General features: G+C 50.5%; 51 protein-coding genes (1 of these 51 running past the window's edge). 21 read left to right on the top strand and 30 right to left on the bottom strand.

All coding sequences use genetic code 11. The annotated features are described in order from the left end of the window. Window positions 1-144 precede the first annotated feature (144 nt). The gene (locus ACNQKP_RS17815) at window positions 145-822 is read left to right on the top strand and encodes a hypothetical protein (RefSeq protein ID WP_417866577.1); all 678 of its coding nucleotides are present in this window, start codon (window positions 145-147) and stop codon (window positions 820-822) included. Here ACNQKP_RS17815 and ACNQKP_RS17810 read toward each other — a convergent pair. The 3 genes from ACNQKP_RS17810 to ACNQKP_RS17800 form a co-directional block, all read right to left on the bottom strand. Further along, window positions 819-1,424, bottom strand: coding sequence for a hypothetical protein (locus ACNQKP_RS17810; RefSeq protein WP_417866575.1), 606 nt, complete (start codon window positions 1,422-1,424; stop codon window positions 819-821). The genes ACNQKP_RS17815 and ACNQKP_RS17810 overlap by 4 nt on opposite strands. After that, a complete protein-coding gene (locus ACNQKP_RS17805) occupies window positions 1,421-2,182 on the bottom strand; it encodes a TIGR02147 family protein (RefSeq protein WP_417866573.1) in 762 nt (253 codons plus the stop codon). Before ACNQKP_RS17805 ends, ACNQKP_RS17810 begins: the two co-directional genes overlap by 4 nt. Before the next feature lie 172 nt (window positions 2,183-2,354). Further along, on the bottom strand, window positions 2,355-3,152 hold the full coding sequence (locus tag ACNQKP_RS17800) for a hypothetical protein (RefSeq protein ID WP_417866571.1): 798 nt from the start codon (window positions 3,150-3,152) through the stop codon (window positions 2,355-2,357). Window positions 3,153-3,493: 341 nt separating this feature from the next. Here ACNQKP_RS17800 and ACNQKP_RS17795 point away from each other — a divergent pair, with 341 nt between their 5' ends. Beyond that, complete coding sequence (locus ACNQKP_RS17795; protein ID WP_417866570.1) at window positions 3,494-5,203, top strand: ABC transporter ATP-binding protein; 1,710 nt, start codon at window positions 3,494-3,496, stop codon at window positions 5,201-5,203. Between the two features lie 69 nt (window positions 5,204-5,272). Here ACNQKP_RS17795 and ACNQKP_RS17790 read toward each other — a convergent pair whose 3' ends face one another. From ACNQKP_RS17790 to ACNQKP_RS17765, 6 genes are read right to left on the bottom strand one after another with little or no spacing between them, the layout of a single operon-like run. Continuing rightward, window positions 5,273-6,235 carry an ROK family protein gene (locus ACNQKP_RS17790; protein WP_038451182.1) on the bottom strand — a complete coding sequence of 321 codons (963 nt, stop codon included), beginning with the start codon at window positions 6,233-6,235 and terminating at the stop codon, window positions 5,273-5,275. Between the two features lies 1 nt (window position 6,236). Further along, a complete protein-coding gene (locus ACNQKP_RS17785; RefSeq protein WP_417866568.1) occupies window positions 6,237-7,679 on the bottom strand; it encodes an alpha-amylase in 1,443 nt (480 codons plus the stop codon). 9 nt (window positions 7,680-7,688) lie between these two features. After that, the gene (locus ACNQKP_RS17780; RefSeq protein ID WP_417866566.1) at window positions 7,689-8,732 is read right to left on the bottom strand and encodes an ABC transporter ATP-binding protein; all 1,044 of its coding nucleotides are present in this window, start codon (window positions 8,730-8,732) and stop codon (window positions 7,689-7,691) included. A gap of 1 nt (window position 8,733) precedes the next feature. Continuing rightward, the gene (locus tag ACNQKP_RS17775) at window positions 8,734-9,552 is read right to left on the bottom strand and encodes a sugar ABC transporter permease (protein WP_417866565.1); all 819 of its coding nucleotides are present in this window, start codon (window positions 9,550-9,552) and stop codon (window positions 8,734-8,736) included. After that, window positions 9,552-11,753 (bottom strand): extracellular solute-binding protein, encoded by a 2,202-nt coding sequence (locus ACNQKP_RS17770; RefSeq protein ID WP_417866563.1) that lies wholly within the window; start codon window positions 11,751-11,753, stop codon window positions 9,552-9,554. Before ACNQKP_RS17770 ends, ACNQKP_RS17775 begins: the two co-directional genes overlap by 1 nt. Then, a complete protein-coding gene (locus ACNQKP_RS17765; protein WP_417866561.1) occupies window positions 11,753-14,416 on the bottom strand; it encodes an alpha-1,6-glucosidase domain-containing protein in 2,664 nt (887 codons plus the stop codon). Before ACNQKP_RS17765 ends, ACNQKP_RS17770 begins: the two co-directional genes overlap by 1 nt. Before the next feature lie 91 nt (window positions 14,417-14,507). Here ACNQKP_RS17765 and ACNQKP_RS17760 point away from each other — a divergent pair, with 91 nt between their 5' ends. Beyond that, window positions 14,508-15,788, top strand: a complete 1,281-nt coding sequence (locus ACNQKP_RS17760) for a carbohydrate porin (protein ID WP_417866559.1) — start codon at window positions 14,508-14,510, stop codon at window positions 15,786-15,788. Between the two features lie 3 nt (window positions 15,789-15,791). Here the strand turns inward: ACNQKP_RS17760 and ACNQKP_RS17755 are convergent, their stop codons facing one another. Both ACNQKP_RS17755 and ACNQKP_RS17750 read right to left on the bottom strand, forming a co-directional pair. Beyond that, window positions 15,792-16,223, bottom strand: coding sequence for a hypothetical protein (locus tag ACNQKP_RS17755; protein ID WP_417866557.1), 432 nt, complete (start codon window positions 16,221-16,223; stop codon window positions 15,792-15,794). A gap of 9 nt (window positions 16,224-16,232) precedes the next feature. Beyond that, window positions 16,233-17,129, bottom strand: a complete 897-nt coding sequence (locus ACNQKP_RS17750; RefSeq protein ID WP_417866555.1) for a pirin family protein — start codon at window positions 17,127-17,129, stop codon at window positions 16,233-16,235. Window positions 17,130-17,208: 79 nt separating this feature from the next. On the opposite strand from ACNQKP_RS17750, the gene ACNQKP_RS17745 reads away from it, so the two are divergent. The 10 genes from ACNQKP_RS17745 (at window position 17,209) to ACNQKP_RS17700 (ending at window position 25,995) form a co-directional block, all read left to right on the top strand. Next, window positions 17,209-17,982: an AMP nucleosidase gene (locus ACNQKP_RS17745; RefSeq protein WP_417866553.1), complete on the top strand. Its 774-nt coding sequence runs from the start codon at window positions 17,209-17,211 to the stop codon at window positions 17,980-17,982. A gap of 75 nt (window positions 17,983-18,057) precedes the next feature. Beyond that, complete coding sequence (locus ACNQKP_RS17740) at window positions 18,058-18,525, top strand: hypothetical protein (RefSeq protein ID WP_417866551.1); 468 nt, start codon at window positions 18,058-18,060, stop codon at window positions 18,523-18,525. A gap of 189 nt (window positions 18,526-18,714) precedes the next feature. Further along, window positions 18,715-19,254 carry a hypothetical protein gene (locus ACNQKP_RS17735; protein ID WP_148278735.1) on the top strand — a complete coding sequence of 180 codons (540 nt, stop codon included), beginning with the start codon at window positions 18,715-18,717 and terminating at the stop codon, window positions 19,252-19,254. 255 nt (window positions 19,255-19,509) lie between these two features. Beyond that, window positions 19,510-20,013: a Dps family protein gene (locus ACNQKP_RS17730; RefSeq protein WP_011163741.1), complete on the top strand. Its 504-nt coding sequence runs from the start codon at window positions 19,510-19,512 to the stop codon at window positions 20,011-20,013. Between the two features lie 348 nt (window positions 20,014-20,361). Further along, window positions 20,362-20,796 (top strand): helix-turn-helix domain-containing protein, encoded by a 435-nt coding sequence (locus tag ACNQKP_RS17725; RefSeq protein ID WP_011163743.1) that lies wholly within the window; start codon window positions 20,362-20,364, stop codon window positions 20,794-20,796. 70 nt (window positions 20,797-20,866) lie between these two features. Then, window positions 20,867-22,072, top strand: coding sequence for a S41 family peptidase (locus ACNQKP_RS17720; RefSeq protein ID WP_417866548.1), 1,206 nt, complete (start codon window positions 20,867-20,869; stop codon window positions 22,070-22,072). Window positions 22,073-22,241: 169 nt separating this feature from the next. Continuing rightward, entirely contained in the window at window positions 22,242-22,859 is a 618-nt protein-coding gene (locus tag ACNQKP_RS17715) for a hypothetical protein (protein ID WP_417866546.1), read from the top strand. A 39-nt stretch (window positions 22,860-22,898) separates the two neighbouring features. Further along, window positions 22,899-24,125 carry an RDD family protein gene (locus tag ACNQKP_RS17710; RefSeq protein WP_417866545.1) on the top strand — a complete coding sequence of 409 codons (1,227 nt, stop codon included), beginning with the start codon at window positions 22,899-22,901 and terminating at the stop codon, window positions 24,123-24,125. Further along, window positions 24,122-25,105, top strand: a complete 984-nt coding sequence (locus ACNQKP_RS17705; RefSeq protein WP_417866543.1) for a rhomboid family intramembrane serine protease — start codon at window positions 24,122-24,124, stop codon at window positions 25,103-25,105. The genes ACNQKP_RS17710 and ACNQKP_RS17705 overlap by 4 nt, the downstream gene beginning before the upstream one ends. A 14-nt stretch (window positions 25,106-25,119) precedes the next feature. After that, complete coding sequence (locus tag ACNQKP_RS17700; protein WP_417866541.1) at window positions 25,120-25,995, top strand: endonuclease I family protein; 876 nt, start codon at window positions 25,120-25,122, stop codon at window positions 25,993-25,995. A 455-nt stretch (window positions 25,996-26,450) separates the two neighbouring features. Here the strand turns inward: ACNQKP_RS17700 and ACNQKP_RS17695 are convergent, their stop codons facing one another. The 5 genes from ACNQKP_RS17695 to ACNQKP_RS17675 all read right to left on the bottom strand — a co-directional run bounded on the left by ACNQKP_RS17695 (window position 26,451) and on the right by ACNQKP_RS17675 (window position 36,254). Beyond that, a complete protein-coding gene (locus ACNQKP_RS17695; protein WP_417866539.1) occupies window positions 26,451-31,268 on the bottom strand; it encodes an RCC1 domain-containing protein in 4,818 nt (1,605 codons plus the stop codon). A gap of 169 nt (window positions 31,269-31,437) precedes the next feature. Beyond that, window positions 31,438-31,893 carry a hypothetical protein gene (locus ACNQKP_RS17690; RefSeq protein ID WP_417866537.1) on the bottom strand — a complete coding sequence of 152 codons (456 nt, stop codon included), beginning with the start codon at window positions 31,891-31,893 and terminating at the stop codon, window positions 31,438-31,440. A gap of 227 nt (window positions 31,894-32,120) precedes the next feature. Further along, window positions 32,121-35,069 (bottom strand): L-glutamate gamma-semialdehyde dehydrogenase, encoded by a 2,949-nt coding sequence (pruA, locus tag ACNQKP_RS17685; protein WP_417866535.1) that lies wholly within the window; start codon window positions 35,067-35,069, stop codon window positions 32,121-32,123. Between the two features lie 106 nt (window positions 35,070-35,175). Beyond that, the gene (locus tag ACNQKP_RS17680; RefSeq protein ID WP_417866533.1) at window positions 35,176-35,763 is read right to left on the bottom strand and encodes a fumarylacetoacetate hydrolase family protein; all 588 of its coding nucleotides are present in this window, start codon (window positions 35,761-35,763) and stop codon (window positions 35,176-35,178) included. Further along, window positions 35,760-36,254, bottom strand: a complete 495-nt coding sequence (locus ACNQKP_RS17675) for a phosphoglycerate mutase family protein (RefSeq protein ID WP_417866531.1) — start codon at window positions 36,252-36,254, stop codon at window positions 35,760-35,762. The genes ACNQKP_RS17680 and ACNQKP_RS17675 overlap by 4 nt, the downstream gene beginning before the upstream one ends. Before the next feature lie 78 nt (window positions 36,255-36,332). On the opposite strand from ACNQKP_RS17675, the gene ACNQKP_RS17670 reads away from it, so the two are divergent. Next, on the top strand, window positions 36,333-37,232 hold the full coding sequence (locus tag ACNQKP_RS17670) for an Hsp33 family molecular chaperone HslO (protein WP_417866529.1): 900 nt from the start codon (window positions 36,333-36,335) through the stop codon (window positions 37,230-37,232). A gap of 511 nt (window positions 37,233-37,743) precedes the next feature. On the opposite strand, the gene ACNQKP_RS17665 is transcribed toward ACNQKP_RS17670, so the two are convergent. Beyond that, window positions 37,744-39,939, bottom strand: a complete 2,196-nt coding sequence (locus tag ACNQKP_RS17665) for a phospholipase D-like domain-containing protein (RefSeq protein WP_417866527.1) — start codon at window positions 39,937-39,939, stop codon at window positions 37,744-37,746. Window positions 39,940-40,141: 202 nt separating this feature from the next. Between ACNQKP_RS17665 and ACNQKP_RS17660 the strand changes: the two genes are divergently transcribed. Then, complete coding sequence (locus ACNQKP_RS17660) at window positions 40,142-41,299, top strand: sensor histidine kinase (protein ID WP_417866525.1); 1,158 nt, start codon at window positions 40,142-40,144, stop codon at window positions 41,297-41,299. Between the two features lie 3 nt (window positions 41,300-41,302). Beyond that, window positions 41,303-41,968 (top strand): hypothetical protein, encoded by a 666-nt coding sequence (locus ACNQKP_RS17655; protein WP_417866523.1) that lies wholly within the window; start codon window positions 41,303-41,305, stop codon window positions 41,966-41,968. Here the strand turns inward: ACNQKP_RS17655 and ACNQKP_RS17650 are convergent. Genes ACNQKP_RS17650 through ACNQKP_RS17635 form a run of 4 tightly spaced genes read right to left on the bottom strand, consistent with a single transcriptional unit; the run spans window position 41,965 to window position 45,099 of the window. Beyond that, a complete protein-coding gene (locus tag ACNQKP_RS17650; RefSeq protein WP_417866521.1) occupies window positions 41,965-42,870 on the bottom strand; it encodes a hypothetical protein in 906 nt (301 codons plus the stop codon). The two genes, ACNQKP_RS17655 and ACNQKP_RS17650, sit on opposite strands and share 4 nt — an antisense overlap. After that, window positions 42,870-43,334, bottom strand: a complete 465-nt coding sequence (locus ACNQKP_RS17645; protein ID WP_088566881.1) for a hypothetical protein — start codon at window positions 43,332-43,334, stop codon at window positions 42,870-42,872. Before ACNQKP_RS17645 ends, ACNQKP_RS17650 begins: the two co-directional genes overlap by 1 nt. Window positions 43,335-43,373: 39 nt before the next feature. Beyond that, window positions 43,374-44,096 (bottom strand): coenzyme F420-0:L-glutamate ligase, encoded by a 723-nt coding sequence (locus tag ACNQKP_RS17640; RefSeq protein ID WP_417866519.1) that lies wholly within the window; start codon window positions 44,094-44,096, stop codon window positions 43,374-43,376. 1 nt (window position 44,097) lies between these two features. After that, complete coding sequence (locus tag ACNQKP_RS17635) at window positions 44,098-45,099, bottom strand: isocitrate/isopropylmalate dehydrogenase family protein (RefSeq protein WP_041577255.1); 1,002 nt, start codon at window positions 45,097-45,099, stop codon at window positions 44,098-44,100. Window positions 45,100-45,593: 494 nt separating this feature from the next. Between ACNQKP_RS17635 and ACNQKP_RS17630 the strand changes: the two genes are divergently transcribed. From ACNQKP_RS17630 to ACNQKP_RS17620, 3 genes are all read left to right on the top strand, one after another. Further along, window positions 45,594-46,235 (top strand): matrixin family metalloprotease, encoded by a 642-nt coding sequence (locus tag ACNQKP_RS17630; RefSeq protein ID WP_417866517.1) that lies wholly within the window; start codon window positions 45,594-45,596, stop codon window positions 46,233-46,235. A gap of 108 nt (window positions 46,236-46,343) precedes the next feature. Next, complete coding sequence (locus ACNQKP_RS17625; RefSeq protein WP_041577259.1) at window positions 46,344-46,574, top strand: hypothetical protein; 231 nt, start codon at window positions 46,344-46,346, stop codon at window positions 46,572-46,574. A gap of 140 nt (window positions 46,575-46,714) precedes the next feature. After that, window positions 46,715-47,008, top strand: a complete 294-nt coding sequence (locus tag ACNQKP_RS17620; protein WP_417866515.1) for a helix-turn-helix transcriptional regulator — start codon at window positions 46,715-46,717, stop codon at window positions 47,006-47,008. Here ACNQKP_RS17620 and ACNQKP_RS17615 read toward each other — a convergent pair. From ACNQKP_RS17615 to ACNQKP_RS17605, 3 genes are all read right to left on the bottom strand, one after another. After that, entirely contained in the window at window positions 46,971-48,254 is a 1,284-nt protein-coding gene (locus tag ACNQKP_RS17615; RefSeq protein ID WP_417866513.1) for a hypothetical protein, read from the bottom strand. The two genes, ACNQKP_RS17620 and ACNQKP_RS17615, sit on opposite strands and share 38 nt — an antisense overlap. Window positions 48,255-48,285: 31 nt before the next feature. Beyond that, the gene (locus ACNQKP_RS17610; RefSeq protein WP_417866511.1) at window positions 48,286-48,603 is read right to left on the bottom strand and encodes a hypothetical protein; all 318 of its coding nucleotides are present in this window, start codon (window positions 48,601-48,603) and stop codon (window positions 48,286-48,288) included. Between the two features lie 222 nt (window positions 48,604-48,825). Continuing rightward, on the bottom strand, window positions 48,826-49,143 hold the full coding sequence (locus ACNQKP_RS17605; RefSeq protein WP_417866509.1) for a hypothetical protein: 318 nt from the start codon (window positions 49,141-49,143) through the stop codon (window positions 48,826-48,828). Between the two features lie 161 nt (window positions 49,144-49,304). Between ACNQKP_RS17605 and ACNQKP_RS17600 the strand changes: the two genes are divergently transcribed. After that, window positions 49,305-50,168 (top strand): PBECR2 nuclease fold domain-containing protein, encoded by an 864-nt coding sequence (locus ACNQKP_RS17600; RefSeq protein ID WP_417866507.1) that lies wholly within the window; start codon window positions 49,305-49,307, stop codon window positions 50,166-50,168. 202 nt (window positions 50,169-50,370) lie between these two features. On the opposite strand, the gene ACNQKP_RS17595 is transcribed toward ACNQKP_RS17600, so the two are convergent. The 3 genes from ACNQKP_RS17595 to ACNQKP_RS17585 form a co-directional block, all read right to left on the bottom strand. Further along, entirely contained in the window at window positions 50,371-51,120 is a 750-nt protein-coding gene (locus ACNQKP_RS17595) for a hypothetical protein (protein ID WP_374035276.1), read from the bottom strand. Window positions 51,121-51,311: 191 nt separating this feature from the next. Then, window positions 51,312-51,752 carry a hypothetical protein gene (locus ACNQKP_RS17590; protein ID WP_417866504.1) on the bottom strand — a complete coding sequence of 147 codons (441 nt, stop codon included), beginning with the start codon at window positions 51,750-51,752 and terminating at the stop codon, window positions 51,312-51,314. 145 nt (window positions 51,753-51,897) lie between these two features. Beyond that, window positions 51,898-53,355: a lipase maturation factor family protein gene (locus ACNQKP_RS17585; RefSeq protein WP_417866502.1), complete on the bottom strand. Its 1,458-nt coding sequence runs from the start codon at window positions 53,353-53,355 to the stop codon at window positions 51,898-51,900. 112 nt (window positions 53,356-53,467) lie between these two features. Here ACNQKP_RS17585 and ACNQKP_RS17580 point away from each other — a divergent pair, with 112 nt between their 5' ends. Further along, complete coding sequence (locus ACNQKP_RS17580; RefSeq protein WP_417866500.1) at window positions 53,468-53,743, top strand: hypothetical protein; 276 nt, start codon at window positions 53,468-53,470, stop codon at window positions 53,741-53,743. 66 nt (window positions 53,744-53,809) lie between these two features. Here ACNQKP_RS17580 and ACNQKP_RS17575 read toward each other — a convergent pair whose 3' ends face one another. The 3 genes in view from ACNQKP_RS17575 to lnt are tightly spaced (at most 8 nt apart) and all read right to left on the bottom strand, a layout consistent with a single transcriptional unit that may run on beyond the window. Next, window positions 53,810-54,103, bottom strand: coding sequence for a GlsB/YeaQ/YmgE family stress response membrane protein (locus ACNQKP_RS17575; RefSeq protein ID WP_038451223.1), 294 nt, complete (start codon window positions 54,101-54,103; stop codon window positions 53,810-53,812). Window positions 54,104-54,111: 8 nt separating this feature from the next. Beyond that, window positions 54,112-56,442 carry an endonuclease MutS2 gene (locus ACNQKP_RS17570; RefSeq protein ID WP_417866498.1) on the bottom strand — a complete coding sequence of 777 codons (2,331 nt, stop codon included), beginning with the start codon at window positions 56,440-56,442 and terminating at the stop codon, window positions 54,112-54,114. Then, window positions 56,420-56,974, bottom strand: partial view of an apolipoprotein N-acyltransferase gene (gene lnt, locus ACNQKP_RS17565; protein WP_226987953.1) — the end only. Its footprint extends 1,056 nt past the window's final position; 555 of the gene's 1,611 nt are visible here — the last part of the coding sequence; its start codon lies off the right edge, out of view — the gene reads right to left on this strand; the stop codon is at window positions 56,420-56,422. Before lnt ends, ACNQKP_RS17570 begins: the two co-directional genes overlap by 23 nt.

Genomic DNA, 56,974 nt, shown 5'->3' with positions numbered 1-56,974 from the left:
CTGCCAGCTGATTTTCAGTCAAACTTTTGGCGGGGAAGCAGAAATTTATCTGTTCACACCTTTTTGATGAAACAGGATCTGGTCGTGGGCTCGTTGACCGCTTCAGGGGGATTTGTAATCTGAAAGTCATCCCAAGGAGGATTCATGAAGAGCGTTCTGTTCATCACCGCATTTTTTTTCGTCTTGCTGGCCAAGGCAGCTCCAGCTCCGGACCGCTGCAAGAATCTTACAGAAACCCACAAGGGCGTGCAGCTTCAGCGCATCTGGCTTGAACAGGCGGGGATCTGCATGTTGTCCGTTTCACCCACAGACGGTTACAAGGACATGATTTATCGCGATTATGTGCTGACCGAAGACGGGATGCTTATGATCTTTAACGCCTATGGCACCGACGGACAGTTTGGCGCCCGGGACTTCTTCCTGTTTCCCAGAAAGCTGGCTGTGATCACCCATCAGTGGGTGCCCGAAGCAGACGAGCTGGTCATCGAGCACGTCACTGGTGATAAGTTTGTCTTTGATGTGAATAAAGCCGTGCTGAAGTCGATCTCAGGGGCCGCGAAAGTGGTGGTTGATAAAGTCGCCACAAATAACAAAGGCGGCGTGTCCATCGTCGGCTATCAAGGGCAGATTCTGGATGTGGGCTTTGCGATGAATCAGGATCCGGCGATGATCAAAGGCGGGAAGTCCGTGCTGACCGGCGCACAAAGAAACTGCTCTTTGCGCAACCAGGATATTTTCAATTACATGAGTGACGGCGATGTGATTTTCAAATTCAGAAAGGACACCGACTTTCAGCGTCTGGTGTCCTCGTCCTGCCGTTAGAAGGAATGCATCAGCTCTGTGAACTTGCGACGGTCACGGAGCTGGGAATCAAGGTCGTGAAGGGCTTTGTTGATAAAGCGAACTTCAAGGGAATTGGATTCCGGATTTTCCTCAAGGATGTCGCGATAGATGAATTCGTGCATCACCAAAGCGGCTTTTTGGTTTTCATCCAAAGAGCCCCAAACCAAAGAATCAATTTCGTACAACTGTTCACCGAAACGGGTTTCGTTGGTCTGAACGATGGCAATCTTCAGGCGGCATCCGCGGCCCAGTTCCATATCGCCCTGGTCGTTCGGTCCTTCCAAAGCAAAGGAAGACTTCCAACGGATCTGTTGTGGCCACTGTTTCAGCCATTGCGTGTATTTCAAAGCTTTCTGGGAGTTCACCGGGCGGATGCGCGCGATCAAGTCAGAAACTTTGGCCTGATGGGATCTGGCCGGGGAGTACTGAACAGAAAGCCCTTCTTCCTTGGCTTCAGCCAGTTCCAGAGCGACGGTCGGTTGGTTCAGGCAGCTCACCACGTAGCCGCCGTTGCGAACCACGTACTGGGCAAAGGCGCTGGGCGCCGCCAATAAAACGATAACAGCAATCAGATGTTTCATTGTTCTGTCTCCTTTGGCACAGCTGGCAGCAATTGCATGCCCAGCGTGTAGATTTCAGTGCATTCGCCTTGTGTCAGCTTTCCGTAAACCTTTTTCCAGGCCTTTTCGAGTTCTTTTTTTGCCCGGTCCAAATTTTTCGGATTTACAGCCATTGTCAGGTAAACCATTTCCCTTTTTTCAGTTGGAACCTTCGGGAAAATGTCAGTGGAGCGCTTTAGCGCCTCTTTGTGCAATTTTTGCACGTCAAAATTCGGGATGTCGTTCTCAGAAGCAAGGCTGCGCACGGTTTTCATGTAGGTGGTGGCGCTGTTCATTTCAACCAGGCCCAGTTGCAGAAGCTTGTTCATGACAACTTGAGTGCGCTCGGACGGAACGCCGGTTTCAGCAGAAATCAGTTCCACATCCCATTCTTCGGTGTGCAGGTCCATCGCGGCCAGCACCAGAAAGAAATCCACGCTGGAAACTTCAGAGAACTCTGATTTGCTCAAAACACGCTCGATGGAATGAGTGGCCTTTTTGCGCTTTCTTTCAGAGTCAAACAGGGACTGGGCCTTTTGCATGTCTTCGTCGGACAGGCGCAGACCATTCACCAGTTTGCTGAAGTTGGCAGAGGAAACGGGACGTTTGTTGTTGAAAATTTCAGACAGGTGTCCCGGAGAAATTTCCACCCGCTGAGCCAGGGCACGCAATGAAAAACGCGGATTTGCCGCACGTCTTTCTTCAAACTTTACATGGAAAAACTTGTTCAACGTCTTCATTTGGCCAAGACACTTACCAACTCAAGGTGAACATGTATATGTCAATTGCGAGGTTTGCCCGAGTTTAAGCCTTTTTGGCGGATGAACTGTTCGAAATTTCATGGCGAACACCAAAACGACAAAACCGGCTGTGGTGGCCGGTTTTGTAGGATTTACCTGAACTTGAGGAATGCTATCCGTCCCAGGCTCCGTCGTCCGGTGTGTCGCTGATTTGCAGTGCTTTCCAGACTTCCTCGTTGTCGAAGAATTCCGCCTGTTTCACGTTCAGACGTTTTTCATCGTGGCAGGGGACGTAAGCGCTGACGGATCTTGAGATCTTTTTGGCTTTTCCACTGGCGGCCTGCGGGCGCAGAACATCCCAATAGGACTTGCGGCTGAACAGAGCATTGTCCCGGCGTAACTGACCATTCAGCATGTCCAGGGTGCAGGCAAAGGTGTTCACCGGCGTTTTGCTGTCGCCTTTTTCGCAGGACTTCGCATAGACCTGTTCGCGGCCGACGTGCAATTGCATCAGTCCGTACAGACTGCCGTTCGGCCCCTTCGCGGTGGCTTTCGGGTTGCAGGTGCTTTCGTAGTGGGTCATGGCATTAAAGATCAAAACCCAGAAGTTCGCCTTGTCGGTGGGCTTCATGATCTTATAGTTCGGACACAATTGATGGATGTCCGGAGTACCTTCCGCCAGGTGGGTGAAATTTCCAGCCATGTATTCTTTGCGGATGGCATGGCCCCATTCTCCGATTTTGGTGCCCGTGGCATAGTTGATACAGGATGGGCCCCAATTGTATTTGTCGTTGATATCGTCAAGGACCGAGGCCACGAAGGTGAGGTTGTCTTTCATTCTGAGGCCGTTGGGTGTTTCGACGAAGCAGTCGGTGCAATGACCGGCTTCGGTGCCACTGGCCAGAGCCGGGGAGCCGTACAGGATGGCAGCCACAAGCAAGGTGCTGATGCAGGTTGAAAGGACCGTCATTTCGTCTCCCCCTATAAATACCGATTAGACTTGAAGCGTCATTATGGGGCGTTCCCCAATTCATGACCTTCTCTAGAGTCATCGGCTCTTGGCTGGACCTTCTATACTGAAAAAATGACTAAATGTTCCCGTTGGGCCTAGAAACAGGACTTTTTGGGGAACATCCCAGTTCGAGACAGGGCAAAATCCTTTGAAAATCCAATAGGATTGAACACAATTTATTGACCATTTTGCCGGGATAAGCGATTCAGTGTTTCTGGAATTTGACCGTGGTCATTTCAGGGGTTTATTTGCCCAAAAAGGTGCTAGAATCCTGAGGCCATCTGGAGAGACAAAAAAGAATGAGCAACACAAATATTATCGAAGTCCGCAATCTTGCTGTTGAGTTTAAAACCGAAGACGGGATTGTACAGGCCGTAAAGGGCATCTCTTTCAACCTTCCGAAAGGTAAAACTGTCGGCTTGGTAGGTGAGTCCGGTTCCGGTAAAAGTATCACTTCACTGGCGATCATGCGTTTGATCGGAAATCCAGGCCGTGTTTCCAGTGGTGAAATTCTTTTTGAAGGCCAGGACCTGCTAAAAGTTTCTGAAAAGAAAATGCGTGAAATCCGTGGTGCACGCATCTCCATGATCTTCCAGGAGCCGATGACTTCTTTGAATCCGGTTCTGACGGTTGCTGATCAAATCACTGAAACCCTGATGCTTCACCAAAACCTGAACAAACAGCAGGCTTTGGACAAAGCTTTGGATCTTTTGAAGCAAGTGGGCATCCCGCATGCCGAAGAACGTCTGTACTTCTATCCTCACAAATTCTCGGGCGGTCAGCGCCAGCGTATCATGATCGCGATGGCGATTGCTTGTAATCCGGACGTTTTGATCTGTGACGAGCCAACCACTGCGTTGGATGTGACGATTCAAAAACAAATCCTGGATCTTCTGGCGGACATCCAAAAAAGAACTCACATGAGTCTTCTGTTCATCACCCACGATCTGGGCGTTGTTGCTGACATCGCTGATGAAGTGATCGTTATGAACAAAGGTGAAATCGTAGAGCGTGGTGTTTCCAAGGAAATCTTCGACAATCCAAAACACCCATACACCAAGGGTCTTTTGGCGTGCCGTCCTTCTTTGGATGAAAACCCGGTTCGTCTTCCGGTTCTTTCTGACTTCATGAGCGCGACCGGCGAAGAAATCACGCCAGGCGCACGTGTGTACACTCCAGCCAAAGAAATCATCCGTGAAGACAAAGTCATTCTTGAAGTGAATGACCTGAAAACCCACTTCCCTCACACAGGCGGTCTGCTGGGGCGTGTTCAGAGCTATACAAAGGCTGTGGACGGTGTCAGCTTCAAAGTTAAAAAAGGTCAGACCCTGGGTCTGGTGGGCGAATCCGGTTGCGGTAAAACCACTCTGGGTCGCACGCTGATGCGTTTGATTGAGCCGACGGACGGTCAGATCATCTTCGATGGTCAGGACATCACCAAGCTTGATTACGGTCACATGCATCCGATCCGCAAAAAAATGCAGATCATCTTCCAGGATCCGTATGCTTCCCTGAATCCGCGTATGACTATCGGGACCATCCTGATGGAGCCAATGCAGATTCACAACATCGGTGATAACAACAATCAGCGCCGCGAAATCGCGGAAGAGATGCTGAAAAAAGTGGGCATGAGCCCGGCAATGATGAATCGTTATCCGCATGAGTTCTCTGGCGGTCAAAGACAGCGTATTTCCATCGCGCGTGCGTTGATGGTTCGTCCTGAATTCATCGTGTGTGACGAGTCCGTGTCTGCGCTGGATGTTTCCATCCAGGCTCAGATTCTGAATTTGTTGTTGGACCTTCAGGATGAAATGAACCTGACGTACATCTTTATCTCTCACGATCTGTCTGTGGTGAAATTCATCTCTGACGAAGTGGCAGTGATGTTCGGTGGTAAGATCGTTGAGCACAACACGGCTCAGGCGATCTACGATGCCCCTCAACACGACTATACCAAGAAGCTTCTAAGCGCGATTCCAAAAGGGATCCCGAAAGAGCTGACAGTTTAGTTTTTTAAAACATGAAAAAGAAAAAGGCCGGTGATGAACCGGCCTTTTTTATTTGTTTTGTCTGTAGTCTTATTTTTTTCCGTAAAGGTGGGGCAGGAAGCCCGCGCCGATAACGCCTGCATGGTTCTGAGTTTTGGCCACTTCAATCGGGCATTCAAAGACCGTCTTGCTTTGGCGGATCATCTTTTTGTAGTGATCCTTCAGGTCTTTTAAGTACATGTTACGAATCTTGATCAGACCGCCGCTGAGGAAGATCTTCTCAAGGTTGTAGCCGATAGAAAGGTTATAGCAAAGAATCGCCAATGCCCAGGCCATTTCCTTGAACAGCACCTGGTACTTGGCATCGTTGGCGGCAATAAGTTCTTCCACGGAGTTGCCAGTGAAACCCATCTCGCGTGCGCGACGAAGAAGGCCCGTGCCGGAAGCGATGCCTTCCACTGTGCAGTGGTCGATCTTTTCCGGATTTTTCATAAGCCGCTGGTAATCAACAACGATATGGCCGTATTCAGAGCCCATGCCGTCAGACTGGCCAGGCAGACCGTTAAAGATCACGCCAGTGCCCACACCCGTGCCGATGGTGACAATCGCAAAGGACTTCATTTTCTGTGCGCCACCAACCCAGCCTTCAGCCAAAGCCGCCGCCGTGGCATCGTGCTGGAAGAACACCGGGGTCTTCCAGGTTTTGTGAATTTCTTTGGTCAGCAGATCCAAGATCGGAACGATCTTCCAGCCTGGATAGTTGGCAGGATTCATCAGAGTGCCGGTTTCAGCATTCAAAGGACCTGCGCTGGCCAGACCAATGCCCTTAAAGACAGAGGCTTTGGTTTCGTTCGGGAAACGTTTTTTGAAATCCAGAGCAATGTCCGTCATCAGTTGAATCAGGCGCTTTTGGGCCTTGGGTGCGGACTTCTCGCGGTTCATGTCGACCGGAACCTTGATGAAATCCAGCATTTCGCCGGTATCAGAAAGCAGCGCTGCTGCCAGTTTGGTTCCGCCCAGATCAAGACCGATGGTGTAGGTTTTCTTTTTCATATTATTTTTTAACTTGTGCCTTCACTAAAAGAACCAAGGATGAATAAGGCGCCAGTGTTGCGCGCACTTTTCCGCTGTTGTTGACGCTAAAGCCTTCAGCGCAACTGCGGGATTTCAGGCGATAACCCGAATCCACGATGTTGCAGTATTCGCCGGCGGGAAGATTGGTCTGGAATTCTTTGGTCACCGACTGACCACCAAAGTTCATGGCCACAAAACCAAAGCGCGGACGGGCAAACGAGATCACGTCGCGGCCGTGGGTTGACCAGTTTGATACACTGAAGGCCTTGTCGGTCTGATTGCGGAAGTCCACCATGGCAGCCACTTCCGGCAGACGGTGCTCGCAAGTCCAAGGGGCGCGGCAGTGGTTCTGTTCATCCAGAATCGGCAAGGTGCGAAGGTTGTCATTCAAAGGCGGTCCCTGATCGAAAGAATTAAAATCAAATCCGGAATACACTTGTGGGTAACCAAACGGCCACGCCAGCATAAAGATCTGCGCCAGACGGTACAGGTGCTGTTCAGGGCTTGAATATTTCAAGACGGAATAATCATTCGTGCGTTCGATGTCGTGGTTGGTGACAAAGACGATGGAATCAATACTGCTTGGGAATCCACTGGCAATAAACTGCAAAGCCTCGGTGTTCTTGTCTTTGAAAGCATACCCCAGACGGTGAGGATAATCGTAGGCCGTCACATCACTGAACGGCGTGTATTCGGCGTATTGAACGGGGCCTGCCGGGTCATAGATGATTTCAGAATAGATGTATGCCGATCTTTTCAGACGCTTCAGGATTTGATCCAGATCACGGGCCGGGATGTGTTTGGCGGCATCAATGCGGAAGCCAGCCACACCCAGATCCAGCAGACGGTTTAAGTACTCGGCCTGTTTTTCCTGCACGTAAGTGGATTCGGTTTTCAGGTCCGCTAAATCCACCAGCTCGCAGTTTTGCAGCTCGTACAGATCACGGAAGTCACGGATGTCGTTATTGCCGTTTCTGCCGCAGTGATGGAAATCCTGAGGGGAATAAAGACCTGGGTATTCGTAGTGAGTAAACTGCGTGCCGGCAGAACCCACCCCGCCCGGAATGCCGGTCATGTGGTTCAAGATCGCATCGGCATAGACATCCACACCGGCCTGACGGCAGCGGCGGACCATGTCGGCAAATTCAGCCTCAGTCCCTGAACGGGATTCCAGTTTATAGCTGACAACCTGATAGCGTTCCCACCAAGGGTTGCCCTGCCAGTGAATGTGTTCGTGAGGCGGGGAGACCTGAACGGCAGAAAATCCCGCCGGGCCCAGATAGGTTTCGCATTCACGGGCAACATCATTCCAAGGCCATTCAAACAATTGAACGAAGACGGTGCGCGGAGCCGCAGCTGCTGACAGGCAAGATGCCAAAGTCAGCAAGAACGCTGTAAAACCGAGAGACAAACTGCGGATCATCCGATCTCCTTAAAGCCTTTGATTCAGGCCCGTTTTTTTATCAAACAGGTGGGCCTTTGTCAGGTCGATCTTCAGGGACAGGGTCTGCTTCATGGAAAAATTATCCATGGAATCCACCAGAATGCGTACGTTGTTACCGGCAAGTGTTCCGTGAAGCATCTGCTGGCCGCCCAGGTTTTCGGAAATATCAATTTGGAAGTCCCCCAAAGCAACTTCTTGGGTTCCCAAGGGCCCCTGATTCAAGGCAAAAGCATCCGGACGGATACCCAGAATCTGATCTGCCTTGCGGGCTTCAGGCCAAGGGATCTTTTCCAGAACCGCACCTTCCAGGAAGTTCATTTCCGGTGAACCGATGAAGGTCGCAATAAAGGTGTTCTTCGGACGGTGATAAATCTCAGACGGAGTTCCGATCTGCTCAATCACGCCGTCTTTCAGAACCGCGATACGGTCCCCCAAAGTTGTGGCTTCCATCTGATCGTGGGTCACATAGATCATCGTGCTTTTCGAGTTGTGGTGCAGGCGTTTGATTTCCAGACGCATCTGGGAACGAAGATGCGCATCCAGATTCGACAGCGGTTCATCAAACAAAATCACAGGCGTCTGACGGCTGAGCGCACGGCCCAAAGCCACACGCTGGCGCTGACCGCCGGAAAGCTCTTTCGGTTTGCGATCCAGAAGGTGTTTGATCTGCAAAAGCTCGGAAATTTCATTCACGCGTTTGGTGATTTCAGCCGCCGCCAGATTTTTTAGCTTCAAGCCAAATCCCATATTTTCCGCCACCGTCATGTGCGGGTACAGGGCATAGGACTGGAAGACCATGGCAATGTCGCGGTTTTGCGGTTCGATGTCGTTGATCGTTTTGCCGTCGATGCTGATGGTTCCGGAATCCGCAGACTCAAGCCCCGCCAGGGTTCTTAACAAAGTCGATTTGCCGCAACCGGAAGGTCCGACCAGAACCAGAAATTCCCCCGGAGCGATGTCCAGATCGATGCCTTTCAGGACATCGGCAGAACCAAAACTTTTTTTGATGTTGGAAAACTGAATTTTTGCCATATCAACCCTTCACGCTTCCCATGGTCAGGCCAGAAACCAGATATCGGGAAATACTGATGAACAAAATCAAAACCGGAACGCTGACAATCAATGCGCCAGCGGCATAAAGACCCCATTGGGTCGCAAGACTTGCCTGGAACGAACGAAGTCCCAACGGCAAAGTGTAAAGCTGCGGGTCCTGCAAAACCACGGCAGCAATCACGTATTCACTCCAGCTGCTCATGAAGCTGAACAAAGCCGTGATCACCAGCGCCGGAGAAGACACCGGCAGAATGATCTTATAGAAGATCATCCACTTCGAGCAGCCATCCAGCAACGCCGCTTCTTCCAGCTCGCGCGGAATAGTGTCGTAGTAAGCCTTCATCTGCCAGATACAGAACGGGAGTGCTGTTGATGAGTAAATCAAAAACAAGCCCCAGAAGCTGTCAATCAGGCGAAGCTTTGACAGGATGATATAAAACGGCAGCATCAGCATGGTGGCCGGGAACATCTGGGTCATCAACAGCGAAAACAGCATCATATTGCGCCCACGGAAGCGGTATCTTGCCAATGCATACGCACTGGTCGATGCCAAAGCCACACCCAAAAGTGTTGTCGCCGCACTGACCACCAAAGAATTGCGCATCCAGATCAGGAAGTCGGTGGCGGCAAACAGATCCACAAAGTTCTTAAAGGAAGCATTGGGTCCGATGATTTCCAAGGACTGTGTCTGGAAGGCGTTGTCGGGACGTAAAGACACCGACAGCACATACAAAATCGGATAAATTGAAAACAGTGAGAAAAGCAAAATGCTGATCCAGGAGAAGGTCTTTTTAAGCATCACTTCGTCTCCTTCTTGAATTGGCTTTTCAGTGATCCCAGACCCCAGACAACCAGAATCAGGAAGATGATCACGGACACGGAAGCCGCATAGCCATAGCGATACAGGTTGAAGGCCGCTTTATAAACGTAGCTGACCAGAATGTGCGTTTGATCACCCGGTTCCCCCGAGTTGCTGACCAGCCAGATCACATTCAGATTGTTGAATGTCCAGATGGAACCCAGCAAAGCCGCCGGAGCCATCACCGGCAACAGCAACGGCCAGGTGATATGACGGAAGCGCTGCCAAGCATTGGCGCCATCCAGTCTTGCGGCTTCGTACAGAGAACTTGGAATGGACTGCAAACCTCCCAAAGCCACGATCATCATGAACGGGAAGCCCAGCCACACGTTGGTCAAAATACACGCGGCAAAAGCCGTCGTCGGCTGACTGAGCCACTGAACCGGAGACATGTGCAGGAACTGTTGCAGGAAGATGTTGATCGGCCCATATTCCTGATTGAACATCGCGCGCCAGGTAAGGGCGGTGATGTATTGAGGCACCGCCCACGGGATGATCAACAAGGCCCGCCAGAATCCTTTGCCGGCAATCACTTGATTGATGATCACCGCCAGGAACACACCAATAGAAACGTGGAAGACAATGTTCACCACGGTCCAGATGACGGTTTTCAGGAACAGGGAATAGAAGCGCGGATCCGAAAGAGCCGCGATATAATGATGGAAGCCCACCAGGGACCAGTCCTGGAACGTGCGCAGACTGAAGTTCGAAAACGAAATCGCGATATTATAGAAGAACGGATAGATGATCACCGCAAAGATGCCGATAAACGCCGGCAGCATCATGTAATAGGCAAAACGCTGGGGCCCGCGGAATCCTTTAAAGAACGCCACTAGTGAGTTTCTTGTCAGCCAGATCAACAGCACGATGCCAATACCGAAGATAACTTTCAGCACTGTGGCACCCACACCCGGAGTCAGAACCTCGTTCATGTCGCGGATTTGTTGTTCAGCGGTGATTTGTGCCTGCTCCGCGGCGGCTTGCGGTTGCAGACTGCCGGCTAGAACTTTTTGATACTGAATGCGCAGACTGTCCCAGACCGCACGCACTTCCGGGGTTACCGGCATAGGCGTGCCGACTTCCATGATGTCGGCAGAAATTTTTAAGAGTGGATTGTTTTTGACGATGTCAGATTCACGCGCCTGCAGATTTGACGGCAAGACACCGACTTTCTCAGCGAACAGCAACTGCACTGGCGTCGAAGTCAGATACTTCAAAAGTTTGACGGACGCTTCGTAATGAGCCTCGCTTTTCATGTTGGCGTTCAGGGAATAACCCTTGGTGCCCACCAGCGGACTTGGCCATTTGCCGGTTTCAGAAATCATTGGAATGCGAGCGATGCCGAAATCCACTTTGGCTTGCTGATAGTCACCCCACGACCAGTCACCGTTGATTAACATCGCGGCTTTGTTTTCTTTGAACAAAGCATTGGCGGTTTCATAGTCGCATTCTTTCGGGATGATCTTGTCCTGATCCCGCAGCTTCAGAATGAACTGGAAAGTGTCTTTCAAAGCCGGGGTGTTCAGGTTCGGAGTGACACCGTCGGCTTTTAAGAAGGCTTCGCCAAAAGCGGGAATGAACGGCGCAAAGAAGAACGGCTCGGTATAATTGAACACCAGACCCCAGCGGTCGATTTTGCCATCGCCATTGGTGTCCACCGTCATTTTTTTGCCAATCTCGATCAGTTCCTGTGAATTTTTTGGCGGGGTGGTGATGAACTTCTTGTTATACAGAAGCATCAGATGGTTTCCGACGGCATCACCGATCATATAGTGTTTGCCGTCGTAAACCGGGGCGGCCAGTGGATCAAAATTCTGGAAGTAATCAGAGCCCAAAACTTCGTCCAACGGGCGCACGATGCCCATCGTGGCAAAGGGCCCGACCTGATCGCTGGGGCCGTAAACCAGCTCAGGACCGCTGCCGCCCATGGCGGCAGACTGGAAGCTTGAACGCAGTTCTTCGGTTTCACGGTAAGTGGCCTGAACGGTGATGCCGGGATTTTCTTTTTCAAATTTTTCCAGGGCTTCAGCCAGGACCTGTCGGTGGCCATAGATCATCTGATGCCAGATCTGGATGCGCACGTCCTCGGCACGGGCGGTGAGTGAAGCGAAAATCAGAAAAGGAAGAATCCAGAATTTCATCAGTGACCGGCTTTCTGAATTAGAATCACGGTGCTGCGACCCGGGATTTGAATGCGTTTGTCAGAAGGGGCAAGCAGAACCTGTGACAGAGTGGCGTCGACTTTTTCATCCAGCAGCGGATGCAGTTCCCAGTTCTGGCCTAAGACTCGGTGTTCGAAGCTGCGGGCTTCGCGGGCGGCGTTGAAGAAAATCAATAGACGCTCTGAAGATGACTGCAATTGCATCGCAATCAAACCCGGTTCGGCTTGTTTGTCGTTATCGATAAAGGTCAAAGATTTCTGAATCTCGGACAAAGCGTTCAGCTTGAACAAGTCAGAACTTTGACGGACACGCAGCAGGGCTTTGAAATACTTTTCAGTGCGGGTGATCAGCTCAGGCGTGACTTTCATGCCGGGTTCCTGCAGGCGTGGTTGCCAGAAAGACCAGTCCTCGACGTTTTTCCACGCGGGTGGCAGACCGGCGCCCCAGAAGTTCTGCTGACGGCTCCAGTCGATACGATTAAAGAAATCCCCCGAATTGTAACTGTCCTGATCGCCATTTTTACTGCGCAAAAGCTCAGACCCAGATTCAATAAACGGAATACCCTGACTTAGCATTGGCAATGCCAGGGCCAACTGATGCATGCGCTGGCGATCTTCCGATTTACTCAAAGAAGGGAAGCGGCCGCTGGTATAGAACGGTGCTTTGGCCTGAACGGCATCCCACAAAGTATACCCGTCGTGGGCAGAGACATAGCTGACGGTTTCGATCGCTTCGGCACTGGTGCCGGTCGGTGCCCCACGATAGTGCAGCTGTCCTGCTGTGACAAAAGATCCCCAGTGTTCCTTGAAACGGAAATCACGCAGATTCCCCGCAAGACCCGCTTTAATCACGTCACCCAGATGCAAAAGCTTTTCGCGCTGGCCGTTGATATCGGTCGGAGTGTTGCGATTGGCAGGTTCTTTGTTGAAATCAAAATAAAGCCCCGTCGCAAACCCCTGGTCGGATTTTTCAGCGGAATTGGTCGTGCCTCCACGAACAGCGTCGCGCAGACGGTCGTTGAAAAATCCATAGCCGCTGCCATAGGAATTCAGCATGTGCAGGGACTCAGCGGGATAGCGGTCATAGAAGGAACCAAACGCCCAGCCTTCGCCGTACAGATAGATTTTAGATCCGTCGATGCCGTCTTCTCTTTCCGTCAGGCTGCGCAATTCGGATTTGATTTTCTCCATGGTGTTGCGGGAATGGAAGGACATCAGGTCAAAGCGGAAGGCATCGATTTTATAGGTGCGTGCCCAGTGCAGCACACTGTCGATCATAAGCTTTTCCATCATGCGATGTTCGCTGGCGGTGTCGTTGCAGCAGGAGCTTTTTTGAATGTCACCCTCGTCGTTCACTCGGTAGTAATAAAGCGGCACGATCTTATCAAAGACAGAGTAGGGTTCCAGACCTGCTTCATAGGTGTGATTAAATACAACGTCCTGAACAACTCGCAGGTTCATCTTATTGAGTGCCTGCACCATGTTGCGGGTTTCATAAACGCGGCGTGATCCGTTAGGATCCGTGGCATAACTGCCCTCAGGGGTCATAAAGTGGACCGGATCATATCCCCAGTTGAACGGGTCTTTGGCTTTGATGCGACCAAGATAGGCTTGCGCTTCTTGCAGGTCGGAACTTTCGGAGTCGTAGTTTTCCCAGGCGTCTTTGTTTTCCGGAACCGAACCAAAGTCATTGAACGGCAGCAAATGCACGTGGGTCATCCCGGCGTCTGCCAAAGATTGAAGGTACTTCGAGCTTTCGGTGTTGGTTTGTGCGAAAGCTTCATAACCACCACGATATGGGAACGGCACGGTGAAATCAGCCACGCTGAAATCACGGATGTGCAGTTCATAAATCACGATGTCGTTGAAAGAACGAAGAGCAGGCTTTTGCAAACGATCCCAGCCTTGCGGCTTCAGAGACGAATCATTCAAATTCACGATTTGGGACTTGGCTCCGTCGGCCGTCAGGCTGAAGCTGTAAGGATCTGTGACCGTGTGGGTTTCAACCTGATCGGTCAGTGGCTGATACACTTCCACTTGGTAAAGATAGAAATAGTTGACGTATTTTCCGGGAAGATCCGCGAACCATACGCCTTGCTGGCGGCTCATCGGCAGGACGGCTGCTGGATTCGTGTCTTGAGCATCTTTATAAAGCAATAATTCAACGTTGCGTGCTGTGGGTGCCCATAGTTTTACGCCGACACTCGTGGAACGCACGTGTGCGCCCAGATCATTGCCGTCATAGAAATACATTTGATCCAGAATCCCGGAATATTGCAAAGCCGTGGAATCCAGAACTTGGCCATTTTTATTGGACACAAAAAGACGCAATGGACGTCGGATCAGCTGATCAATTTGTGCGGATGAAAGGTGTTGTGTGCTTAGTTCAACGTGGGAAGAGTCGGTGCGAATCACGGGCAGAAGAATGGAGTCCTGCTGGTGCAGTGAGATGCGTTCTCCGAGTGAAAATACAAGATTTTGGTGAACGCGAAAGCCTTGTGGCAGACGCAAAACAATGCGCGAGTTATCCACCCACTGGGCGCGGGCAGGGGCTTTGGCTTCAGCAATTTGTCCAAGCAAAAGTGTGCAAGAAAGTACGAAGCTGCAGATCAATAATAGTGAACAAAAGCGGAAGCTCTTCAAAGATTTCCCCCAAAAAGTTTGAGTCTTCGTGCGTAAGGTCTTTTCAGGCGCAGACTTTATGGGTATCCCTCAGCTTTTTCAAGGGAACTCGATGAAAACTATTACGATTGCGTTATTGTTTTTGATTCTAAGCAGCACAACTCACGCTGTGGAAACGACTTTCACAGGATATCTGCGTGGCGGAAGCGGACTGAACATGCAGGGTGGTCACATGAATTGCTTTGGAAATGCGGGAATGCCCGGTAATTTCCTTCGTTTAGGCAATGAGTGCGACTTCTATACCGAATTGGCCATGGTGTTCCACCATGTTAAACCCACCGAAACAGATTCCGTATTTTTCAAAACTCAGTTCCGCATGGTCTATAGCTCTTTAGGAACGCGTCAATGGGAAGCCTCTGCAAACAGCGACACAAGCCAGATTGAAGCGTTTGTGAAGGCCGGTGGTTTTACCGAAATCCCCGGGGAATTCTGGGTCGGTAAACGTTTCTATCGTGATGTCGATCTTCATATCTTTGACTGGTACTACTACGCCGACATGAGCGGTGTGGGTGCGGGGATCGAAGGTCTGCCGTTGGGTGAAGGGCGTTTTGCTTTCGCTCACTTGATTCAGGCAGATGATAATTTGAATGACACCAATGTAGGTCGTCCGGTTTTGAATGCGTTGGATTTGCGCTGGACAGCGGTGCCGTCATTCGCTGATCAGAAACTGAATTTCTGGGGCGTGTATGCATGGGCCGCGGGAAGCTCCACGGACACCGAAGAATATGTTCCGACGAATGGTTATTCTTTGGCGACACGTCTTCAGGGCCCGGTGTGGGGTGGTAACAATAACTTTGCCATTTTGTACGGAAAGGGCACGATGCGTGGATTCAACATCTATGCTGACAGCACAGTGCCTGCGACGGATGAAAGCCAGAACCGCGCATGGACCTGGAGATTTGTTGAAGATTATACCTATGATGTAACAGATCGCTGGGCGCTGATGTTCGGTCTGGCGGCAGAGATTGCTGACAGCGGCACCGATACAGACAGCAAAAGTCAGATGCAGGCCATCGGTGTTCGTCCGATTTACTTTGTGTCCGATCGTTTCCAATGGGCCTTCGAAGCAGGGTATTCCCGCATCAACAATGAATCTGAAAAAACCGGTGGTGGTGACTATGTCGGGGATCGTGACCTGGGTCGCGTGACTGCGGCAGCTCAGTTGTCCGTCGGAAAAAGCATGTGGGGTCGCCCCGTGATGCGTGCGTTTGTGTCCCACTCGTTTTGGAATGACGCCAACCAGGGCGCAAGCTTCATCGGAAACCGCGCCCCCGCCTTCAGCGACAAGCTAAGCGGCACAAACTTGGGCTACCAGTTTGAGGCTTGGTTTTAATCTTTAATTTCTATTTTGGTACCAGTTCCATAGGTCTTGGCTGAACTGAGCTGCGCTGGTGCTGCCGTCGTGAAGTGACTTCACTCGGCGCAAAGCCGTGGATTGGTCTTTCTGTTGGATTTTCAGAATACGGAAAAGTTCGGTGACGTTTTTGCCTTTTCCGGCTTTCAGGTCTTTGCCTAAGTTGTCATAGTTGATTGTTGCGAACTGCTGGGCTTCAAGCGCCATTTCATCCATGGCGCTGGTGGGTGCGTTTGTGGCCGCCGTTGCGGATGCCGGAGCAGGGCCGCTTTTCATGATTTCAGCATCCCGGGCGTGGGTTTCCCAGTTCGGAACAAGGGCTTCGTCGCCTTCCGGAGTGGACGGGGTTGGCGTGGTGGCGCAGCCTGCGGCAAACAAGGCCATGACGACAAGTCCTTTTGATTTCTTCAGCACAAAAACTCCTTACCCTTTGTTCGCAGGTTCCGGTGGCAACGGGATGATATCAGTTTCGCCGGGGACTTGCGGGAAGGTCAACTCTCTCCATTGTTTTTTGGCCTCTTCAATTTTTTCCTGTGAAGAGGAAACATAGTTCCAGTAGATATAGCGTGGCTCTGGGAACGGTTCGCCTCCAAGGACGATAACTTGCGTGTCTTCAGTGGCGGTGACTTTCAAGGATGAGCCCTGTTCCAGGACCACAAAGTCATCCGGTGGAATGATTTTGCCGTCAATATCCAGGCTGCCTTTGATGATATAGAAAGCCAGTTCCTGCGTGCCGGGATCGTAGCTGAAGGTTTTACCCTTATTAAGCTTCACATCCATAAAGAACAGCGGCGAGTACGCATCCACCGGCGACTTTTTGCCCAGAGCTTCACCAGCAATCAGCATCACGTCCGCATCATCGACTTTAAAGCGCGGGATGCTGCTTTCAGGGTGATGTTTGAAGCTCGGTTCGCGGTCTTCTTCACTCAGCGGCAGAGCCACCCAGAACTGCAGCAGGTGCAGACGGTGCGCTTTGCCGATGACGTCTTCGGGCAGTTTTTCAGAATGTGAGATTCCCTTGCCCGCGGTCATCCAGTTCACATCACCGGGGGACAGGACTTGTTTGTGTCCCAGGCTGTCGTGGTGAAGAACTTTTCCCTCCAGCAGGTAGCTGAGGGTGGACAAACCAATGTGAGGATGAGGGCGCACGTTCAGTCCGTCACCTGCGGCAAAGTCGGTGGCCGGAAAATAGTCGAAAAAGATGAACGGGCCTACCATTCGCTTTTTGGCGTAGGGAATAAGACGGTGAACTTGAGGTCCTCCGACCGAGACCAGTCTTGGTGCAATTTCCATCAGGATATGATTTTGCGTGGAACTCATGATCGGACCCCTTTTCTTCTGCGAAATATCATGTTAGCTTAAACCAATTTACCAATTGAAGAAAATTATTAGGAGTAGCATGAAAACAAAAAAAGAAATCGTCGATAACTGGTTGCCTCGCTACACAGGCGTGCCGCTGAATGAATTTGGCCATTATATCCTGCTTACAAACTTCGGTAACTACGTGAAAATGTTTGCCGAACAGTTCAACGTGCCGGTGCGCGGTTTGGATAAACCAATGCAAAGTGCCACGGCTGAAAACATCACCATCCTGAACTTCGGAATGGGCAGTGCGTTGGCCGCAACCTGCATGGACCTGCTGTCTGCAATCAATCCCAAGGCCGTTTTGTTCCTGGGTAAATGCGGCGGTATCAAAAAGAAAAACCAACTGGGTGACTTTGTTCTGCCGATCGCGGCGATCCGCGGTGAGGGTACCAGTAACGAATACCTGCCGGCAGAAATCCCGGCTCTTCCATCTTTCCGTCTGCAAAAAGCCGTTTCCACAATGATCGCGAAACACAGCTGCGATTACTGGACCGGCACGGTATACACCACGAACCGCCGTGTATGGGAACATGACGAACAGTTCAAAGATTACCTGACTAAAACCCGCGCGATGGCCGTGGATATGGAAACTGCGACCATCTTTGTAACCGGTTTTGTGAATGAAATCCCACGTGGAGCTTTGTTGCTTGTTTCTGACAACCCGATGATTCCAGACGGTGTTAAGACGGAAGAAAGCGACAAGAAGGTCACAGCCAACTTTGTAGACAAGCATTTGGCTATCGGAATTGATTCTCTGCGTGAGCTGCGTGACTCTGGTGAGTCCGTGAAGCATATGCGTTGGGATTGATTTCAGACATATTGTCCGTTCCGTGATTTTCAAAATCCCCTCGGGTCGACTAGGGTCAATGCCTAGGAGGCCTGCATGGGGAAGTGGTTTATTCTTATTCTGACGATCTTCGCTTTATCAACCGGGGTTGCCGACGACGGACTGCCCTCACCATTGCCTGATGATCCCTATCCTGGGGAGCCTTATCCTGTACCACCTCCGGCTCCACCCAAAGATGTCCCTTATTCGTTAGGGGGCGGGGAAACCGGCCGCTTCGGCACCAGAACTTTTGATTTCTTTCCACGTTATGACCTGAATCGCATCAAACGCATTCGTTTGGTGGGGCTGCGCAACAACCTTGAGATTGTCGAAGTGCATATTCAGTACGCGGATTCTTCCGCTGAGCGCCGCGAGTATCGATTGGAAGGAGAGTTGAAATCCAGTGGAGTGCGTGAGGCCGCTTTGGACGGGCGCCCGATCTATCGCATATCCGTGAAAGCCTCGCCTTCATACTTCTGGAAAAAGCCCGGCGGGTTCCGAGTTGATGTCATCGCCGTGAAGTGAGATGTGCCTATTTTTCGAGCATGAAATTTAGATATGAAAATGCAAAAAGGTCTCGGTTTGAGGGGCCCCTTCCTGTGATTTTCACCTTTTTTCATGCAATTAACATATTGTGTCATTCCGGAAGTTGCGATATAACTGGGCCACTTTAAATCACCTAGACGTTTTAATGCACTATTGGGGAGGCTCGTTTTGATCAATCCAGGCACTAACATGCACGCCGAAGAAATCGACACAGATTTGGATTCTGACCTAGATAACGAAAAAGAGGTGAAGAAATCGGCCTTCGACGTAGATGTCGATGAAGAACAGGAAACCGCTCTATTGGCGAGCCTGTCTGACAACCTTCTGATGGAAGGTGAAGAAGATGACCTGAATCTGGATGACGTTGAAAACATCCTTGAGCTTCAAGACACGAACTTCCCGAAGTTCACTTTGGCTAAAAACAAGGCACGTTTCCTGAGAATGGTGAGCTGGTACCGTGGTAAAGAAGAGTGGATCGAAGTAGCTCCTCTTTCTGGCGTGACCAAACTGTTCAAGACGCAAACGAAAGAGCTGGAAGGCATCCGCTCTTCGAAATTGGATTATGAAATGGAACTTGAGACTGGAACTTTGACTCCATCTCAAAGATCTTACCGCCGTGATGAACTGAAAATGTGTAAAGTTCAGGAAAAAATGGCAGTTCACTTGATCTCTAAACTGCAAGTGAAAATCAAATCCGGCCGCCGCTAGTTCAGCGCCAGTTGGCTTAGCTGAAGCAAATAAAAACACCATCAAAACCCAGCCCTCAAAGCTGGGTTTTGTTTTTTCCAAAAGGTACCTGCTTACTTTTGCGGAAGCACTGCAGCTTACGCGCAGCTTATGCAAAAGTAAGCAGGTACCTTTTTGCCTTTTGTCTGGTTTCTCAGGCGGTGTGCAGCGCTCCTTTTTCATCTATGAGTTTTGGTTTAGAGTTTAGGTCGTAGCTTTTACAGAAAGGTTCCTACTATGAAAAAGAACAACAAGTCCGAAAAGCACGCGAAACCATCCATCAACATTGGCATTCAGGAAAAAGACCGTCAGAAAATTGCTGATGGCCTGTCCCGTTTGTTGGCAGACTCTTACACTCTTTATTTGAAAACCCACAACTTCCACTGGAATGTCACGGGCCCTCAGTTCCAGACTCTGCATGTGATGTTCGAAGGTCAATACACGGAGCTGGCAACAGCCGTGGATCTGATTGCTGAACGCATCCGTTCTTTGGGTGTGGCTGCTCCGGGCACATACAAGGAATTTGCGAAGCTGACCAGTATCGAAGAACCTGTTGGTGTTCCTTCCGCAACAGACATGATCAAACAATTGGTGGAAGGGCAGGAGGCTGTTGTTCGCACGGCTCGTTCCATCTTCCCGTTGGTTGAAAAAGCTGGCGACGAAGTCAGCGCGGATTTGCTGACTCAAAGAATGCAGCTTCACGAAAAAACAGCGTGGATGCTTCGAAGCATGCTGGAATAGTTTTTGGCATTCACAATACAAATAAAAAAGGCCTCCATCGCGGAGGCCTTTTTTATTTGGACAACTGCTGATCCAGCAGTCTTGCGGTACACGCGTTGAGTCCTTTTTAAAGCCGTTTGACCATCGGATAGGTCGCTGAATTTGCGGGCAAAACCGACAAGAATTTGGGCAAAAAAGCAGGAAGCTCGGTCAAGCGGGATTTTCGGACCTACAAAAGTCCAGTGTTTTGGCCTGCTTAAAGTGTCTCAAAAAATATTTGCAACTGGCCCTAAATTCTCAGCGTGATACGCCGATAGGTACAAAGTGAGTCAAATAGGCTTTGTTAATGTTTCAAAAGGGGAGGACTAAATGTCACGTACAGTTATGATCGTGGTGAGCGATAGCCAGGAAACAATCGAAAACACAAAGAAGTACTGGGAGAACCACGATGTGACAGTTCAAGCATATTCATCTGCACAGTTCAGAGAAGGGCTTGATAACGCATTTTTCAGACAACAACTGGTAGCGGGTGTTCCGGCTTTGGCTTCAGGCACAAGCCCGATCAACTCTGACGTGGGTGGTGGTAACGTAATCCAGTTCCCAACGCCAACAGCTACTTCATCCAGCGTTCAGAAAATGGAAGAGCTTGAAGCTCACGCCATCGAAAACGCCATCGTACAATACAAAGGCAACCTGACTGAAGCGGCAAAAGCTTTGGGTATCGGTCGCGCGACTTTGTATCGTAAAGTGAAGCAATACCACATCGATCCTTCTGCGGCTCGCAAGAAGAAAGTGGCTGCTTAATTCTTCCTTTTGAATTGAAAAGCAAAGACCGGATGAACAAACATCCGGTCTTTGTTATTACAGGACCGAGATGACGCGGATCTTTGCAATTCTTCTGGCAGTCTCCTGCGCCTACGGGGCGTATCATTTCACTCTGCAGCGCGGATTCGTGAATCCGTATCCGGCAGTGTGTGATCTTGTCGCGGAAAGAATCTTTCTGGACGACAGCAAAATAAAAAACTGGAAAAAGACCTGCAGTCGGCGCAGCCGTCTGGTCACTCCGTATTCTCCGAAAAAACTGATCATCAAGGACATGAACAATGCGTTGGCGCTGTTGAAGGTGTCGCACCTGGAAGTTTACGATTCTTCTGAAGTGGCCAGCATCTGGCGCGGAGAAAGTCTTGAAACTGGCATTGAAAGCCGTTTTGTCGACGGGGAACTGGTCATTTATAAAATTCATCCTGATTCTCCTGCACAGGATGCGGGTTTGAAACCCGGAGATGTCATTCAAAGCATCAATGCCGAACAGCCCAATCCCTGGGAAGCGCAGACCGAGCAGGGTTCGTACCTGATGCTTCGTCAGGACAAGGAATTTTCTGTGAAAATCAAGCCTCGCTCCATCCAGCGGTCCGAGGATCTTCATCTGGAATTTAAATCCGCGCAAAATGCGGTGCTGGAAATTCCGTCTTTCCGTGCGGCATTCTTTGAAGAAGAAAAGCTGAAAATACTGCAGCAGCAGATCGCGCCGTTGCGCAAGCTGGTGGTGGATTTGCGCGGAAACCCCGGCGGAAATTTTGTGGCGGGTCTGCGCTTTCTGTCGCTGTTCATGTGCAAGTCCGAAGAAGTGGGGCGTTTGGTAAAACCCCGTGCACCGGTGAAGAGGCCTGCAGAGCTTCCCAATGATTTGAGAGATCAGGAGCAACTGGCCGTGCTTGATAACAGCAGCGAGATTTTATTGAAGACTTACGACAACCCCCAATGCTTTAAAGGCGAGGTGCGGGTGCTGGTCGACGGGAAAAGCTCCTCTGTGGCAGAAATGGTCGCGCAGGCTTTGAAAGAGTTTAAGAAAGCGCCGCTGCTGGGAAGCCCCAGTCGAGGTCAGTTGCTGGTCGGTGTCTGGTATCCACTGGAAGAGGTGGGGCCCGGGGTGCAGATATCCATCCCTGAGGCGATCTACTTAAGTCACAAGCAGCATCAGATCGAGGGGCAGGGTGTGAATTTGGACCGGGTCTTGTATTACAGCCTCCCTGAAATGCAGGCGGGGATTGATTCTTGGGTGAAAAAGGCCCTCGACTAGAGTCCCGGATGTATGGCGTTTGTCGTCTCACAGTGAGATGATCAAAACAATACGTCAAACATCTTTTGTACGTCTGTTCAGGCTCTGTGCAGCTAGAATGAAATGAAGTGGTTTATAAACGGCACGCCCTTCGCAGTGACAAAGTTGAGCACTTGCTAAGGGGTAATAAATGAGGAACGCAAACGTGATCGAATTTCCTAAAGCACAATCAGTAAGAAAAAGACTGCAGGACAAAGCGCAGGAACAAAAAGCTGTTCTTGTTCTTTCCATCGCTTCCGTGCTTTTGATGACTGTGTTCCTGAATCAGTGGCTGGTGCGCGGCCCGGATCAAAATCTTGCGAATGGCGGCAACCGTGGTGTTGCGAGCTTTGAACCTTCCAGCTTTGCCAAAGATGTGAAGTGGGAACATGACCTCGCAAAAAGAATGTCGACAGAAAAGTCCTCAATGGCGGCAAGCCTTGCGGAAGCTCCCACATTGCGTGATGAATTGGTGTTTGGCTACCTTGAAGGAAAGTACGGTATGAAGCTGGCGCAAGGCCGTATTGAAAGCCTGGAGTTTATTGATGCCCAAGCGGGTGAACACCCGATGGCTATCGAAGACAAAGCCGGCTTCCTTAAAAAGTATTCTGAAGCTTTCGGTATGAACTATGCCGAAGTGTCTGTGGCGTCCAATGCTGCCGGGGAGCAGGTCTATAGTCTGATTGATTCCTCCAAGCAGATCATCGGCAAAGCCCAGTTTGTTACCGACGATCAAGGTCGCGTGCAGGCGATCAATTTCGGCCACTAATCTCTTTAGTGTTTCCTGTTTCAGGCCGATACGATCTGTATGGTATTTCCAGATCTGTCGGCTCCAGAAGTTAAGCCTCATCATCCAAAATCCAGTACAGTGCCGGTGGCCTTTGTGGCCGACCGTTTTATCGCACTGATACTGGATTTTTTGATTTTATCTCCCATCGTCAGTCTGATGGTTTCAGGCCTGGTTCGTCAGACCAAGACATTCTTTTTGCTGAATGCAAGTTCTGCGGAAGGCGTGGTGGCGGCGGCCCTTGTGGTGCTGGCCGTGGTCTTTATCGTGACCTTCCTGCAGTCAGTGTTTTTGTACTTCTGGCAGGCCACCCCCGGACAGATCTTTCTGCAACTGCGCGTGATTGCGTATCCTGTATATCAACCGCGTCTGTCTTATGCTCAGTGTGTGATTCGTTCGCTCAGTTGGAGCTTCAGCTTTGTGCTGCTGGCTTTGCCGTTTATGGAAATCCTCAGCCATCCGCTGCGCCGGGCATTCCCGGATCGTGCGGCTGATACTTTGGTGATTACACTTAAAAAAGTTCATGACGACGGACCTCATCCGATTGAATCGCGTTTTATCAATTCGTGGATGCGCATGAGTTTGCTTTTCCTGTTGCTGTTCGGAGTGCTGGGTTACTTTAAGACCTATCACAGCCTGATGGCGGGTGAGTATCGCGAAAAAGGCGGCACCCAGGTTGCAGCCTGCAAAGAAATGCGCGGCAGTGCGGATCTTGAAGGTGTGGCGCGCCTGGATGCAGCGTTGTCTTTGTATTTGCTGAATGAAATCTCCGGCGAGTGTCTGGATAAAGAAGCGGAAGTCGCGTTGTGGGGTGACCCGGTCAACGCTCAGCCGCTGGCTTATCTTGCCAAATACCTTTTGGCCGACGGTGAGGCGCAGGAACAATACCTGAGCAAAATATGTGAAGACTCGTCTTCGTCCACGTGCGCTTTGGCGCGCTATATGGCGGAAGAAGGAAACTTCGATGATCTGGAGCAGGCGGATGGTCATCTGTGGACGACCAAATTCCTGAAGTCCGAGGAGCTGTTTGCCTCTAATGACTTTGCCGGCAGTTTGAAAGCGATCTCTGAATTGCAAAAGAATCCGATTCTGCAGTCCGGTCTGGAAAAACGCTTCGTTCGTTCTGTGTGGGCTTTGCGTGATGCCGAGCTGATCCCGCAGGGTGGCAATGGCGGCCGTATGCCGGCAAGTGCTGCTGAACAAGAAAGCTGGATTGACGACTTCAAAGAACGTTACGAGGTTCCATGATCATCCCTTGCCCTGAAGACTTTAAAGACTATTCCAAGTACCCGCTGACGATCACGCTGGCGGTGCTGAATGTCTTTATCTTTATTTTGATCTTCAGCGGAGTGAACTCGGGTCTGACATCGTCTCCCGTTTTGCAAAAAGACGGGCTGGTTCTGACGGGCAGGTTGTATTACCAGTATCTGCAAAACATCCCGGCTGAAATTCTATATGAAAAGCCTGAATGGGTCCATCAGATGAGTTCGGTCAACGCCGAACAGATGGGGATTCTGGGCGCCTATGCGCTGAGAGACCGCAGGTTCTTGAGTGCGGCGGAAGCCGGCGCCTATCGCGGCGACGAAGTGCAGATCGCAACCTGGAAAAAGAACATCACTGAATTCCGCAAAAAGTATCAGGAACAACTGCTGTATCGCTTCGGGCTGAGCTCTGGAGCGAAGGGGCCTCTTTCCTGGCTGACTTATCAGTTTTCTCATTCGAACTGGATGCATTTGCTGTCTAACTTGGGTTTCCTGGTGTTGCTGGGGGCGGCAGTCGAAGTGATGGCCGGAAGCTGGGTGCTTTTGTTTGTCTATATGGTGGGGGGCATGGCCGGGGGCCTGGGGTTCCTGCTGTCAGATACCCATGGAGCCGTGCCGATGGTGGGGGCGAGTGCCTCGATCAGTGCGCTTTTGGCATTTTATTGTGTGGCTGAAACTCGAATGCGAGTGAAGTTTCTATATTTTGCTTCACCGATGCCAGGGCATTATGGCGCGATTTATTTGCCGACCCTGCTGATCATACCTTTGTTCCTGGTCGTCGATCTGGCGAACCTGTGGGCGATTCCTGAAGGCCTTGGTGGGGGCGTTGCCTACGCGGCCCACTTGGGTGGCAGCCTGTTCGGCGCTATGCTGGGGCTTGCTTGTAAATTCTATACACCCGTTGACAGAAACGTTACCGGTGGGACACATTATCGACCAGAGGCTGGAGATCACCCCCTACGTTGAAATGGCGGACCCGAATGAAGCTAAGCAAGCTCATTAAGTCAGTGATTGTTCTTACATTGTTGTCTTTTGTTGGTGTCGCAAATGCGGCAAACCAATCCCAAGCGGTCCCATACTATGGGGAAGAGTTCTATCGCGATCTTCGCGCCGGAGTTTCCGGTGATGCTCTTCAAAACCGAATCAAATCTGTCCTGCAGAATTATCATATCGCTGTAAAAGGCTCTTATGATCTTGTGGTGAAAAACTGCATACAAGGTCAAGGTCATTGCTACCGTCACACGGCGATCGGCTACAAAGCAGCCAGAGTGTTCCTGATGGGGAAGTACTACCTGGTGAAAGACGGCAATCAGTACGCGGTTCGCGATGTCTATTGCAACTCGGATCGTGGTCCGGAGGACTTCCGCAGTTCTCCGCCTTCTCCGGGGGCCATTCCGAACAACACCGTGATCAACGTTGAGCACACCTGGCCACAAAGCCACTTCACTCGTCGTTTCCCGGATGATGTTCAAAAGTCTGATTTGCACCACCTGTTCCCGACGGATTCTCAATTGAATGCCATTCGCGGCAACCATCCCTTCGGTGAAGTCACTAAAGACGTGATGGAGCTGAAATGCCCGGATTCCCGTTTCGGTATCGGCAGCGCCGGTTCTGACGAGGTGTTTGAGCCACCACAAAACCATAAAGGCAATGTGGCTCGTGCGTTGTTCTATTTCTCTATGCGCTATGACCTTCCGATTGATCCCCAGGAAGAAAACGTTCTTCGCAAGTGGAACCACGAAGATCCGGTAGATCAAGACGAAATGAAACGTAATGTTGAGATCTTCAAAGCTCAGGGGAATAGAAATCCGTTTGTTGATCACCCAGAGTTGGCTGATCGCTTGTCAGACTTCTAAGAGGCGGGTGAAAAAGGCCCATCTGACTGCGTTGTCGGGCCTTCTCCTTCTCTTCGACGTGCTTGGAGCACGCCTCCGTTTCGGAGAAAACCCTCCGCCTTGCATCTGAACCTTTTTGACCCACCTTGATTGGTGGGTTTTGTTTTTTTGGGAGCAGTATCGCTGCGCTCGCTTTGGGAATCTCTTTGGTTCAGGGTTGCTGTCGTAAACATAATAAAGTTTTAGGAATTTTGAGTTTTGCTTAAGGACTTGGCATAAAATGGGGGAAATCGTAGGCCCCGGGCATAATTCTTAAAAAATCTGTAATAAGTCGCTTGCAATCGAGTTTTTGTTATGCTGCAATCATTTTTACGGGAGGGGTGATACCAAGGAAGGTACTCGGGGAGCATGATGTTCTCACCTCTATTTTAATTAAATTAAGAAAGGCCACTGGAAACAGTGGCCTTTTTCTTTTTCTAGAACCTTGCCTGACGAACCTGGTGCAGGTGGTGATGAGTGTCTATTGGACCGTTGATATCGCGGCAGTATAGTTTATCCGCTGTGCTCAAGGCGCAATAGGTGTAGTGGTTGGGGGCGGCTTTGACGGACTTGAAAGTCACTCCGGCCGGGGTGATTACGCGAGGCGCGTTTTTAAACAAACTGTCTTCCCAGATATGCACTTCTCCACTGGTAGTGATGGCAATAACGTCGTTCACGCTTACGGCAAAGTCTTTGTATGCCGCTCCGCCATTCATAGTGAATGGAACAAGGCTGTTGTGGGCGGTCAATCCCCCCCAACAATCCAATGTGGTGCCTCTCAGTGCGCAGGTGATATTGTCGTTCATTCCAAGTTTTGAATAGCTGTGACCACCTTGAACGGCGCTGCCTGTGGAGTTCGTCGTGCTGTTGTTACCCAGTTTTCCGTTTGTATTGTCACCCCAGCAGCGAATTTGACTGGAAGTTTCCAGGATGCCGCACAGGCGATTACCGGCAATTTTGAAGTCCGTGTAGCGATTGCTGGGATCCACGGACGTGGGAGTTGATGAATTGCCGGTACCTCTTTTGATAAGACCCAAGCCCCAGCAGTAAATTTCATTGCTTTGACTAAGGGCACACATTGAGTCTGTGCCGTGGCTTCCCAAAACAGGCTTAAATAGAACCGAAGGCAGAATTTTCGATGGTTGTGCTGTGAGGGTGTTCGGACAGGGCATGGCTCCTCCGGAGCCAGAACCCCAGCTTTTTAAATGTCCATCGGTGCCCACCGCGGCGGCGCAATAGGTGTTTGCGGTATACCCCTGGATGGCGATCCCACCAGTTGGTGTGTAGTCCAGTTTCGTACTGGTTGTGGTACCGTCAGCCAGATGTCCGAAAAAGTTGTAGCGTGCGCAGTACGAGGCGGCCGGCGTTAAAACGCAGGACATGGAGTCTGAAGTTTCCAACACCTTGCCACCTGTGAAATTCACGGAAGGCTGGATAACACGAGGAGAGAGTCTTGATATGGCACTGCCATTGTAGCCGCTGCAAACCGCAGCCCCATCATTGCGTATAGCACAGATGGAAGCTCCGCCATTGACAGCGTAGTCTATGTATTGACCGCCGTAATCTATCAGAGTCAGCTCACCGCGGACTCCCTTGATGGCCGTGCGGTAATTGGTGTCATCTCCGAAGCAATAAGCCAGGTCGTCATCAGCAATCCCGCAAATGGTTCCTTCGTTGGCTTGGACCGTTTTCCAGACCAGGTTGGAATTCAGCAGGGTAGGAGTCGAATAAATCTTTTTTTCCTGTGTAGCAGTGTAGCCACCGATGATTTCGCCACCCCAGCACTTCAACTTGAAGTTTTCCGTAATCGCACAGGCTTTGGTGTTGCTGCCGCTGATTTTCAAATATTTCGTCGAGCCGTCAATAATAGCCGGAGTAGTGGTGGCGGTGTTCGTACCATTGCCGACTTGATAGTAGTCGTTGCGTCCCCAGCAGCGCAGCTGTTGGTTGGTCAGGGTGATACCGCAAACATAAGTGTAGGATGTGACATCACTGTATTTCGTACCGCTATCTACAAGTGTCAGTACTCCATAGTTGGCAGTCGCGTTGTTGGCGATCGTTTTATAAGTGTTTTCTCCATAGCAATAAAGATCATCCGTAAGGGAAATCGCACAAATAGTACCGTGGGACGGAGACACCTTTTTGAACTTCACGACGCCGTCGTCAATGTACAAGGTCAATCTTGAGCCGTCAGTGGCCCAACAACGAACTCTGTCATCTGAGGTGATACCACAGCCTATATACTGTTTTAGCGCGATGGACTTGTACTTGATGCCCGGATCATAGTTTGTAGCGGTGAAGTTGCCGTAGGCGGCACAGTACAGGTCGTCCTGATCGCTCAGGGCACAGAAATGAATGCGACTTCCGACAACCTGTTTGAAGCGCATGGCTGGTAAAGGCTCTGCGATTCCTGTCGGGGCTGAAGAACCCAGTCCCCAGCAGCGCAGGCGACCATCTTCCGTCAGCGCGCAAGCAGGTGGCGGATTGTTGTCACTGCCATGGGCAAAGCCGATAAGTTTTTGCGAGCTTCGCACGGGATCACGAAGCATATAGTGTTTGGAGTGATTTTCCCCGACAAAGAACTCAGGTTGATTGGTGTGGGTCAGATACACACCCAGCGTGCTGTCTTTGGTTTCTAGGTTGTTGTTCAGGCTGTCAAACGTGACCTGGGCACTGAGTTGTCCGGCCGGTACTTCAATATAACCCGGATAAAGATTGTGGTCGACCATATACAGGGCGTCGCCATATGTCTGGAAGTAAACGCGGACGGGGGCACTTGAAAGTGCGCTCAGGGTCACACCCAAAGTCACGCCGCTTTCGCCTTCTGCCACCACTTGGCTTGGTCCGGTGAGCGAAGCATAATTCAGGCCTGATTTCTGCCAGCTATGTACTGTCGCTTGTGAATAGTCCTGCCACAGGCCGTTCAAACCACTTTTTCCGACGACACAAAGTGTGATGGTGTCGTTGACGCTGAAGGTGGACTGATTCACGAAAAGACCTGCTTCGATACTTTGTTCTGCAGAGTATCCCGCGAGGGAAGAGCAGGAAATACCCACTCCAAATTTGAATTTGTAGCTGGAAACGCCGATTCCGCCGACGATCATGGACAGATTTGGTATTGAGCTTTTGCCGTTCGGAACCCCGGACACGACGGCGACTGGTGGCTGAGTGCTAAGTTTGGTCTGCAGAGAGAAAGTGTCCTGGATGACATTCTGGAAAGTCAGGTTGCCGTTAATAGTGATGGTGTCGCCATCATTTCCGGTGACGGTTTGAAGAACACTCCATTCTCCATTAGCGCAAGTAACTGTGGTCGCCGAAGGGGCGGTGACATTAATTGTGGCTCCATTCGGAGAGCATGTACCAGATAATGTGAAAGACAGGCCCACGTAACCGTTGTCGATCGGATAGGTCGGTGTGACGTGGCGCTGAACCGTGTAAGATCTTGAAGCCGAAGCCACAGTAGCACCTGCAATCACTAACTCTGCATCGACGTTGATGGTTGCATTGTTGGGAATATTTCCAATTGGGAATGATTTGCTCCACATGCTTTGAGCTGTACAGGTTGTTTCACCCGAATAGGTTCCGGAAATTTTAACAGTGGCTCCGCCGTCACTGCATATGCCTGTAAATTCGACGGTCGTGCCGAGGTATGTTGAATTGGCCGGGCCGACAATGGAGATGCTCGATGGCACATAGGGAATTGCGGACGAGACACATTCAGATTCGTTGCCAAAAGTGTCGCGGAATCGAGCATACAATGTCAGATTTGCATTGTTCGTCTGCGCAGTGAACTGGTTTACTGGGGCCATGGTTTTCCAGGTTCCACCTGCAGTGCATGAAGAATCTTCGGTCAGATAGTATTCTTTCAAGTAGGTTGGAACATTAAATGACACGCGCAGATTTTTAGAGCTGGTTTGGGATGCACCGTCATTAATTGTGATTTCCTGGCGGATGGCATCTTTCGGCATCCAGTAAACAAGGAAACCGGCGTCGGTGTTTTGACCATCCGACTGAAAATTAATTGTGAACGGACCGGGCTGTGTGCTGGTCAGGGGCATTAATCCGCTTGGCACAAATGAACCGGAGAACGCATAGAGGGTCTGACCTTGTTGTTTGACGGACAGAATATCTTTGTCCGTCTCGGTTTGGATAGTGGTGGCCGGAACGATATCCATTGCATCGGTCGTATTGACGGTAAAGGCGCAGTTTTCATTGTTATTATAGCCCGGGGATTGTGGGTAAAGGCTGGCTCGAACCATACCGAAGGCCGCGCTGGATGATCCCCCTGAGCAGATATCATAGTTGGTGCTTACGTCGACAATAGGAATTTTGTCAGTAAAACACTGGCTGACGATTCCTGTTGCTGTTCTGAACTTTGCGGAAACTGCATAAAGTGCCGGTGTGGCTGACGGCAGGCTCCAGAGGTGGGCTCCGGCGACACGGGCCTGCCAGTTTTCAGAACCCGTGCAATCAGCATTATTAAACAGAGTGTAGCTGGCGAAAACCTGAGGAATATAAAATCGCAGAGTCACAGACTGATCCATCGCCAGTTTCATTTGCATGGGATTAAGTAAAATTCCCATAGCGCCGGAATAGACTTCAATTTTTTTAATGGCCGAAAGATTTCCGGCAGCGTCTTTGGCCTGCAGGAACAGATATGACTTTCCGTCGGGGAAGGTCACGTTGCTTTTCAGATTTGTGTAAGGCTCAGCTGCAAAGGTAAACAGGTCCGTTGTCGAGACGAATGAGCGGAACGTGCATTTGTCGTTCAGGTTCTGGCAATCCCAGCTGATATAACCTTTGTCATTCAGAATGATATCGGGCATCGCCAGCAACTGTGGCGGCGTGGTGTCCTTGTTCAAAGTGACCGTGGCAGATTTGATGTTCTTCGTGGCATCGGCCAATTCGACTTGTTCGACAGTCAGGTTGACTTCACCATCGCCCAGGGAAGCCACATCCAGTTGATATTGCCACAAGCCTGTTTCCGGGCAGGTGAGTTTTTCTTTTTCGACGGAGTCGAGTTTCAGGGTGACTGTGCCCTCAGCAACGTCGCAGTGACCTTCAAGATTCAGTGTTGAAGAGTTCACGTCCACATAGTTGGTGTCAGGGTAAGTGAGCAGCTTGAAGTCTTCTTTGGTCAGAGCTTGAATGACGGAGTCCAAAGTACACCCCGTCAGAAGACTGGTCAGCAGGACAAGGAAAAACCTTGTGATCGCTTTTAGTGGACTTGGTGGCAACGTTCCGTGAAAGATCATGATTTCTTATCGGAAACCATGGGTCTTTTTGTGAGTTTTCTTTAAGTAGAAGTGTTCGGTTTTCTTCGGCGAATTCTCACGTTCAACTAATTGAAGCTGGCTGCACCCGAGGTGGGGGAGATCGTCTCAGGCTGAGACAAAAAAACCGGCGGGAGTCGCCGGTTTTTGTTTACTGTTCGAATTGTTTGAAGAAATCCGGATTGTAGCTTTCCACCAGTGGGGTGTCCGCGTGTGGCATGTCTCCGTTGTTCATCCACTTCAAAATGTCCTGAATCAGCATCACATCCATGACATAGGCTTTCGTGTTCAACAGTGTGCCGGTCACGCCTTTGCGGCCCAATGGTGGGAAGAACACAGGGTAACATTTAAGATCATTCGACACGGTTTCAGTAAACTGGGCAACAGTGATATCCGGAATGGACGCCGTTGCTGCGATCAATAGAATCTGTTCATCAGAAAGAGCTTCGCAGTAAAGGCGTTTGTTCTTTGCAGCGCGCTCTTTGTTGGTGACGTTCAAAGTTCTTTGCGCCTGATCCAGAAAGTCAAAAATAAATCGGTCCGAGGTCACAGCCTGAGCCTGGGCAGTCAGTATGGTGGCAATGGCGAAAAGCAGAAGTTGCTTCATATACATCCTTAGTGGTGAGGGATTAAAAAATCAATACCACAAGCAATGCAGGGGCCGGGCCAGCTCTATTGAATTTAGAAAGGGCTTGAGGCAGGGGAGCGTGAAGTCTTTGCCATGGGATGTTTAAAGAATGGGCGTTCCCTGACAAAGCAAAAGGGAAGGGTAAAAAGCAAAAAGCCCCTGGGTGTCCAGAGGCTTTTTGGTGGTTTTCTTGAATTGAAGGAAAACTATTCTTCCGCCGGAGCAAAGCCGCGACGAAGAGTGTTCTCGGTCACGCACGCTGGCTCCATGTACTGTTTCAAGTAATCCGGGCCACCGGTTTTAGAACCGATACCAGACATCTTGAAGCCACCGAACGGATGACGGTCAACCATCGCGCCCGTGATACCACGATTCACGTAAAGGTTTCCGACTTCCAGTTCTTCCTTCACGCGAGCGATGTTTGCCGGACTTCTAGAGAACATACCGCCCGTCAGCGCGTACTCTGTGCTGTTGGCGATTTCCAACGCCTGATCCAGATTTTTCGCGCGGATTACAGCCACCACCGGGCCGAAGATTTCAGCCTGAGCCAGCTTCGCATCACCTGGAACGTCACCAAAGATTGTTGGCGGCGCAAAGAATCCGCCGCCAGGAACCGAGCCCTTGAACAGCAGTTTGTGATTTTTTTCTGCTTCCGCAATCGTTCCCAGGATGCGGTCGTAAGCTTCTTTGTCGACAACCGGACCCATGTAAGCTTTTGGATTTTCAGCCGGGTGGATTTCGATGGATTTCGCTGTTTCCACCAGACGGTCCACGAAACGGTCGTAAACTTCATCCAGCACGATCACGCGGCTGGCAGCAGAACATTTCTGACCGCTGAAACCAAACGCAGAATAGATCACGCCATCAACTGCTTCATCCAGATCCGCATCGTTGTCGATGATCACGGCGTTTTTACCGCCCATCTCGATGATGCAACGTTTGACGTGCTGCTGGCCTGGCTGAACCACCGCTGCGCGGTTCATGATGTGCAGGCCCACGGCTTTGGAACCTGTGAAGGCGATCGTGGTCGTGTACTTGTGGTTCACGATGTATTCGCCAACTTCTTCGCCGTAACCCGGCAGGAAGTTGATCACACCTTGTGGGAATCCAGCTTCCTGGATCATTTTCATCAGACCCCAGGCAACCACTGTGGATTGCTCTGCAGGTTTCATCACCACGGTGTTACCTGCAACAGCCGCCGCAGTCACCATGCCGGCCAGAATCGCCAGAGGGAAGTTCCAAGGAGCAATCACCGCCGTCACACCACGGGATTTGTAGATGTAGTGAGACAGCTCACCCGGCAAGCCACCGACACGCAGCGGTTTTTGCAGCTCACGCATATGGCGGGCATAGTAACGGCAGAAGTCGATTGCTTCACCGATATCACCATCAGCTTCAGCCCATGGCTTACCCACTTCAAGCACTTGCGTCGCAATCAGTTTGAAGCGGTCACGGGTCATGATATCAGCAAGTTTGTCCACCAGGGCGGCGCGCTGTTCGCAAGGAACGTTCTTCCAGGTTTTGTAGGCAGTTTGCGCCGCTTGCATTGCCTGTTCAGCTTGCTCGGTTGTTGCCATCTGGATCTTGCCCACGATCTGATCGGACTGGGACGGATTCACACGGTCAAAGATCTTGCCGGATTGAAGTTCTTTGTTGTTGATCACGATGTTCACGTTCACCGGCAAAGAGGCTTTCGCATCAGCCAGAGCTTTTTGCATTTTTTCGCGATCAGCTTTTACTGCGAAATCCAAAAGCGGTTCGTTATAGAACTTGCCTGGTTTTTTCGGAATAACCGGAGACGTCGGAGTCAAACCTTGAGCCGGATCTTTCAAAAGCTCCGCCATGGATTTGTTGTCGGCGAACTTGCCACGCAGCCAGGATTCGTTGGACGTGTTTTCAAGAAGACGGCGTACCAGGTAAGCCATGCCCGGGATCAGTTCGCCCACCGGAGCGTATTCACGCATGCGGTAGCCCATGTCCACGATTGTTTTTTTGATGGGTTCTGCCATTCCGTAAAGCATCTGGAATTCCAAAGCCTCTTTCGGGATGTTCAGCTTTTCTGCGTAAAGCATGCACGCCGCCAAAGTTCTGACGTTGTGGGATGCAAAAGCAGGGCGGATGAATTTGATGTTTTCCAGAAGGTACTTCGCGCACAACTCGTAGTTGGCGTCGGATTCGGCCTTGTTGGTGTAAACCGGCACCGGCCATCCACGCTGTTCCGCTTCGATGGTTTCGTAATCCCAGTAGGCACCTTTCACCAAACGAACCCAGAACGGAGTGCCGCGTTTTTGCGCGAACTCTGTCAGGGATTTGACGTCTTCGAAGGAATCGCGCAGGTAAGCCTGAATCACGATACCAAAAAACTTGTAATTTTTGAACTCAGGTTCGTTGATCAGCTCTGTGAATACTTCCAGTGTCAGGTGTTTGACAGAGTACTGTTCCATATCCAGATTCACGAACACGCCTTTTTCCATGCCCAGACGGAACACCGGGCGCAGACGGTCTTTCAGGATTTTTTTGGATTCATCCCAGGCTGCATCTTTGATCTGGGAATAAAGCGCCGTCATTTTCACGGACACGTTTACTTTCGGCAAAGCACCTTCATGGTCGCGGTCGATCTGCGGAACTTCGTCCCATTTTTCAGCATCTTTCGCCAGCCAGGTCACAAGCTCCATGTACTTGTTGCTGTAGTCTTGCGCTTCTTTTTCAGAAAGTGTCGCTTCACCCAAAATGTCGACAGTGAAAGTCATTTTGTTTTTGCGGGCTTTTTTCAAAACCGGCAATGCTTCATCCGGGCTTTCGCCAGTGATGAACATCTTTGCCATACCCATAACGTTCTTTTTGATCGCACCCGCCATCAGGCCCGGAGCCAAAGAACCCAAACCAAGTCCCACGTTGAACACCGGAGGCAGGGTGCCGCCGTCTTCAGAGAAGTATTCTTTCAAGTGGCGCGCGACTTCATCGCCCGAGTTGATGGAGGGAAGCACGTCCACGAAACGGAACATGTTGGTTTTGAATTTTTCGTTTTTCATGCTCCATTCCATGATGGAGCCATACCAGAAGTCTTTGGAGAAAATGGAAGCCTTGGACTGGCTTTCCATGCGTTTCAGAATCTCTTCACCACGGGAGACAATTTGCGACTGAATGTCGTTCATATGCTTTTACCTCTACAGAAGGGCCGCATATTCTCACGGGGATATAAAAATTCAAGCGATTAGTGTTCCGGGAATAGGGGTGGAAACAGTGGATTGACGCGAATGGCTAGCGAGCCAGCCATTGGTGTTTCATTTTGCCCACGATTTCGGCTTCCAGAGCGTCGCCGCGGCGAATAGGGCCGACTCCGGCCGGAGTGCCCGTCAAAAGCAGGTCACCGGGTTCAACCGGGAAGTGCTGGCGCACGAATTCGATCAGGTTTTCCAGAGAAAAAATCATCTGGTTGGTGTTCCCCATCTGGCGGGTTTCACCGTTGATTTTTAGAATAATTTCAAGGTTCTTCAGCTCTTCCAGATCGTTCACCGCGAAGAACGCCGAAAGGGGAGTCGCGCCCTTAAAGCTTTTAGCCAGCGTCCAGGGATGGCCTTTGGATTTCAGCTGGTTTTGTTTGTCCCGGTCAGTTAGATCCAGGGCGATGCAGGCTTCGTCAATCTGCAGGTTTTCATCAAACTGCAGCGCCAGTTCCACTTCGTGGTGAACCTCTTTCATCCAAGCGGGCACAACCAGTTCTTTGGCGGCCAAAGTGGCGGTGCTTCCGGCTTTCAAAAAGATCATCGGTTCGGTGGGAACTTCGTTACCCAATTCTTTTGCGTGTTCAGCGTAATTGCGGCCGACAGCCCAGATATTGCGAATCATAGTTGAATCCTTTTTAGCTCGATGAATTCAAAAATACCGTCGGAATTCACATGAAAACCAACGTGCTGGCACGGACTCCAGTGAGAAAAATCCGCATCCGAAGAAAGATCCTTGTCAGCGGGCGCAACCCCCATGGCTTCAACCACCCAGTCATAGTGGGAGCACATGAAAATGGTTGCATCCGTTTTGGTGGCGGCATTTTCCAGAAGCTTGCTGATGCGTTTACGAAAATCACTCAGGGTTTCGTCGCCTTTTTGTTCTAGCAGCGCGTCCTGGGTGATCAGCGGCAGACCCAGATGCTGGGACAGGGGGCGGAAGGTGCTGTGCGTGCGCTTTTTAGGGGACACCCAAAGCTCTGTAGGTCGCGGCAATTCCTCTTTAAGCACCTTGTCGAGCAGTTTGGAGGCTTGCGCATGTCCCTCGGCCGTGAGATCGGGGTCTCCGGAAAAATCCATGGCTTTCTGGGCGTGTCTAAAGACGTAGATCTTCATTGCGGGGGGCTCTCTTCTGCTTGAAATTAGGGTCTTGCTTTGTTAGGTTCATTTTTCCATAAAGTCCGGGAGTTTGTCATGAGTAAAGAACGAGTTCATCGCTTCGTATCCAAAGATCTGACTGTGCGTATTGCCGCAGTGAATGCGACTGAAGTCGTTCGACATATGCAGGGTCTGCAAAACACTTATCCCTTGGCCACGGTGGCTGTGGGCCGCAGCATGGTGGGCGCTCTTTTGATGGCGGCTCAACTGAAGGACGATCAAATGGTCGGCCTGCTTTTCCGTGGTAACGGCCCGTTGGGAAGTGTCTACGCAGAAGCGTCTTATAACGGACACGTGCGTGGTTACACCGCAAACCCACAATACCAACCTGCCAATTATGACAATGGCTTGTCTTTGAAAGATGCCATCGGCATTGGACTTTTGAGTGTGGCTCGACATCAGCCATTCCAGAAACAACCGTTCCAAGGAACTGTTGAATTGGTCAGTGGTGAAATCGGGCAGGACATCGCCCACTATCTGCATCAGTCCCACCAGATCCGTTCCTTGGTTTCGTTGGGCGTTTACCTGGACACGTACGGCAAAGTTCGTTCTGCTGGCGGCGTACTGATTGAAGTCATGCCCGGCGTGGACGAAGCGGTTGTGGAAAGAATCCAGAAAAATTACGAAGACAAAAAACCAAACATTTCTCAAATGCTTTTGGATGGAGCGACCGCAGAACAACTGGTGGCTCCGTTCATGGATGGAATCCCGTTTGAAGAAATCGAACACAAACCCGAAGTGGAATACTTCTGCCCATGCACAAAAGACCGCGTGATGCGCGCTTTGGAGCTTTTGACGGTGGAAGATTTCGAAGACATGATCAAAAAAGCCGAACCAGTTCACGTGACTTGTCAGGTTTGTGGTCGTCCTTACGAAGTTTCCATTCCTGAGGTTCAGGAGCTTAAAGACAAGCTTCACAAAGAGTCCCTTCACTAGTTAGTTCTTCGTAGCGCGGGGTTTGCAGGCCAGCAAGGCCTTGCCCGGCGCTGCGGGAGACACGGCATCCTGCCTCGTCGCTTCCGCCTGCGGCGGAGGGCCATCCAGGCCCCGCGAAGGTCTCCCTTCGGCCAGCCAAGTCCTTCCTGTCCTGCAATCATCTTCGAATTTCTAGAGTAGGGATCTTTGGGATGGTCTCTAAACTCAGCCACAGAAAAAAACAGCGCAGGGAATACCAAACCTGACAATCAACGTCCGCGTGAGATAAACGACATCGCGCGCTTGCGCAGTCGTCTCCTCTAATTTCTTTTTAAGTTATTTCGTTCGAAGGCGGATTGGGGAGGGCAGCGGGATTTACCGACCGCAGTCGGCCTTCGCGGGGCCTGGATGGCCCTCCCACCGCAGGTGGGAAGCGACGAGGCACGACGCCGTGCCGACGGAGTGTCGGGAAAGCCCGGTGACTTCCCCAATCCCCCCGTGTTCAAACCAAATCCCGATTTCAAAAAAGGAATTAGAAGAGCGAATCTCCCCAGTCTATGAGGGTCGAGTTGATCCAGCCTACTTTTTCCTGGGCTGTGATGCGGCGGCCTTTGCTGATGTAATCCAGGGCTTCTTTGCGCATTTCTAGTGCTGTTGGGCCGTGCAAGATCAGTACGCCGCTTTCGGTGTCGTGGATGAAGCTTCGGCGGTTCATGTTGACGCTGCTGATGAAACTCAACTTTTTGTCGATCACCAGAATTTTCGAGTGCATGATCGAATTGGGTTGGGTCCATTCGAAGATTTCGACGTTTTTCAAATGGCGGTTGATGCCTTGTTTGTTCACGTCTTCGGCGATTTTTGGGGTGCCGTCACCAGCCAGGTGAATACGGGTGATGATCTTCACTTTGACTTTGCGCTGAACCGCGCGGTCCAAGGCCGCACTGATTGCCACGGACGGGCGGAAGTACGGTGTGGTCAACAGCAGTTCTGATTGGGCTGAATCAATCATGTCGATATAGAACTTTTCCAGCTGATAACCGTCAAAGTAGGGCATCGAGGTGATGTGACGGACCAATGGTGCGGCATAGGGAAGTGAGCGCAGGCGCATGACCTGATCTACCGAGGCTTCTTTAGGCACGTTGATGTTTGTGGACCTGTGGCGCTGGGTTTCTGGATCGCGCATCCAGAAGGACAGCATCTGGGCCATGACGGATTTTACGAAGGCATAACCACGGATTTCGATTTCGAAATCGTCATAATAAACATAAGCCTCTTCGCCATCGCCGTAGTTCTTCAGGTATTTGTAGGCCTTGTAGAAAGGCGTGTCGCTGAAGATATAGGAATCTCGAATGTTGCGGCCCCCGGTGATCAGGAAGCTGTCTTTGGTGTTTGTGCTGGAATGACCAATGATCAGTTTCGTGTGATTCACACGGTGGAACTTGTCAAACCAGCCGCCGTTGTTTTCATCAGACAGCACATACTTATAGTACTGCACTTTGATGTTGGGCAGACCCTGTTGCAAACGGTCCAGAATCGCCTTGTCTTTTTTAGTCATGGTGACTTCAGGGACCAGAATGCGGATCTGGGTTCCTTGTTGGCCGTGATATCTCAGGGCGCTGGATAGCACCATGCCATAGAAGTCCGCCGAGAAATTCAAAGATGAAACCCAGATGATGTCAAACTTCGGAGCTTTAGAGAAATCCAGCTCTGCCAAAGGGTTCTTGTTGTTGAAGTCCTTGCGGCTCAGCGGGGAACCCGTCAGCGCCAGGATCTTTTGATTGATCGACACATAGGGGTCACGCAGGTTCACCAATTTGTCGAAAGTCTGAGGGCAGGTCGTATAGTTGAAGTCCTGCTTCCAAAAGAAGGCTGTGGTGTCATTGCCGAAGTTGCCATCAGGACGGGCACAGATGTCGATCTGATTGGTTAGTTTGATCCACTCTTTAGAAACGCGCCCCAGATCCACCAGTTGCACACCGTTGGTCCACGTTTTGGACTTTTCTGGATCGTAGAAGGACAGTCGGCAATAGTTTACTCGTGGAGTGAACTTCACCCGTACCTTCTGGCCGTTTTCCTGGTTATAGTACCAATTGAATTCATAGACGCGGCTTTGCTGTTCGCTTGAAAAGATCCAGCCACCCGGGTGAATGATGTCACCATCACACTCCAGTCGGGCTTTCAGATATTTCTTCTGATTGTTGCTTTTTTCATCGCGGAAAGGGCTGTTCTCAACCGGCAAGTCGTTTTCAAAACGCAGGATATAGGTGCTATAGAACTGATGTTCGATGGGAAAGGATCCCTGATGTGATGATCCAAACTTAAAATCATCCATAGAACGAATTCGTAAAACTTCTTCTTTTTCAAACAGACGCGGGCGGAAGGTGGCTTCAAACCACGGGCCCAGGCCGGACCATTCACGCAGATAAAGTTTCGAGGACAGCTGGTTGATTTCGGCGTTGCGTTCATTTAGCAAGGCTTCAACACGGGGCCAGTTTTCATTGGCGTGATCGAGGTCTTTTTGGAATTTCGCGTTTTCTTTCCCTTTTTGGAAAAGTTCCTGATTGTACTTCCAGTCCTTGTTCCAATAACGGGAAAGCTCGACGTCAATTTCCTGAATACGGTTGGCGCGTTCATCATCATACATAACGGAGCTCGGTGCGCGCTGCGGGCCCGTGCATGAAGTCAGTAATGTTATGGCCAGTGCTAGGCCTCCCAAGAGCTTATTCATCAGATACTAAAACGGCTCCTCAGAGGTAAAAGTTAACGATTTTCCTTAAGAAATTTCAAAAAAATAACATCGACCCGGATTCGTCTCCTGAACAATCTTTAGACACCTCTCTGGGGGTCTTGGTTGAGGGCAGGGCGGACCGGGCTTTGCTTGTGTTTAAGGTATGGAAAACACAAGAGCTTCGTCTCAAAATGAGATCCCCGTGAAATGGCTTTCGGTCTTTATGATCGTAAGTCTGGTGGTCGCCGTACTTAGTTTCGGCTACGAAGTTCATCGTGCGAAGGATTCTGTCCGTCAATACGTCGGGATCTGGGAAGACGACATCGCACGTGCCAAATTATTCCAAGGTGATCCAACCCTGCAAAATAAGATTCTGAAGCAGCTTAAAGAAGTTCACACCGCTGTTGTAAAAAGCGAAGTTCAGAATCCTGAGTCTTTGCAGTGTCTTGTTTCCACGGAAGTTCCAATCACTTTGAATTCTTTGCCGGCCGGTAAAATGGCTGTGTGTTTTGGCCCGTCTGAACTGGTGGTCAAAGCTCTGACTTCCCCGGTGTTCATGCTGGGTGTGGTGCTGGGTTTGATCCTGCTGGGCTTCGGTTATCGCCGTGAATTCCTGGCGCGCTTGCACGAACAAAAACTTGAATCCGAACTGGCTCGCAACAAAGAAATCTCGGAAATCTCGCGCCAGGTGGCCCATGATATTCGTGGTCCGTTGATGGCTTTGACGACTTTAAGTCAGCTGTCTCATGATATGAGCACCGAAAAGAAGGAACTGTTTGATCACGCTGTAGCTCGTATCAAAGGCATCGCTGAAGATCTGCTGGCCAAGGGTCGCAGACAAAATGCGGGTTCCAGTGTTCCCGTCACTAAAACATCACAGCAGGATCTGACGACCTTGATGGATTCTTTGCTGAAAGAATATCGTTTCTCGCATCCTTCTGTGAATTTCACCTGGCACAAACACATTCATTCCGATGCGGTGAAAGTGAATCTGGAATCCGTGAAAGTACAGCGTGTAGTCAGTAATCTGCTGAACAATGCCCTGGAGGCGTTGCCTGAATCAGAGGCTTCGGTCAATCTGACATTGATGGAGCGTCAGGATCACTGGCTGCTGCAGATTATGGACAATGGCAGTGGCATCCCTGAGGACATTTTGCCAAAGCTGGCACAAGAAGGCGTGAGCTTCGGCAAAGACAACGGCAACGGACTGGGTCTGTATGATGCCAAGAAAACCCTGGAATCTGTGGGCGGTGACCTGCAGATTCGTTCCCGCGTCGGTGTGGGGACTCAAGTGATTCTGCGATTCCCCAAGCCGGTCGAGGCCGGGCTTGACCGCGCGGTGGCGACTCATCATTCTTAATCCATGTACCGCTCATGGAAATATCTGGTTGTAAAAAATGAACAGGACCTGAAGAACCGCGAACGCCTGCAAAGACTTGCACGGCACCGCGGGCTTCCGGGTTTTTTGATGATCTTTGTGTTCACCGCTTGTGCTCTGATCAGCCTGGGGCTTGCCGGTTTCTTCGCCCAGATGGCTTATTCCCATCAGCTTCCAATGTGGTCTTCTGTGGGCAGTGCGCTGGCGATGTTGCTTTTGGCGGGAACTTTTATTTTTGGTTCTCGTGTGTTTTTGCGGGAACGACGTCTGGATGTATTAAGAAAATTTTTGCGTCACCCGGAAAGTGGATGCTTCGTTGTCGGGAAGCTGACTTCATTCAATTACGTTGCGGGCGAAAGTCGCAAACTTTCCCGTTATTTCGTGGAAGGTGAAGCCGAAGGGCCGCAGGGTCAGACCCTGTTTGTCGGGGAATTTTTTGATGCCGACATCTGGCCCTTCACCACGGAAGAGGACGACCGCCAGATTCAAAGAGACGATGACTGGTTCGATCTGAAAGGCAAACGCAGAACTTTGCCAGTTCCGGCTTATTTTGTCTGTGAGGCGAAGGATCCCAAAATCGGGGTGATGGTCGGCATCGATCAGGCGCTGCTGAATGATGCCCTGAAGCGCAGTGAAATGAAGACGGTCTAGTTGTCGATCTCGATTCCCAAAACATTTTCGATGGTCTTTTCGTAAATGTCCTTTTTCTTGGCTTTGACCGGGACGGTTTCACGACGGCGCTCGCTGCCTGCAGCCGATGGGAACGCGGCAAACAGATCTCGCTCTTTTCCATCAGCACTGATTTCAAATTTGAACTCACGGTCTTTGCAAATCGCAATCAAAGCAGCGCTGCCACTGAAGGTTTTCGCCGCGGTGATTTGCAGTTCGCTGATATTCAGTGTGGTAATCTTGATTTTCAGATCCTGCTCGCGCGGATTTTCAATATTTTCAATCGCACACGGGAAAGTCAGCAACGTCGGATTCTGATGACTTGCAAACACCAGAGCTGGGAAGGCCGGTTCCTGCGGGGTTGTGCCGGTGAATTTCATTTCACTGACCACCAGACCCCAGGGGTTTTCCAGGCTGCGCTCGGTGGTGTTCAGACGGATCTGGGTGGTGGCGAACAGCTGGTTCTTTTGAGTGTCTTCGGTGATCTGCAACTGCAGCAGGGCTTTGTAGCTGCCATCAGAAAGAAGCTTCAGGCTGATCAGGCGTCCGATCTGGGACATGTTTTTCTGCTGCACTTTTTCGCGCAGGCGGCTGACTTCGCGGATGCGCTCTTCACCCAGTTTGGGCGCCATCAAAAATGCCAGCGAGGTTTGGGACTGCCAGAAGTTGTTGGAGTCATAGTTAAAGAAACGTTCCAGATACTGGCGCAAGAAAGTCATGCGCTCCATTTCGCCCATCTGGATGTTTTGCAGGGATTCTTTGCCGGCATCAATGGTCACGGCGACCACACGGGGATTGTTCTTAAGCTGCCAGTACAGGTAAGTGACGACCGAAGCCCAAATCACTGAAGCGGCCAGCAGTGCCGACAAAACCCGCGTCTTCATTATTCACCTTTTTCCAACGGCAGGATTTCGATCATCTGATCGCGGTGGTATTTTTTGTTCGGGCCTTCATCAACCCACTGGTCGATTTTGTAAAGTTTGATTTTGGCTTTGCCGCTTTGGAAGTATTTTTTGTCTGCTTTGCCGGTGGTTTCTTTCAGCAACGTCGCGGGACCATTCTGGAAGAAATCCAATTGTGCCTTCATCTTTTCAGTTTCCAGGCGCATCAGTTCCATGTCTTTTTCGTCGTTATAATAGTAATTGGCAGCCACAGCAGAAACGACACCCAAAATGCCACCCCAGTACAGGGCGTGCAGTTCAGGACGTTCATCTTCAGGAGCGGTGGCAGCACCAATCGCTGCACCCACACCGATACCAATTCCGGTGGCAGCCAAACGGCTTTTTTGGTTGGTGGCACAGGCAGACATCAGCAGGCAGAATCCAAGAAGCAAACACATTGATTTCATGTAACCAATGTTAAGTTTAAAACCGGGATCAGGCAAACTCTACTTCATGAGATGTTTGTAAAGAGGCAGGTACATGTCGTCTTCGGGAGCAAACTGCAGATCCTCACGACGGGGATTTTCGTTGAAAGTCACCGGCGCATTAACGATCAGGGCCAGCGGACAGCGTTCGGCCGCTTCGCCCATCATCAAAACAGCGGAGACAGCCAGACTGTCGGCGAGATTGATTTTGGTCATCTTCAGTTCACGGCCAAAGATGTCCTTTTCCCCCACCATGTTACGAACTGGATCAAAGCCTGCAAAAGACAGGGCGATGCCGGTCACACCATTGCGCAAAGGACTGGTGTGGGAATCCGTCACGATGATGCCCAGGTTTTTAAGTCCTGTGCGCTTGCAAAGGGACTGGCGCAGTTTTTCCGCAGAAAGATACGGATCTTGCGGGTACAGGATATAGTCGCCGTTTTCAGAATTGGATTCATCAATTCCGGCCGCGGGCAACAGCAGACCATCTTTGATGGTCAGGGACACGCCGTGACCGATTTCACCCAGATAGTGATCAGCCTCGCGGCGGATCAGATCTTTTTTGTCGATGCTGTTTAAAGGAACCAGGCGGTTTTCCGCCAAAGAGATAATCTTGGAAGTGATGGCAAGAAGGACGCCTTCCTGCCATTGGGATTTTTCGACATGAGCCAGGATGAACTCCGCCAGGTCCCCACCTTGACGGAAAATCTCTGTGCGGATCGGGGAGATCATCAGTGGCTTCATCTTAGTGACCCAGACGCTGGATGATGGCGTCAGTGAAAGACACCGTCGTGCCTTTACCACCCAAGTCACCAGTTCTTGCGTTGACGTCAGAAAGTGCGGCAATCAAAGCTTTCATGATCGCATCGGCTTTGGCATTTTCACCCACGTGCTGAAGCATCATCACTGCAGATTGCAGCAAAGCTGTTGGATTGGCTTTGTTTTGACCTGCGATATCCGGTGCAGAACCATGAACCGCTTCAAAGATCGCGTGATTAGCACCGATGTTGGCACCCGGAACCACACCCAAACCGCCCACCAGACCTGCGCACAGGTCCGACAGAATGTCTCCGTAAAGGTTTTCCGTCACGATCACGTCAAACTGCTGAGGCTTGGTCACCAGCTGCATGCAGGCGTTATCAACGATAACGTCTTTGGTAGTGATGGTTGGATACTGCCAGCCCACTTCCTGCGCCACTTTCAGGAACAGACCGTCAGAAAGTTTCATGATGTTGGCTTTGTGCACGATAGCCATACGAGGTTTGCCGGTTTTCTGAGCCAGATCATAAGCATAACGGGCAATGCGCTCAGATCCTTTGCGTGTGATGCGCTTGATGCTTTCGGCAGTGTCTTCATCGACCATGCGCTCAATACCCGCGTAAAGGTCTTCGGTGTTTTCACGCACGATAGTCAGGTCCACATCCGAGCAAACGCACTGAACACCAGGCAAAGAACGAACCGGGCGCACGTTGGCATAAAGATCGAACTTTTGTCTCATGGTCACGTTGATGGACTTGTGGCCTCCGCCGACGGGCGTGGTCGTTGGGCCTTTGATTGCCAGCTTGGTTTTGTTGATGGAATCAATGGTGGTCTGAGGCAGCAATTCGCCCAAAGAATTCAGAGCCACTTCGCCAGCTTGGTGCTCTTCGTATTCAAATGGAGCATGGACGTGTTTAAGAACGCGAATGACCTGAGCCATAATCTCAGGGCCGATACCATCGCCGGGAATCACTGTCAGTTTCATCATGGGGGACCTTTCTGGTTGAAAGGTTTTTATTTATCAAAATTGCGGTCCTTTTCCAAGGATTGAACGTCGCGCGCGCGGCTGGCGGGAGGAGCTTTTCTTCAGCTCACCACCAGGGAAGGTAGGATGTGGGATGGGTAGTGTGGACCTCTAAGAGTTCCCCGATTGGGGTGGGGTCCGATTGTCTCTATTTGAGACATGCTTCCTACTAAAGCAATCGGCGGGCCAGTTTGTTTGGGATCCTTTTGCACCACACTTTGCGGCGAAAGGGTGTTCAAAGCTTTTACAGCGAAAACCACATATAAAATCAATAGCTTAGGCGAAATTTAAGGACCTGTCGCTAAACCTGACGGCTTTTCCTTGGCGTTGGCCGGTTTTAAGGCCGATTCCGGCTGGGTTTGAATAGGTCAATGAAAGCAGATATTTACGTTGGTTTTTCCCTGCAAGCCAAGGTGGCCCTTTCCTTGTAATAGCTCAAGGCAGAGGAGGTCGCTCGCATGTGGAAGTGGCTTGGGACCGCATTGGTCCTATCAATAGCATTAGTAGTTCAAGCCTGTGCGCCGAAATCCCAGGAAGACTGTGGTTTCGTGCAAAACGTGTATGGCGAACGAATCTCCTGGAAAAGCGATGCTCCAGTGACGATGCAACTGCATACCTCTATCCCGGATTCTATGGTGCCTGCAATCATGCGAGCAGCAGAAACCTGGGAACGCACCGCCGGACGAAAACTGATCAATATCATTCAATATCCACGTTATAGCGGACCGATTGTTCCCCATAAAGATGGGCAGAACATCATCTATTTGATGGATACCTGGGAAAGCAACCGTGCTTCGGAACAGGGCCGGACCAGTGTTTACTGGATCGGGGACCTTATCAAGGAAGCCGACATCCGTTTGAACGCCTATGACTTTAATTTCTATTGGAATAATCAACGTCTGACGACGGCTGTAAACCCAGCGAGAAAATCGTCGGGCGAGGTCAATATAGAAGCTTTGGTGCTTCACGAGATGGGTCACGTCTTGGGCCTGAAACACAAGGACGGCGCGGGTTCCGTGATGGCGACCTATCTGTCCAGTGGTGATGATCGGGTGAATCTGGCTGAGGTGGACTCTTCAGCCCTGCAGTGCGAGTACTAGCGCCCAGCAGTGTAAAATGTCCATGTAAGTTTATTTAAGTTGTTGGAATAGAAAAAAGCTAACTAGACTTTGATTTCGCGCCTGAGAATGCAGGTGAAGGAGAACAAGATGAGAGTGATCACATTGGATAAAAACGCGCAAGTTGAAGCGGTGGTGACTGAGTCTGTTGTTGAATCCTTCTCTCCTGTGGCTCACAAGGCCTACCACGAAATGGCGGATAAGCCGGTTGTTGAAGTCGATGCGCTAACTCAGTTGCACGCAAATCTTGAAATGCTTCAAGATCTTCAAACTCGTCTTGCATTTGTAATGCGTGAAGTTCGTTATTTGATGAAAGTCTAAGGAACGGTCGTTCCGGTAAATTCCTAGAATTAAAAACAGGAGGCGCGTGGAGGTCATTTTCTCCACCGGGGGAAGATTATTTTCTTACTGCGTACTTCTGTATGATGACAGTTTAAACAAATTCCGATTAAATTTCGGATATGAAACAACATCCCGATGAATTTCAAGCTTACTTCAAAACTCATTTCGATAAATGGGGACTTACCAAAACTGAATGTGAAGTCGGTGGTTTGATTCTTCTTGGCTTGAGCCTGCGTGAAATTGCGGACAGACGGGGCACTTCAGAAACGACAACTCGACAGCAAGCTCTGAGCCTTTATAAAAAGGCCTCAGTGGAAGGACGTCATCAGTTGGCGGCTTATTTCCTGGAAATTCTGCTGGCAGCGCAAACGAGCGTTAAGCCTTTCGTTCAAAGCGGCTCGGGATCCCTTTAGGGATGTGATAGACAACCCAGTCGCCATCGCGCTGACGGGTCATGCCGTCGGTGATGACGGGTTTGTCGAAAGCAAACTCTTCCCGGAAAGTCTGGAAGTTTGAGCTGCTGACGCTCTTATTGTCTTCTTTAATCTTGTCTTTGAAAGAACGCTGACCTGATACGGTGGCGCGATCATTCTGAATCGTCACCTTCACGGAATCCTTTTCATGCTCTGGCACATAGGCGCGCAGGATATAGAAATCAGGATTTTCTTTCATCTGACTGCCACGGTCTTCAACCTTATAAAATGGATCTGATTCTTTTGTGGCATATTTGCCGGCGGCTTTGACGAAGTCCTTGCGGGTTTCAGCCAGTTCCCGCACATAGCGCTGCTTCTGAATGTTCAAAGATTCGCGGTTGGCGTCCTCTGTTTTCATGTAAGTGCTCTGGAAGCGGTCGTTCTGGTTGTCCAGCGCGTTTTCGTAAGCGACTTTCTGATGCTGCAGACGGGAAGAGTACTGTTTGTTCAGATTTCCTTCGCGGGATTCCCATTGGGTCTGTTGCTGATCATAGCGTTTGTTAAAGTCACTGTCCTGGCGAGCCAGTTGTTTCTGCTGCTTTTCGTTTTCCTGAACCAGAACCTTTTCGCCGCGTTCGCGCAGTTCGCCGTATTCTTTTTCATTGCGGGTGCGCACGCGCTCTTGCACGTTGCGACCACGCTCCACTTCGTTTTTCAGGCTGGCATCATTTTGGCTGCGCTGCTGTTCCAGACGGCGGTCGCTGAATTCATTCAGCTGGGACATGTCCTTGTTGTATTTTTCCTTGGCGCCCTTGATGTCATCAGCACTTTTGGTGCGGATGTATTCCACACGTTCGCTGGCATCTTTTTCAATGCTGGTCACTTTTTGGCGGGAATCGTTCTGAGCCTGATGGATCTGCTCGGCGCGCTTTTCACGCGTGGAGCTCAGTTTGTCGTCATAGCTTTTGGCAAGGGCTTGAGTGCGGGAGTTGTATTTTTCCGTCAGACGCTGACGATCTTCCACGGCTTCGGCAGCGGCTTGCTGCTGATTCTTGCGAATGTGATTGATCGCAGCTTCATTCTGTTCCTGAAGGCCGGACTTCTTGTCGTTGTAATAGTCTTTAAGATCAGAAAGCTGGGCTTCATTATCTTTCACGAGCTGCTTTTTTTTGCGCGCGTGATCGGCTTGAAGTTCACTCAAATCCGCTTGCTGGGCTTTTCTCGTGGAATTGTCAATTGACGACATGAAACCAGTGTATCAAATCGACACACAGGTTTTAAGGTGCCGGGGCGGGCTCGGCAGGAATCTGGCCTTTCGGGTTGGGGCAGTGGGGTTGAAAGTCACTGGTGCGACCATAACAGCGCCAGGTGTCGATGTATGTGACCTCTTCATCGGCGGCCACCGGATAGTAATAGCGGTATTGGATATGATCCAATGTGCTTTCAACCAGACGGAAGTCCTGCGTCTCGGGTTGCTGCGCCTGGGGGGCGGCGGTCTTTTTTGTGATCTTCAGAACAAAGACCCGGTACTCGGCCTGAGCAAAGGCCGGCAGCAGAACAAATAAGAAAGCCGATAAGAAGATCCGATATTTCACAGTTCTTCCTATCGGCTTTGCGGTGGGAATCTTGAAAGACACCAAATCCGACCTCTTCAGAATAGCACTCTGTCGGCACATCGCATTAAATAACCGCAGTGATGTCGAATTAATACTCTAAGCTTTAGACGAAATATCGAAGATCCCAAATTGGCTGAAGCAAGTCGGGGAAAGTGTGCAAACTTTAAACGAAAAAACGGGAATTATGAGTTCCCGTTTTCGTTAGTGTGCGTGTTCGTGGTTGGCGCGGACCGTGTTTTCCACGATGTGGAAGTAGGCCCTGACCAGCATCTGATAGGATTCCTGATCCAGAGCCTGCAAATAGGCCATTTTTTCGAAGTAGGTTTTTTTGGCAATCAGCTCTGTCATGACATCCTGGACCTTCTTCATCTTATCAAAGCTGTAGAAGTCCTTATCGTCGCTCACTTCCTTAAGGATCGTGGCGATCGACTTGTTGTCAAAAAGAACATGAACACCCATGGCGGAATGAGACAGCAAAGCTTCCATTCGTTCCAGACTTGTTTCTTCTATGTTGACCAAGAGCGCCTCCTGCTGACGTCTTAAGTTGAATGGTGAGGAATATTGTCCACAGTTGCAAGACCAAAAGCACTTCTATGACAGGGGCCGTCGTGAGTGTCTTTTTTCTAGTTGTTGGCTGAAGGGATTGTCTCAATAATGAAAAGGTGAAGGATACGAAACGAATGGCGAAAACAAAGACCCGCGCAAAGAAGAAACCAAGCACCTCCTCTGAAAAAGAACTCATCTTGGTGGATGAGGCTGCTGGACTGATTTTTGAGAATGAAAAAGACCTTTTTGGCTATTTCCAAAGCGCCATCGATAAGCTGGAAGAAGAGTATATTGCTCTGCGTTCGGCTGAGGATTTCACTGACGAAGAGCAAATTGAACGCGAGCATTATTTGGAGTCCACACTGGACGAACCAGATGAAGTTTGGATGGATGACAAGACTTTCGAGGATTTTGCCATCTACCACTTCATTAAAAGTTTCGAAGAAGGCGTTGATGCCTTCAAATATGTCGCTGTGGCTTATGTGTCCAGTGAAGACGAATATCCATCATTCGTGTTCATCCATTTCCCATCCAAAGACAGCCGCGTTTGGCAGAACTATCAGCGCGGTGAAATGGTTTACGATAAAACCTTTGAAGAAGTTTCCGCAGGATCTGTAGAAGGGGATGCCATGGGCGAAGGGGATCCTTTGGCCATGGGTCTTTATCAGGCGATGCTGAAAGTGCGCGGGGAAAAAGACATTCCCCAGGAAAATTTCAAAGACTACGCCGAACTTCGCGAAGAGACCATCGAAAGCGCTGATGAAATCTGGCGCAAGAACGATCTGGATGGAAATATCCTGGTCAGCTTCATCCGCGAATTCCCGGATCATGAAACCACCAAGGATCTGATCTATATCGCGGTCACTCAGGAAGACGAAGACTCCAACGTGCATTCGTTGTTGTTCTCATTCCCAACGACCGACAAGACGCTGGCAGATCGCTACCGACAAGGCGAAAACTTACAGGCCGAAGAAGTCAGCCAAGAATCCGCCCACTGACGGTCGGTGAAAAAGGCCCATCTGACTGCGTTGTCGGCGGGGCTTCTCGCTTCGACGTGCAGGAGCACGCCTGCGCTGCGAGGACCCACCTCCGCCTTGCATCTGAACCTTTTTGACCAACCGTTAAAATTGCCGGTTTTAAAAACGAAAAAAGCCACTCTGGGGGAAGAGTGGCTTTTTTGCGTTTGGGGGTTGGGACTTATTAGAAGCAGTAGTTGTTCGCCATGGACTGGAACTGGGAAGTAGAGAACTGACCAGACTTGCCATAGAACGGGTGCAGCTTCTGCAGGACACCGGCGCGGGTAGAGCCGTTGTCGTTAGCGTAGTCTGCTGGGTTTGCAGAGAACAGTGGCAACAGACCGTCAACCGTGTTGATCGCTTTGTTGGTGGAGGCATCGTAGTTGGAGATCTTCAATGCATCGTATTCGCCATTTGGATCTTTCAGATCAACCAGGATGTTGACGTTGTTGAAGAAAGTCTGTGGATCTGTGTAACCCATGCCGGAAGCAACAGTCACAACATCAGACCATTTCAAAGTCGTTTTCCAGCCAGTCAGGTATTGACCGTTCGCTGGGTTCATCAAAGCGAAGTTCAAAGCGGAAGTGTCCAGGTTGGTGTAACCGGATGGGTTTGCCAGCCATTTCCACAAAGAGATATAAGAACCGCCGGTTTTGAAAGTCGCTGGAAGTGAAGTCAGGCGCAGGTAAACGTATTCCATACGAACATAGTTGCTGGAATCAACGAAGACCTTCATTTTACCGGTGATGTCGTTGCCAGTTGCCTGATTGCAGTAAGCCAGAGCTTTAGAAGATGCAGAACCAACATCTGTTACTGGTGTGCGGCTGGAAGAATCCGTAGAGCCTGCTACCTGCTGGCTGGATCCGCAAGCTGTCAACATGGACAGTGCACCGAGTGTCAGAAGAGTTGTGAAGATTTGTTTCGCATTTTTCATAAAGCCCCCTAATGCCAATCTATAAAGCAACAGCGGTGCCATAGGTCAGACTGAGACAAAATAAAAAACCACCTGATTTCAGGTGGTTGCAAATTCCATCATTCTCGGACTGATACGTTCCCAGAGTGAAACGTCAAACTTCTAAGAGGGTGCCGCGCAACGCGTGTCACTTTGCGCGCAGGTTTCTCATTCTAGTGCAGTGTCACGGTGATGTGGCCGGAGATATTCAAACCCTCAATCGTCATAGAGCCCATGGAAGGTCCGTTGCCCGCTCGAATGGCTCCGATGTGAATGCGATCAAAGTGAGACGGAAGCTGAGTGGTCGAAATGGTTTTGCCATCCTTGATCACCGTCATCTGCAATGAGCCATATCTTTCACCCACAACTGTGATGTTTTCCAGAGTGATACCGAAAGCTTTGCTGACCGCCTGAAGGTGGTTCATGATTTCAACCCCGGTCATGGGTTGACCGGAAACCCGTCTTACTTCGAACATAAAGAGCAGGCTGCTGGCCAAATCGGCCGAGCCGTAGACGTTCGACATCTCGTCGTCTGTCAGAGGTTGAAGTTTGGCGTGGGAAGGGACAGTGCCAAGCAGAAGACCAGCGATCAAAAGGAACAAGAGGGCTTTCATAAAAACTCCTTGATTGTGAATGGAGAAGTTCTAACGAAAGACCGCAAAAAATAAAAGAGCGCCAGTTTCGTCACTGGCGCGTTTAAGTCTGAAATCTCATTGTTTGTTTATGGTGGATTAAACTTAAGACAGACTGAAAAATCTTCTAAGCCGGCTCGCCGTTCCCGTCGTCTCTGCCGAACACGGGGCCGTAAGATCCTGAATGAACGCGTTCCCACCACTGGCCGTTTTGCCGCAGGTCTTTGAAGTCGCTGAAGCGGTATTCATAGCGTTCAAAACGCAGGAATCTTGGCGAGCTTCCCTTGAAGGGATCCTTGCTGAACAGGGTCATCACATCCGGGGATTGTTCAAACACGCGGGTTGCGAGGTTTTGCAGCCACATGTTTTCGTTGAAGTTCTCTAGAGCGGCGAACCACATCTGCCAGTCCATGCGTGGCTGGTGGGGAGCGCACACCGCGGGCGCTTTTTTAAGGCCGCCGGGTTTGAACTGGAATTCATAATCTTCCCAGTTCAGTCCATCGTTGCTTCCTTGCAGAACCACTTCCGGGCGGGTTTTGGTCATCACTGCGAACAACCCATAAGGATTATTGATGCGGAAAGGGTAAAAGAAGCGCATGTACGGCAACATGAAATTTAATTTCGTGCTGTTTTCAGAAAGTGTTTTCAAAATCCAGAACAGCGATGAGGGAACCAGAATCAACGCGGGAATCAGCATCACCGGGGTGGGCAGGGTGGTGGTTTCCACCCAGTTGATTTTAAATCCCCAGGCCGAATCCGGCAGCACGGCCAGACAAAGACCGATGGTCAGCAGATTAAAGAAGCCATAATTGCCAGTCAGGATGATCAGGAACTGCAGTGATAAAAGCAAAGCCACCGCGACAACTTGAGTTTTTCCGGGAATCAACATCAGGAACGGACAAACGAGCTCAACAAAGAACATGATCACGGTACTCATCTTCTGGAACCAGCGGGGCATCTTGTGCGCAAAGTACGCCGCCGGTGTTGGCAGCGGTTGTGTCCAGTAATGATATGTCAAAGCTGTCAGATCTTTCCAGCTGCCATCCTTATGCGTAAGTTTCACCACGCCAGATAAGAACATCAGTTTGAACAATAAGAAAATCACCAGCCCCAGCATGATCGGATGCAGATTGTGCGCCGCCAGAGGAATCCATTCCCACTGCCAAGGGGCGAAGAACAATCCCAGGAAACCAAGTTCCAACAACAGACTGTCCCACTGATAACTTAAAAAGATCTGCCCGCAGCTGACGAACGAAAGGTAACAGATGAAACAGGTCAAAAACATAAAGCTTTGGGAAAAGCCCAGGAATGCCAACGATGAAGCGGTCATGCCGATAAAGCAGAACAACTTCAGTGTCAGATCGCCCGAAGAAAACCAGAACAAGCTCGGAACATGATAAAAGCGCTCGGCTTTCAGTTCCTTGTCCAAAAGATTTAAAAGATGATCAATCGACAAGATGCCTTGAGATCCATAAAGGCCCAACACCTGCGGCAGCAAAGACAAAAAGGCGACAAAGTAGGACAGCGCCAGTGTCTTTGAAATGATCCAGCTTGCGATGTTGTAGTCTTCAATTAACATATTCATTCTTTCTGTCGCTGATTTCCGGCACGCTTATCTGAAATCAATAGCAAGTCCAAGGTGCTTCCTTTTAGCCTGATCCCGGGTCGCATATATCAATCATAACCCAGGAGAATATATGAAAGCATTCGTTCTATCTCTCTTTGCAGTAGTGGCCTTGTCAAGTGCCACGTCTTTTGCTGCTGAGGAAGTGGTCAATCTTCAGGAAATTCAAGAAAACTTCGTGGTGGAGCCTATTTTTGAGGCCAATCGCCTTAGCTGCCCTTCCGACATGATGCCCATTGCGAAGTACTGCTGGAATACCGGCCGGGGCTGTTTTGTGAAGTGTGGAGTGGTCTGTCATCCGAAACGTGAAACTCCTCCGCCAGTTCCAGAACCTCACTTTGTTGAATAAATAAAAAAAGCGCGCCTTGTATGGGGCGCGCTTGATTTGCTCTGTCGATGTTGGAAGGCTCATCAGCTAGGATCGAGTGACGACCCGGTTGACGAGAACCAGAATCACCGCGCCACCAATGCCGATGGCGATGCCTTCCCAGCTGAAGGCGTTGTATTTGGGCCAGTGAAACACTCGTGGCGTCAGGAAGTTCCCAATAAAAGATCCCGCAAGTCCCAAAAGAATCGTGCGAATCCATCCCATGTTTTCACTTCCAGGGATGATGATCTTGGCAACCACACCCACCCCCAGTCCCAACAGGGACCAAAGCACAAACAGATTAAACCAAGGGTGATTCAAAACCATATTCACGTATGTCATAAAGGTCCTTATGCTTCGCCGATTTCAACCCACGTGATGCCGTCGCCGCCACCTTCTGGTGACCCAGCCTTCCATTTTTTTACATAAATGGAACGGGACAGGTAGGTGCGCACAGCTTTCTTCAAAGCTTCCGTGCCATGGCCGTGGATGATCTTAATACGATCTTCGCGGGCCTGAGCGGCTTTGTCCAATGCCAATTCCAGTTCCTGCAAGGCATCCTCGACCGTGCGGCCGCGCAGATCCAAAGTGCGATCATCGTCAGCCAAAGCCACGGTGATGTTGGAACTTTGACGGATCAGCTGAGACGTTGGGTTGGACGGTTTCCCCGCAGGTTTTAAAATAGTCCATGGCAGTTGCAGGCGCACCGAGCCTGACAAAATCATGACCTCACCCTTGGAGTTCGGCGTGCTCTGGATGATGCCGTCCTGATTCAGGGTCGGCACATACACTTTGGATCCCGGTGGGAACTTCTTGCCAAACTCTTCGGCGGTTTCCGGAGCTCCCGGCTGCGTGATCGGTTTTGCTTTCACGATCTCTGGCAGTTTGTATTTAATTTCCTGCAAAGCGGTGTGACGTTTGAAGGTCTCATCGGCTTTGGCGTGGGCAATGGCTTCTTCCACTTTGCGCTCGGCTTTTTTCACCGTGCGCTGCAGCCATTCGTCCTTGTCCTTGTTGAATTGCTCAAGCATGCCTTCATACTTGCGCTTCATCTCGGTGGCCTTCTTGGTTTCTTTTTTCAGGTGGTCCTGCAAAAGATTGATATCCGCCTTCAGTTGTTCGATCTGCTCAAGACCTTCCAGGCGCGCACGTGTGGCTGGAGCCAGTACATCCAAAGCGCGCTGAACGATGCTTTGAGCAACGCCCACACGTTTTGCCGTCTGAATCGCCATGGAATCCCCGGGAATACCGGCCAGGAACTGATACGTCGGGCGGCCGGTTTTCGGGTCGTATTCCAAGCTTCCGTTATAGACACGGCTTTGTTCGTCCCAGCCGGATTTCAACGGGCCCAAGTGGGACGTGATAACGGCAAAGACGTCGTTGTTCGAGAACTCTTCGATAAAGGCGCGGCCCAGGGCGCTGCCTTCTTCCGGATCGGTGGATCCGCAGATCTCATCAATCAGAATCAGGTTGTCGCGGCCTTTGACGGACGCGGCTTTGCCTAAGATTTTCAAGTGGGCAGCGAACGTGGAAAGCTCTTCGTCCACACTTTGCGCATCACCAATGCCGATCAGGACATTTTTAAAGAACGGCAGTTTGGAAGTTTCGCTGGCGCAAATCGGCAGACCACAGCGGGCCATTTGCGCGGCCAGACCGATGGATTTCAGAAGCACGGTTTTACCACCGGCATTGGGACCACTTAAAAGCAAAATACTTTTGTGACCTTCCAGCAGCACGGTGTTGGCGATGACTTTTTTTCCGGACAATTGCAACAACGGATGGCGAACCTCGATCAGCTCCATGCTGTCATCAGAAAACTCGATCGGGTGGGCCTCCACCTGATTGGCAAATTGGGCTTGAGCAAAACGCACGTCGGCGTCTTTCATCAGCACTTGCGAGCTTTCAATGTCCAAAGACTTGGAAGACAGATAACGGGAAAGCTCGGTCAAAAGTCTTTCGATCTCGTCTTCAATTTCCACCTCGATCTGGCGCAGGCGGTTGTTGGACGGGATGACTTTTTCCGGTTCAATGAACACGGTCTGCTTGGTCTGGGAAGATCCATGGATCACACCCGGCAGATGGTGCTGCATGCCGCTTCGAACCGGCAAGACCCAGCGGCCGTCACGGGTGGTGACGTACTTGTCTTGCAGGACGTTTTCCATCTGATGATCTTTCACCAGACGGTCCAAAGTGCTTTGCACTTCACGCGCCAGACGCTCTTTTTCACGGAATAGGCGGAACAGGGTCTCGCTGGCATCAGAACGGATGTCTCCGCTTGGGGTCAGGATCTGGTCAATCGCGGATACCGGTTCTTCGGCCTTCATCAGGCTTTGGTGAATGCGCTGGGCCCAGTCGTTTTGCACTGGATGCAGGGCTTCTTTCAACGCCAAAGCTTCCAGACAGAAGCTTCTGACATCTTTCATTTCCAAAGTTTTCAGGACAGCATTTTTTTTCAGACGCAGAATCCACGTCGAATAAAGATCCAGACTGGTCATGAACGGGCGGACGCCTTGGTTTAAGACTTCCGTGGCGTTGTTGATTTCCTGAAAGCTTGCGTGCGCCTCTTGCGGAGTTTTCAAAGGCTCCGTCTGCATGATGGCTTCACGACCCATGTCACTGGTGGCGTGGGATTTGATTTTTTCTAGAATTTCTATCCAGTCAAGAACGACGAGATCTTGCATTGAGGGCTCCTCGGCCAATCACTGCTCCCAGCACAAGCAAAATAACAATCCAGTCCCAATGACCCCATTGGACAAAGAAAGTAAGGGGAGCGTTTTTAAGATATTTTATCACGAACTGTCCGCTCCATTCTTCATGGAGTGGTGATTTTTGTAGAACGTCACCGTTTGCCAAAACGGCAGTGCTGACCCCGGTGTTGGTTGAACGCACCAAAGGACGGCGCACTTCAATTGCACGAGCCAGAGTCATGTACAGATGTTGTTGCGGCTCAAAGGTTTTTCCAAACCACGAGTCGTTGGTCACGTTCACCAGAATGTCGGCGCCTTTTTCAGCAAGACCGCGGGTGAAGGACGGGTAAAGACCTTCATAGCAGATCTGACCACCCCAACGAACGGAACCTTGCGGAGTGTCCCACTTCATCACTTCCGGCCCGTGGCCGCGGCCGAAGTTTGAAACAAACGGCAAAAGTTTCAGCAAGAACGGGAACTGTTCGCTCAGTGGCAGGTATTCGCCAAACGCCAGAAGTTCTGTCTT

Origin of the sequence: Bdellovibrio bacteriovorus, from assembly GCF_048286975.1 — a bacterium.
Taxonomy (GTDB): domain Bacteria; phylum Bdellovibrionota; class Bdellovibrionia; order Bdellovibrionales; family Bdellovibrionaceae; genus Bdellovibrio; species Bdellovibrio bacteriovorus_H.
This window is presented reverse-complemented; position numbering and strand designations above follow the sequence as displayed.

Excerpts from the sequence above, each read along its gene's own strand:
- ACNQKP_RS17815 (WP_417866577.1), top strand. The coding sequence starts at position 145 with ATGAAGAGCGTTCTGTTCATCACCGCATTTTTTTTCGTCTTGCTGGCC.
- ACNQKP_RS17810 (WP_417866575.1), bottom strand. The coding sequence starts at position 1,424 with ATGAAACATCTGATTGCTGTTATCGTTTTATTGGCGGCGCCCAGCGCC.
- ACNQKP_RS17805 (WP_417866573.1), bottom strand. The coding sequence starts at position 2,182 with ATGAAGACGTTGAACAAGTTTTTCCATGTAAAGTTTGAAGAAAGACGT.
- ACNQKP_RS17800 (WP_417866571.1), bottom strand. The coding sequence starts at position 3,152 with ATGACGGTCCTTTCAACCTGCATCAGCACCTTGCTTGTGGCTGCCATC.
- ACNQKP_RS17795 (WP_417866570.1), top strand. The coding sequence starts at position 3,494 with ATGAGCAACACAAATATTATCGAAGTCCGCAATCTTGCTGTTGAGTTT.
- ACNQKP_RS17790 (WP_038451182.1), bottom strand. The coding sequence starts at position 6,235 with ATGAAAAAGAAAACCTACACCATCGGTCTTGATCTGGGCGGAACCAAA.
- ACNQKP_RS17785 (WP_417866568.1), bottom strand. The coding sequence starts at position 7,679 with ATGATCCGCAGTTTGTCTCTCGGTTTTACAGCGTTCTTGCTGACTTTG.
- ACNQKP_RS17780 (WP_417866566.1), bottom strand. The coding sequence starts at position 8,732 with ATGGCAAAAATTCAGTTTTCCAACATCAAAAAAAGTTTTGGTTCTGCC.
- ACNQKP_RS17775 (WP_417866565.1), bottom strand. The coding sequence starts at position 9,552 with ATGCTTAAAAAGACCTTCTCCTGGATCAGCATTTTGCTTTTCTCACTG.
- ACNQKP_RS17770 (WP_417866563.1), bottom strand. The coding sequence starts at position 11,753 with ATGAAATTCTGGATTCTTCCTTTTCTGATTTTCGCTTCACTCACCGCC.
- ACNQKP_RS17760 (WP_417866559.1), top strand. The coding sequence starts at position 14,508 with ATGAAAACTATTACGATTGCGTTATTGTTTTTGATTCTAAGCAGCACA.
- ACNQKP_RS17750 (WP_417866555.1), bottom strand. The coding sequence starts at position 17,129 with ATGAGTTCCACGCAAAATCATATCCTGATGGAAATTGCACCAAGACTG.
- ACNQKP_RS17745 (WP_417866553.1), top strand. The coding sequence starts at position 17,209 with ATGAAAACAAAAAAAGAAATCGTCGATAACTGGTTGCCTCGCTACACA.
- ACNQKP_RS17740 (WP_417866551.1), top strand. The coding sequence starts at position 18,058 with ATGGGGAAGTGGTTTATTCTTATTCTGACGATCTTCGCTTTATCAACC.
- ACNQKP_RS17730 (WP_011163741.1), top strand. The coding sequence starts at position 19,510 with ATGAAAAAGAACAACAAGTCCGAAAAGCACGCGAAACCATCCATCAAC.
- ACNQKP_RS17725 (WP_011163743.1), top strand. The coding sequence starts at position 20,362 with ATGTCACGTACAGTTATGATCGTGGTGAGCGATAGCCAGGAAACAATC.
- ACNQKP_RS17720 (WP_417866548.1), top strand. The coding sequence starts at position 20,867 with ATGACGCGGATCTTTGCAATTCTTCTGGCAGTCTCCTGCGCCTACGGG.
- ACNQKP_RS17715 (WP_417866546.1), top strand. The coding sequence starts at position 22,242 with ATGAGGAACGCAAACGTGATCGAATTTCCTAAAGCACAATCAGTAAGA.
- ACNQKP_RS17710 (WP_417866545.1), top strand. The coding sequence starts at position 22,899 with ATGGTATTTCCAGATCTGTCGGCTCCAGAAGTTAAGCCTCATCATCCA.
- ACNQKP_RS17705 (WP_417866543.1), top strand. The coding sequence starts at position 24,122 with ATGATCATCCCTTGCCCTGAAGACTTTAAAGACTATTCCAAGTACCCG.
- ACNQKP_RS17700 (WP_417866541.1), top strand. The coding sequence starts at position 25,120 with ATGAAGCTAAGCAAGCTCATTAAGTCAGTGATTGTTCTTACATTGTTG.
- ACNQKP_RS17695 (WP_417866539.1), bottom strand. The coding sequence starts at position 31,268 with ATGATCTTTCACGGAACGTTGCCACCAAGTCCACTAAAAGCGATCACA.
- ACNQKP_RS17690 (WP_417866537.1), bottom strand. The coding sequence starts at position 31,893 with ATGAAGCAACTTCTGCTTTTCGCCATTGCCACCATACTGACTGCCCAG.
- pruA (WP_417866535.1), bottom strand. The coding sequence starts at position 35,069 with ATGAACGACATTCAGTCGCAAATTGTCTCCCGTGGTGAAGAGATTCTG.
- ACNQKP_RS17680 (WP_417866533.1), bottom strand. The coding sequence starts at position 35,763 with ATGATTCGCAATATCTGGGCTGTCGGCCGCAATTACGCTGAACACGCA.
- ACNQKP_RS17675 (WP_417866531.1), bottom strand. The coding sequence starts at position 36,254 with ATGAAGATCTACGTCTTTAGACACGCCCAGAAAGCCATGGATTTTTCC.
- ACNQKP_RS17670 (WP_417866529.1), top strand. The coding sequence starts at position 36,333 with ATGAGTAAAGAACGAGTTCATCGCTTCGTATCCAAAGATCTGACTGTG.
- ACNQKP_RS17665 (WP_417866527.1), bottom strand. The coding sequence starts at position 39,939 with ATGAATAAGCTCTTGGGAGGCCTAGCACTGGCCATAACATTACTGACT.
- ACNQKP_RS17655 (WP_417866523.1), top strand. The coding sequence starts at position 41,303 with ATGTACCGCTCATGGAAATATCTGGTTGTAAAAAATGAACAGGACCTG.
- ACNQKP_RS17650 (WP_417866521.1), bottom strand. The coding sequence starts at position 42,870 with ATGAAGACGCGGGTTTTGTCGGCACTGCTGGCCGCTTCAGTGATTTGG.
- ACNQKP_RS17645 (WP_088566881.1), bottom strand. The coding sequence starts at position 43,334 with ATGAAATCAATGTGTTTGCTTCTTGGATTCTGCCTGCTGATGTCTGCC.
- ACNQKP_RS17640 (WP_417866519.1), bottom strand. The coding sequence starts at position 44,096 with ATGAAGCCACTGATGATCTCCCCGATCCGCACAGAGATTTTCCGTCAA.
- ACNQKP_RS17635 (WP_041577255.1), bottom strand. The coding sequence starts at position 45,099 with ATGATGAAACTGACAGTGATTCCCGGCGATGGTATCGGCCCTGAGATT.
- ACNQKP_RS17630 (WP_417866517.1), top strand. The coding sequence starts at position 45,594 with ATGTGGAAGTGGCTTGGGACCGCATTGGTCCTATCAATAGCATTAGTA.
- ACNQKP_RS17625 (WP_041577259.1), top strand. The coding sequence starts at position 46,344 with ATGAGAGTGATCACATTGGATAAAAACGCGCAAGTTGAAGCGGTGGTG.
- ACNQKP_RS17620 (WP_417866515.1), top strand. The coding sequence starts at position 46,715 with ATGAAACAACATCCCGATGAATTTCAAGCTTACTTCAAAACTCATTTC.
- ACNQKP_RS17615 (WP_417866513.1), bottom strand. The coding sequence starts at position 48,254 with ATGTCGTCAATTGACAATTCCACGAGAAAAGCCCAGCAAGCGGATTTG.
- ACNQKP_RS17600 (WP_417866507.1), top strand. The coding sequence starts at position 49,305 with ATGGCGAAAACAAAGACCCGCGCAAAGAAGAAACCAAGCACCTCCTCT.
- ACNQKP_RS17595 (WP_374035276.1), bottom strand. The coding sequence starts at position 51,120 with ATGAAAAATGCGAAACAAATCTTCACAACTCTTCTGACACTCGGTGCA.
- ACNQKP_RS17590 (WP_417866504.1), bottom strand. The coding sequence starts at position 51,752 with ATGAAAGCCCTCTTGTTCCTTTTGATCGCTGGTCTTCTGCTTGGCACT.
- ACNQKP_RS17585 (WP_417866502.1), bottom strand. The coding sequence starts at position 53,355 with ATGAATATGTTAATTGAAGACTACAACATCGCAAGCTGGATCATTTCA.
- ACNQKP_RS17580 (WP_417866500.1), top strand. The coding sequence starts at position 53,468 with ATGAAAGCATTCGTTCTATCTCTCTTTGCAGTAGTGGCCTTGTCAAGT.
- ACNQKP_RS17575 (WP_038451223.1), bottom strand. The coding sequence starts at position 54,103 with ATGACATACGTGAATATGGTTTTGAATCACCCTTGGTTTAATCTGTTT.
- ACNQKP_RS17570 (WP_417866498.1), bottom strand. The coding sequence starts at position 56,442 with ATGCAAGATCTCGTCGTTCTTGACTGGATAGAAATTCTAGAAAAAATC.